At 58.7% G+C, this 56,529-nt stretch carries 54 protein-coding genes and 1 pseudogene (2 of these 55 only partly in view); 23 read left to right on the top strand and 32 right to left on the bottom strand.

Annotated features, from left to right (window positions below; genetic code table 11):
* From ASD36_RS24280 to ASD36_RS24250, 7 genes are all read right to left on the bottom strand, one after another.
* A protein-coding gene (locus ASD36_RS24280) for an ABC transporter substrate-binding protein (RefSeq protein ID WP_060502316.1) crosses the window boundary here: on the bottom strand, positions 1-1,172 show its 5' portion. 58 nt of this gene lie to the left of the window's left edge; 1,172 of the gene's 1,230 nt are visible here — the first part of the coding sequence; it begins with the start codon at positions 1,170-1,172; its stop codon lies beyond the left edge, outside the window.
* A gap of 36 nt (positions 1,173-1,208) precedes the next feature.
* Entirely contained in the window at positions 1,209-2,069 is an 861-nt protein-coding gene (locus ASD36_RS24275; RefSeq protein WP_060502315.1) for a carbohydrate ABC transporter permease, read from the bottom strand.
* Positions 2,066-2,953, bottom strand: a complete 888-nt coding sequence (locus ASD36_RS24270) for a sugar ABC transporter permease (RefSeq protein WP_060502314.1) — start codon at positions 2,951-2,953, stop codon at positions 2,066-2,068. Before ASD36_RS24270 ends, ASD36_RS24275 begins: the two co-directional genes overlap by 4 nt.
* A 12-nt stretch (positions 2,954-2,965) precedes the next feature.
* Positions 2,966-4,123, bottom strand: coding sequence for a Gfo/Idh/MocA family oxidoreductase (locus tag ASD36_RS24265; protein ID WP_060502313.1), 1,158 nt, complete (start codon positions 4,121-4,123; stop codon positions 2,966-2,968).
* A gap of 303 nt (positions 4,124-4,426) precedes the next feature.
* Positions 4,427-5,053, bottom strand: a complete 627-nt coding sequence (locus tag ASD36_RS24260) for a DUF922 domain-containing protein (protein ID WP_082511975.1) — start codon at positions 5,051-5,053, stop codon at positions 4,427-4,429.
* 107 nt (positions 5,054-5,160) lie between these two features.
* Complete coding sequence (locus ASD36_RS24255; protein WP_112834661.1) at positions 5,161-5,859, bottom strand: SMC-Scp complex subunit ScpB; 699 nt, start codon at positions 5,857-5,859, stop codon at positions 5,161-5,163.
* A 2-nt stretch (positions 5,860-5,861) separates the two neighbouring features.
* Complete coding sequence (locus tag ASD36_RS24250) at positions 5,862-6,824, bottom strand: DUF1403 family protein (protein WP_060502310.1); 963 nt, start codon at positions 6,822-6,824, stop codon at positions 5,862-5,864.
* 334 nt (positions 6,825-7,158) lie between these two features.
* On the opposite strand from ASD36_RS24250, the gene ASD36_RS24245 reads away from it, so the two are divergent.
* From ASD36_RS24245 to repC, 6 genes and pseudogenes are all read left to right on the top strand, one after another.
* Positions 7,159-7,413, top strand: a complete 255-nt coding sequence (locus ASD36_RS24245) for a type II toxin-antitoxin system Phd/YefM family antitoxin (protein WP_060502309.1) — start codon at positions 7,159-7,161, stop codon at positions 7,411-7,413.
* Positions 7,413-7,817 carry a type II toxin-antitoxin system VapC family toxin gene (locus ASD36_RS24240; RefSeq protein WP_060502308.1) on the top strand — a complete coding sequence of 135 codons (405 nt, stop codon included), beginning with the start codon at positions 7,413-7,415 and terminating at the stop codon, positions 7,815-7,817. Before ASD36_RS24245 ends, ASD36_RS24240 begins: the two co-directional genes overlap by 1 nt.
* 10 nt (positions 7,818-7,827) lie before the next feature.
* Positions 7,828-8,915, top strand: a pseudogene (locus tag ASD36_RS24235) (tyrosine-type recombinase/integrase).
* 959 nt (positions 8,916-9,874) lie between these two features.
* Positions 9,875-11,074 carry a plasmid partitioning protein RepA gene (gene repA, locus ASD36_RS24225; protein WP_060502306.1) on the top strand — a complete coding sequence of 400 codons (1,200 nt, stop codon included), beginning with the start codon at positions 9,875-9,877 and terminating at the stop codon, positions 11,072-11,074.
* A gap of 3 nt (positions 11,075-11,077) precedes the next feature.
* Positions 11,078-12,103 (top strand): plasmid partitioning protein RepB, encoded by a 1,026-nt coding sequence (gene repB / locus ASD36_RS24220; protein WP_060502305.1) that lies wholly within the window; start codon positions 11,078-11,080, stop codon positions 12,101-12,103.
* Positions 12,104-12,257: 154 nt separating this feature from the next.
* Positions 12,258-13,472, top strand: coding sequence for a plasmid replication protein RepC (repC, locus tag ASD36_RS24215; RefSeq protein ID WP_060502304.1), 1,215 nt, complete (start codon positions 12,258-12,260; stop codon positions 13,470-13,472).
* Between the two features lie 41 nt (positions 13,473-13,513).
* On the opposite strand, the gene ASD36_RS24210 is transcribed toward repC, so the two are convergent.
* A complete protein-coding gene (locus tag ASD36_RS24210) occupies positions 13,514-15,511 on the bottom strand; it encodes an EAL domain-containing protein (RefSeq protein ID WP_060502303.1) in 1,998 nt (665 codons plus the stop codon).
* Between the two features lie 306 nt (positions 15,512-15,817).
* Between ASD36_RS24210 and ASD36_RS24205 the strand changes: the two genes are divergently transcribed.
* Positions 15,818-16,861 (top strand): class I SAM-dependent methyltransferase, encoded by a 1,044-nt coding sequence (locus ASD36_RS24205; protein WP_060502302.1) that lies wholly within the window; start codon positions 15,818-15,820, stop codon positions 16,859-16,861.
* 34 nt (positions 16,862-16,895) lie between these two features.
* Here the strand turns inward: ASD36_RS24205 and ASD36_RS24200 are convergent, their stop codons facing one another.
* The 11 genes from ASD36_RS24200 to ASD36_RS24150 form a co-directional block, all read right to left on the bottom strand.
* A complete protein-coding gene (locus tag ASD36_RS24200) occupies positions 16,896-18,173 on the bottom strand; it encodes an L-fuconate dehydratase (protein ID WP_060502301.1) in 1,278 nt (425 codons plus the stop codon).
* A gap of 88 nt (positions 18,174-18,261) precedes the next feature.
* Positions 18,262-19,107 carry a fumarylacetoacetate hydrolase family protein gene (locus ASD36_RS24195; RefSeq protein WP_060502300.1) on the bottom strand — a complete coding sequence of 282 codons (846 nt, stop codon included), beginning with the start codon at positions 19,105-19,107 and terminating at the stop codon, positions 18,262-18,264.
* Between the two features lie 24 nt (positions 19,108-19,131).
* The gene (locus ASD36_RS24190) at positions 19,132-19,866 is read right to left on the bottom strand and encodes an SDR family oxidoreductase (RefSeq protein WP_060502299.1); all 735 of its coding nucleotides are present in this window, start codon (positions 19,864-19,866) and stop codon (positions 19,132-19,134) included.
* 14 nt (positions 19,867-19,880) lie between these two features.
* On the bottom strand, positions 19,881-20,330 hold the full coding sequence (locus ASD36_RS24185) for a MaoC/PaaZ C-terminal domain-containing protein (protein WP_060502298.1): 450 nt from the start codon (positions 20,328-20,330) through the stop codon (positions 19,881-19,883).
* Positions 20,331-20,333: 3 nt separating this feature from the next.
* A complete protein-coding gene (locus tag ASD36_RS24180) occupies positions 20,334-21,413 on the bottom strand; it encodes a Gfo/Idh/MocA family oxidoreductase (RefSeq protein ID WP_060502297.1) in 1,080 nt (359 codons plus the stop codon).
* Positions 21,406-21,735: an L-rhamnose mutarotase gene (locus ASD36_RS24175; protein ID WP_060502296.1), complete on the bottom strand. Its 330-nt coding sequence runs from the start codon at positions 21,733-21,735 to the stop codon at positions 21,406-21,408. Before ASD36_RS24175 ends, ASD36_RS24180 begins: the two co-directional genes overlap by 8 nt.
* Before the next feature lie 12 nt (positions 21,736-21,747).
* The gene (locus ASD36_RS24170; RefSeq protein WP_060502295.1) at positions 21,748-22,860 is read right to left on the bottom strand and encodes a mandelate racemase/muconate lactonizing enzyme family protein; all 1,113 of its coding nucleotides are present in this window, start codon (positions 22,858-22,860) and stop codon (positions 21,748-21,750) included.
* Between the two features lie 10 nt (positions 22,861-22,870).
* Positions 22,871-23,968, bottom strand: coding sequence for a sn-glycerol-3-phosphate ABC transporter ATP-binding protein UgpC (gene ugpC / locus ASD36_RS24165; protein ID WP_060502294.1), 1,098 nt, complete (start codon positions 23,966-23,968; stop codon positions 22,871-22,873).
* A gap of 4 nt (positions 23,969-23,972) precedes the next feature.
* Positions 23,973-24,839 (bottom strand): carbohydrate ABC transporter permease, encoded by an 867-nt coding sequence (locus ASD36_RS24160; RefSeq protein WP_037110175.1) that lies wholly within the window; start codon positions 24,837-24,839, stop codon positions 23,973-23,975.
* Positions 24,839-25,735, bottom strand: coding sequence for a sugar ABC transporter permease (locus tag ASD36_RS24155; protein WP_037110178.1), 897 nt, complete (start codon positions 25,733-25,735; stop codon positions 24,839-24,841). The genes ASD36_RS24160 and ASD36_RS24155 overlap by 1 nt, the downstream gene beginning before the upstream one ends.
* A 74-nt stretch (positions 25,736-25,809) precedes the next feature.
* The gene (locus ASD36_RS24150) at positions 25,810-27,126 is read right to left on the bottom strand and encodes a sugar ABC transporter substrate-binding protein (RefSeq protein WP_060502293.1); all 1,317 of its coding nucleotides are present in this window, start codon (positions 27,124-27,126) and stop codon (positions 25,810-25,812) included.
* Between the two features lie 168 nt (positions 27,127-27,294).
* Between ASD36_RS24150 and ASD36_RS24145 the strand changes: the two genes are divergently transcribed.
* Together ASD36_RS24145 and ASD36_RS24140 are read left to right on the top strand one after the other, a co-directional pair.
* A complete protein-coding gene (locus ASD36_RS24145) occupies positions 27,295-28,080 on the top strand; it encodes an IclR family transcriptional regulator (RefSeq protein WP_060502292.1) in 786 nt (261 codons plus the stop codon).
* A gap of 95 nt (positions 28,081-28,175) precedes the next feature.
* Positions 28,176-29,012: an amidohydrolase gene (locus ASD36_RS24140; RefSeq protein ID WP_060502291.1), complete on the top strand. Its 837-nt coding sequence runs from the start codon at positions 28,176-28,178 to the stop codon at positions 29,010-29,012.
* Between the two features lie 34 nt (positions 29,013-29,046).
* Here ASD36_RS24140 and ASD36_RS24135 read toward each other — a convergent pair whose 3' ends face one another.
* Genes ASD36_RS24135 through ASD36_RS24125 form a run of 3 tightly spaced genes read right to left on the bottom strand, consistent with a single transcriptional unit; the run spans position 29,047 to position 31,892 of the window.
* Positions 29,047-30,180, bottom strand: coding sequence for an extracellular solute-binding protein (locus tag ASD36_RS24135; protein ID WP_060502290.1), 1,134 nt, complete (start codon positions 30,178-30,180; stop codon positions 29,047-29,049).
* Entirely contained in the window at positions 30,177-31,337 is a 1,161-nt protein-coding gene (locus ASD36_RS24130; RefSeq protein ID WP_060502289.1) for a CaiB/BaiF CoA-transferase family protein, read from the bottom strand. The genes ASD36_RS24135 and ASD36_RS24130 overlap by 4 nt, the downstream gene beginning before the upstream one ends.
* Positions 31,338-31,892 carry a MaoC family dehydratase gene (locus ASD36_RS24125; RefSeq protein WP_060502288.1) on the bottom strand — a complete coding sequence of 185 codons (555 nt, stop codon included), beginning with the start codon at positions 31,890-31,892 and terminating at the stop codon, positions 31,338-31,340.
* A 383-nt stretch (positions 31,893-32,275) separates the two neighbouring features.
* Between ASD36_RS24125 and ASD36_RS24120 the strand changes: the two genes are divergently transcribed.
* Positions 32,276-32,605: a DUF6074 family protein gene (locus ASD36_RS24120; RefSeq protein WP_244481915.1), complete on the top strand. Its 330-nt coding sequence runs from the start codon at positions 32,276-32,278 to the stop codon at positions 32,603-32,605.
* Between the two features lie 198 nt (positions 32,606-32,803).
* Here ASD36_RS24120 and ASD36_RS24115 read toward each other — a convergent pair whose 3' ends face one another.
* Genes ASD36_RS24115 through ASD36_RS24105 form a run of 3 tightly spaced genes read right to left on the bottom strand, consistent with a single transcriptional unit; the run spans position 32,804 to position 34,817 of the window.
* Positions 32,804-33,241 carry an RpiB/LacA/LacB family sugar-phosphate isomerase gene (locus ASD36_RS24115; RefSeq protein ID WP_060502287.1) on the bottom strand — a complete coding sequence of 146 codons (438 nt, stop codon included), beginning with the start codon at positions 33,239-33,241 and terminating at the stop codon, positions 32,804-32,806.
* A gap of 26 nt (positions 33,242-33,267) precedes the next feature.
* Positions 33,268-34,035: a triose-phosphate isomerase gene (locus tag ASD36_RS24110; RefSeq protein WP_060502286.1), complete on the bottom strand. Its 768-nt coding sequence runs from the start codon at positions 34,033-34,035 to the stop codon at positions 33,268-33,270.
* Positions 34,032-34,817 carry a DeoR/GlpR family DNA-binding transcription regulator gene (locus tag ASD36_RS24105; protein ID WP_060511927.1) on the bottom strand — a complete coding sequence of 262 codons (786 nt, stop codon included), beginning with the start codon at positions 34,815-34,817 and terminating at the stop codon, positions 34,032-34,034. Before ASD36_RS24105 ends, ASD36_RS24110 begins: the two co-directional genes overlap by 4 nt.
* A 271-nt stretch (positions 34,818-35,088) precedes the next feature.
* Here ASD36_RS24105 and pncB point away from each other — a divergent pair, with 271 nt between their 5' ends.
* Positions 35,089-36,393 (top strand): nicotinate phosphoribosyltransferase, encoded by a 1,305-nt coding sequence (pncB, locus tag ASD36_RS24100; protein ID WP_060502284.1) that lies wholly within the window; start codon positions 35,089-35,091, stop codon positions 36,391-36,393.
* 107 nt (positions 36,394-36,500) lie between these two features.
* On the opposite strand, the gene ASD36_RS24095 is transcribed toward pncB, so the two are convergent.
* Positions 36,501-36,764, bottom strand: a complete 264-nt coding sequence (locus ASD36_RS24095; protein ID WP_037110229.1) for a hypothetical protein — start codon at positions 36,762-36,764, stop codon at positions 36,501-36,503.
* A 126-nt stretch (positions 36,765-36,890) separates the two neighbouring features.
* Between ASD36_RS24095 and ASD36_RS24090 the strand changes: the two genes are divergently transcribed.
* The 5 genes from ASD36_RS24090 (at position 36,891) to ASD36_RS24070 (ending at position 42,229) form a co-directional block, all read left to right on the top strand.
* Positions 36,891-37,580 carry a TetR/AcrR family transcriptional regulator gene (locus ASD36_RS24090; RefSeq protein WP_060502283.1) on the top strand — a complete coding sequence of 230 codons (690 nt, stop codon included), beginning with the start codon at positions 36,891-36,893 and terminating at the stop codon, positions 37,578-37,580.
* Positions 37,581-37,720: 140 nt separating this feature from the next.
* Positions 37,721-38,542 (top strand): N-formylglutamate amidohydrolase, encoded by an 822-nt coding sequence (locus ASD36_RS24085; RefSeq protein WP_060502439.1) that lies wholly within the window; start codon positions 37,721-37,723, stop codon positions 38,540-38,542.
* The gene (locus tag ASD36_RS24080; RefSeq protein ID WP_060502282.1) at positions 38,539-40,437 is read left to right on the top strand and encodes a flavohemoglobin expression-modulating QEGLA motif protein; all 1,899 of its coding nucleotides are present in this window, start codon (positions 38,539-38,541) and stop codon (positions 40,435-40,437) included. Before ASD36_RS24085 ends, ASD36_RS24080 begins: the two co-directional genes overlap by 4 nt.
* A gap of 8 nt (positions 40,438-40,445) precedes the next feature.
* A complete protein-coding gene (locus tag ASD36_RS24075) occupies positions 40,446-41,492 on the top strand; it encodes a glutathione synthetase (protein WP_060502281.1) in 1,047 nt (348 codons plus the stop codon).
* A gap of 56 nt (positions 41,493-41,548) precedes the next feature.
* Positions 41,549-42,229 carry a hypothetical protein gene (locus ASD36_RS24070; RefSeq protein ID WP_060502280.1) on the top strand — a complete coding sequence of 227 codons (681 nt, stop codon included), beginning with the start codon at positions 41,549-41,551 and terminating at the stop codon, positions 42,227-42,229.
* 12 nt (positions 42,230-42,241) lie between these two features.
* Here the strand turns inward: ASD36_RS24070 and ASD36_RS24065 are convergent, their stop codons facing one another.
* Positions 42,242-42,628, bottom strand: coding sequence for a hypothetical protein (locus tag ASD36_RS24065; RefSeq protein WP_060502279.1), 387 nt, complete (start codon positions 42,626-42,628; stop codon positions 42,242-42,244).
* 323 nt (positions 42,629-42,951) lie between these two features.
* On the opposite strand from ASD36_RS24065, the gene ASD36_RS24060 reads away from it, so the two are divergent.
* The 5 genes from ASD36_RS24060 (at position 42,952) to ASD36_RS24045 (ending at position 50,617) form a co-directional block, all read left to right on the top strand.
* A complete protein-coding gene (locus tag ASD36_RS24060; protein WP_060502278.1) occupies positions 42,952-43,191 on the top strand; it encodes a DUF2934 domain-containing protein in 240 nt (79 codons plus the stop codon).
* A gap of 90 nt (positions 43,192-43,281) precedes the next feature.
* The gene (locus tag ASD36_RS30805) at positions 43,282-43,419 is read left to right on the top strand and encodes a hypothetical protein (protein WP_156393914.1); all 138 of its coding nucleotides are present in this window, start codon (positions 43,282-43,284) and stop codon (positions 43,417-43,419) included.
* A gap of 32 nt (positions 43,420-43,451) precedes the next feature.
* Complete coding sequence (gene glgA / locus ASD36_RS24055) at positions 43,452-44,930, top strand: glycogen synthase GlgA (RefSeq protein WP_060502438.1); 1,479 nt, start codon at positions 43,452-43,454, stop codon at positions 44,928-44,930.
* Positions 44,931-45,072: 142 nt separating this feature from the next.
* Positions 45,073-48,300, top strand: coding sequence for a PAS domain S-box protein (locus ASD36_RS24050; RefSeq protein WP_082511973.1), 3,228 nt, complete (start codon positions 45,073-45,075; stop codon positions 48,298-48,300).
* A 166-nt stretch (positions 48,301-48,466) separates the two neighbouring features.
* Positions 48,467-50,617, top strand: coding sequence for a mechanosensitive ion channel family protein (locus ASD36_RS24045; RefSeq protein WP_060502277.1), 2,151 nt, complete (start codon positions 48,467-48,469; stop codon positions 50,615-50,617).
* 216 nt (positions 50,618-50,833) lie between these two features.
* Here the strand turns inward: ASD36_RS24045 and ASD36_RS24040 are convergent, their stop codons facing one another.
* The 3 genes from ASD36_RS24040 to ASD36_RS24030 form a co-directional block, all read right to left on the bottom strand.
* Complete coding sequence (locus tag ASD36_RS24040; protein WP_037110249.1) at positions 50,834-51,214, bottom strand: DUF6481 family protein; 381 nt, start codon at positions 51,212-51,214, stop codon at positions 50,834-50,836.
* Positions 51,215-51,428: 214 nt separating this feature from the next.
* A complete protein-coding gene (locus tag ASD36_RS24035; RefSeq protein WP_037110505.1) occupies positions 51,429-51,644 on the bottom strand; it encodes a hypothetical protein in 216 nt (71 codons plus the stop codon).
* Between the two features lie 177 nt (positions 51,645-51,821).
* Positions 51,822-52,031, bottom strand: a complete 210-nt coding sequence (locus ASD36_RS24030; protein WP_037110252.1) for a cold-shock protein — start codon at positions 52,029-52,031, stop codon at positions 51,822-51,824.
* A gap of 410 nt (positions 52,032-52,441) precedes the next feature.
* On the opposite strand from ASD36_RS24030, the gene ASD36_RS24025 reads away from it, so the two are divergent.
* Together ASD36_RS24025 and ASD36_RS24020 are read left to right on the top strand one after the other, a co-directional pair.
* Positions 52,442-53,374, top strand: a complete 933-nt coding sequence (locus tag ASD36_RS24025) for a VOC family protein (protein WP_060502276.1) — start codon at positions 52,442-52,444, stop codon at positions 53,372-53,374.
* Between the two features lie 12 nt (positions 53,375-53,386).
* On the top strand, positions 53,387-53,986 hold the full coding sequence (locus ASD36_RS24020) for an alpha/beta hydrolase (protein WP_060502275.1): 600 nt from the start codon (positions 53,387-53,389) through the stop codon (positions 53,984-53,986).
* 212 nt (positions 53,987-54,198) lie between these two features.
* Here the strand turns inward: ASD36_RS24020 and ggt are convergent, their stop codons facing one another.
* Both ggt and ASD36_RS24010 read right to left on the bottom strand, forming a co-directional pair.
* A complete protein-coding gene (gene ggt / locus ASD36_RS24015; protein ID WP_060502274.1) occupies positions 54,199-55,944 on the bottom strand; it encodes a gamma-glutamyltransferase in 1,746 nt (581 codons plus the stop codon).
* Between the two features lie 108 nt (positions 55,945-56,052).
* Positions 56,053-56,529 carry the final stretch of an FAD-binding oxidoreductase gene (locus ASD36_RS24010; protein ID WP_060502273.1) on the bottom strand. Its footprint extends 903 nt past the window's final position, so only the last 477 of its 1,380 coding nucleotides appear in the window; the start codon falls outside the window, past its right edge — the gene reads right to left on this strand; it ends in the stop codon at positions 56,053-56,055.

Here is a 56,529-nt window from a genome sequence, read left to right as displayed (position 1 = left end):
TTGCCGGTGACGACGGCCTGGACCATTTCGATCATCACGTTCTGGAAGCCCTTGTAATCCGTGAACAACGGCTCCGGACCGCCATAGGTGATACCGTCGATGAACGGCTTCCAGTAGGGATCCTTCTTGACGAATTCATCGACCATCGGCGACGGACGCAGTGGCGTCAGGCCGGCACCGCCCTGCAGCTCGTACTCACCCTGCGGGCCGGGCGATGTGATGAACTTGGCAAATTCCGTGGCCTTCTCCTCGACGCCGGAGCCCTTGAAGATCGCCAGGCTGTCGGTGATCAGCAGAGTGCCTTCACCCTTTGCAGCCGGGCCAAGCGGCAGCGGAGCGACGCCCCAATTGACCTTGGTGTCCTTCAGACGGACAGCCGCACCGGAGCCGGACTGGAGCATGCCGACCTTGCCGTCGAGGAAGATGGCGCGCATTTCGTTCTGCTCGTAAGCGGTGGCGCCTTCAACCGAATAAGGTGTGATGTCCTTGTAAGCCTGGAGAGCTGCGAGAACCTCCGGGCTGTCGATGACGATCTTGTCACCATCGATGACCTTGCCGTTGTTGGTGTAAACCCAATGCATGAATTGATGCATGGTGTTGTCAAACGTCTTGGCAGGGAGGCCGTAGCCAGCAATGCCGGTCTTTTCCTTGATCTGCTTGGCGAAGGCGATCTCTTCGGCCCAGGTCTTCGGCGGCGTTTCGGGATCGAGGCCAGCCTGCTTGAACAGGTCCTTGTTCCAGTAAAGTGCCTTGGTCGAGAAGGCGACCGGAACGCCCCATTGATTGTCATCGAACGTGACTGTATCGGCGATATGCGGGTAATAGCTCTTCTTCTCGTCTTCGGTCATCGGCACCGGGACGATCAGATCGTTCTGGGCAAATTCCTTCAGCGTGCGCGAGCCGACATAGGCCATAGCGACCGGCGTACCGGCCACGGCAAGCGTCGTCGCCTTGTCCTGGCACTGCGCCCAACCGACAACTTCCGGCGTAACCTTCCAGCCTGGGTTCTTTTCTTCCCACTGCTTGATGTACTTCTCATGGACCGGATCCATGGTGTCGCCGCAATAGATCCAGCTGATTTCCTGGTCGGCCGCATGCGCGGTCATGGCGCCAAGCGCGGTCGAGCCGAGCAAGGCAAGGGCAACAATCCCCGTCTTGAAATGAATTGACACGTTAGAAGCTCCCGTTTCTCTGGTGGTTGACTGCTTTTATTGTTTCACCGCGCCAGCGGTCAGCCCGCTGACGAGATAGCGCTGGAGGAAGAAGATCACGATGATGGCCGGGGTGATGCCGACGAAGCTCGCCGCCATCAACTCGTTCCAGATCACTTCCTGCCGGCCGAAATAGGCAAACAGCCCAACCGGCAACGGCATGTATTCGGTCTTCGAGTTGAAGGTCAGCGCGAAGATGAATTGCTGAGCGTAGGATCCGATGAAGGTCGTGATCGCTACGACGGTGATGCCGGGCATGGCGATGGGGAGGATGACCCGGCGAAGCGTGTAGAAATGGCTGGCACCATCGACGAAGGCCGCCTCGTCCAGCTCGCGCGGAATGCGCATCATATAGGTGCGCAGCAGCCAGATCGCTGAAGGGATCAGGAAGGCGACTCCCGGAACGATCATGGCGAAATAGGTGTTCAGCACGCCGAATGTCCGCATCAGCCGGAACAGCGGAATGAGCAGGACGGCACCCGAAAACATGTTAACCGCAAGAAACGCGCCGAGCAGAAGCCCGCTGCCGCGAAACGTGAACCGGGCAAACGCATAGGACGCCGGTACGACCAGGACGAGGACGATCGCAGTAACGATGATCGAGATGAAGAACGAGTTGAAAATATAGCGGGCAAACCCGGGAACGCTTATCCACATTGTCCGGTAGGCGGCAAAGGAGCCGTTTTCCGGCCAGAACTTGTAGGGCGAGGAAAACAGAAGGCCGAGCGGCTTCAGCGATACCAGAAACCCTTCGATGAACGGCGCCAGGATGAACGTCAGGAACAGGAAGATACCGGCATAGATGCTGACGAGCTCGTACCAGCGGTAGCGGTTGATCATGGCGGGTTGCGTGCTCATCGGTTGGATTCTCCCGCGGAAAGCCGGCTTGTGACCCGGAAATAGGCCAGGCAGAAAATCGACAGGAAGATGCAGATCAGCACCGCGCGGGCAGCACCTTCGCCGTATTTCTTCGAACCGATCGCCGTGCGGTAGGTGTCGATGATCATCGTCGTCGTTTCACCATTCGGCCCACCCTGCGTCAGGATCCAGATGATGTCGAACGAGTTGAACGTGGCGATCAGCGACAGCATCGACATGGTGATCAGCGATGGGATGAGCAGCGGCAGGGTGATGCGGCGGAAGCGATAGAACCGCCCCGCCCCGTCGGTCCACGCGGCCTCATAGAGATCCTGCGGCACAGCCTGCATGGCTGCGAGCATATAGAGCGTCACCAATGGCACGCCGATCCAGACGTCGGTGATGATCGTCGCCCAGAATGCGGTCGAACCGTGGGCGAGGAAGGCAATCGGACCGTCGATGATGCCCCAGTTCTGCAAGACGCCGGAAATCATCCCGAACTGGCCGTTATACATCCAGCCCCACATGAAGATGCCAATCGCCATCGGCACGATCCATGGCGGCATGGTCAGCACGCGAAACAGCGCCCGGCCGGGGACCGCCGCGTTCAGCATGCAGGCCCCGAAGACGCCGATGATCATCTTGATGGCGACCGAGAAGAAGGTCCACACGAAGGTGCGGATGATGACCTCGGCAAAGGTGGTGTTGAAGATCTTCTCGTAATTGACCCAGCCGACCCAGTTGGTCGTCTTTTTCAATGATGCGTCGGTGAATGACAGGATGAATGTATCCAGAAGCGGATAGGCGACGATCACGACAACATAGAGAACGGCTGGCAGCAAAAGCATCCAGGCGAAGATGAGGGTGCTGCGCTGAACATTCATTTTGCGCTCTCCTTACGCCGCACGGGAGTGGAGCGCCTCGTCAAAGCGATCCCAGATCGGCCGCAGATCAACGACGGTGCGTTTGCGGCGCGCCTCGTCCATCGACAGTGCAAGAATGCCCGCTTCCAGCGCGTCGAGCGTCGAGACGGGGAGCGGCCGGCCATCGCGGACATGGCCGATAATGTCGGTGGCCATCTGCTCGTCGGCGCCGTAGTGCTGCGACAGTGCTGTCGCTGCATATTTGTTCTCGACGACCTTCTTGCCGGTCAGCATCTCGTGGACATCGAAATAGCCGCGGATGAAATCGCCCTCGGCCATGCCGCGGGACCCCATGATGCAGAAACGGCGGAACTGGTCGGGAACATTCAGGTTGGTATGGAAATTCATGCCGACGCCATTGGCATATTCGACGATCGCCACCTGGTAATCGATGATATCGCCGTCGCTGTCGAACACCTTGTCGGAGCCCATCCAGCCGCTTGGCTTGCGATGGAAGAGTTCGAGATCGTTGATGCCTTCCCGGGCCGGGTCGTTCGCCGGAATAAAGCTCTTGCGACCACCGAAGCTTGCCACCCGCTCGGGCCGCGCGCCAACAATGCCATTGTAGAGGTCGAGATCGTGGCAGCATTTTTCCAGCATGAAACTGCCGGAATAGCGCTCATAACGGCGCCAGTCGCGCATGAAGAACGCGCCATGATAGGGTTCGATATGCTCGGAAGCCTCGATCGAAACGATCTGGCCAAGCGTTCCGGCAGCCTGGGCGGCGCGCAGGTCCCGGTACATCGGCGCATAACGCAGCACCAGGCCAACCATCAGCCGCTCATGGCCGAATTTCGCCATCAGCCGGGCCAGTTCGATGCTCTCTTCGACTGTCGTGACGACCGGCTTTTCGCTGAAAACCTTCAGCCCGGCCTCAAGGCCAATGCGAATGTGATCGAGATGCAAATGATTGGGCGAGCCGATCATCAGGAGATCGAGCTTCTCGTTGGCAATCAGCTCTTCAGGCGTTGCGTAGGCGGTGCCGGCGGAGACGCCGTTTTCCACAAGGCCCGGCAAACCGGCGGGGCTCGGATCGACGTAACCCGCGATCTCGAAGCGCTCGTCCATGGCTTTGAAAACATAACCCAGATAGCCCAGACGGAATCCGAGTCCGATGATGCCAACTTTCATTCTTCTGGTATTCCCCGATTTTTATCGTAATTTATTTTCTCAGATTGAGGCAGATTTTCAAACCCGTCAATCGAAATCCGCAAAATCACTGGTTTTATGAAATTCATTTTCATGATCCTTCATGTGCAATGGCTCTAAACAAGGAAAATTATTCATAACCAGGCCCGCGGTGCCCTTGAATTGTGAAGACGTGCCACGGCATGCCGAGGAGTGCGTTCGACAGGGGCAGTCATCTGGCATGGCTGAGAAGTGCCGCGCTTTCAAACGACGGAGGAATATGGCTGCGGCGCCTTTGCAGGCTACCTATTGCCCATTGACCAGAGCAAGGACGAGCTGATGGATATTGCCGCCGTTGCTGAGTTCGGCCCGGTCGAAGTCCCGGCTCTGTTGCCGCTGGGCCCGTGAGAGTTCACCAAGACGAGCGGTCAATTCCGTGCGGATCTTCTGGCACTTTGGGTCATCGGCGACTGAAAGACCCACGGAAACGGCTTCAATCTTCTTTACCATATCCTTGATGAGATCGCCGTGCACAAGTTCATGCTGGCGTACCCCCGAAATGAAGGTGTCCCATCTTTTCGCAACCGGGGCCGGCAAGCGTTCCGCCGGTTTTGGCAAGACATAGGTTATGATCAGCTTGGGCCGTGCGACAGCCAGAACACAAGCAGTGCCACGCGGCTCATATTTCCGGGTCCAGGTCAGTTTGAAATTGGTGACGGCCATGGCCCGGCCGGCAGTTCCGATTTTTGGGCCACGTTCACCAATGGAGGCGTACAATTCGGCGCCGGTCTTGCCGGCAACGGAATAGGGCTGCACGTTTTCGACGGCCTGCCAGTTTGCCTGTGCAATATTTGGTATCAGGGCCATACAACCCGCCAGCAAACTCAAAAAACGAATGGGGTTCACGGGCGCTCTTTCAAAATTGTGCTGCATTATTCGTTCGCGATCACCGGGCAGGCGCTGTTTGCGATGAGGCCGTCCGCCGACCGGTTGTCGATTGTGAACCGGTTTTGCCCCCGATGGAAAGAGCCGGCGCGAGGTTAATCATCCTCATCGTCTTCGGTGATCTTCGTTCCCATCATATCTGCATCATCAGCCACTCTTTTCCGATTGAGCAAGCCGCTGTCCTCGAGCATTTCGATATCCGGCAGATCACGCAGGGTGTCGAAACCGAATGTCGACAGGAACGCAGGTGTTGTGACGTAGGTATAGGGTGCACCCGGCGTTGGGCTACGTGGGCCGGAGGTGATGAGCTTTGCCTGGCGCAGGCCGGCAATCGTGTCCCGGCTGACTTCCTTGCCGAACATGGCCGACAACTCACCGCGCGTCACTGGCTGATAGTAACCGATCGCAATCAGAATAATCGCCTCTTGCTGGCTGAATCCTGCCATCGGCTGCGTGGCCGCACCTGCTGCCCGGATCGCCGGCGCATAGGCGGCTTTTGTCCTGTGGTGCCAACCGCCCGCGACAGAAACCAAGTCAAACGGCCGGCCGCGCAATTCCTCGCGGATGTCGTCGATGATCAGGTCGATATTGCATTCTTGACCAACAATCCGGGCAAGGGTCGCACGATCGACAGGGGTGGCCGAAGCAAAGATCACCGCTTCTATACGGTTCATCCATTCGCGCCAGCGGAGCGCCGGTGACAGGGATACCAGTTCGCGATCGAACAGTGCGATGTCTTGACCTGCTGCTTTCCGTTTGCGCCCTCCGGTTTTGGCAATATCCTGTCCAGACATGGTCATAAGCCGTAAATGCGAAAGGTGGAGCGCCCTGACAGTTCCCGTACACCGCCGAGCATTTCAAGACGCTCAAACAACCGGCGGCTAGCCCAGCGGGAAAGATTGCCGTTGGTCGCGGAGGCCGACAGCGCATCCTCATCGAGCAATTGCTGCAGGACGGTTTCTGCGCCCTTGGTCCGCACTTTGGGTGCCACGGCTAGGAATTGCTCGGCACGGCGGTTGATCTCCACCGCCTGGCGGATCGCCTCACGTGCGCCTTGAACGAGAGCGAGGCAGACGGATCGGGCAAACGCCTCCTCATCGGGCCTTATGCGTCCCCTCCCCCCGGTCATCCTGAAGGCTGGTTCGTAGCGCTGCGCCATCAGCAGCGGAACAGGCCTTTGCCAGTTGAGCTTTTTCGCCAAAACCCAGTCCGCCAGCCACCAGCCAAGAATTTCCGCGTCCGGACGAAGACGCCATACCGTCGTTACCAGTTCAGCCACGACAAAAGGTGCGGCCCGCCCGTCCTGGGCCAAGTCGCCGGTGAGCTGGGAGAACTCCGCTAGCCTATCGTCCCATTTCAGTGCGAGGAGATCGGCGATGTCCCGCAATGTTTTTTCGTCGACCAGTTCACAATTCTGGGTGCTATGCGCCGACAATCTTTTATAGGCCAGGAAAATATTGCCGGCCGGCCCTGCATCGCCACCCGGCGCGCGCAACAAAACGGCATCACGTAGCGCGGGCTCATCTTCCGTCCGCCCCGTCAACCGTACTGCCGTAACCGCACATCTCAACCCGAGGCGCTGGCGCCAGGCGCCGGACCAGGCTGGCTCCGAGCGCACCAACTGGTCCAATGAACTCAGGGCCGCTCCCGCCATGAACGCCACATCGGCATCATTCGGCTCCCCGCGAGATTTGACCCACCCAGGTATGACCGGCAGGGGAATCGTTGTAGAAAGCGTGGGGACTGATCTCGAATCCATAGGCGAAGCTTATTCGAGAGGGGCGGTTTTAACCAGAGTAAATGTCAAAACCGCACAGGAGCCTTCTAAACGAAAACGACTGATAATATTAGTTTGCCGTTTGTTTGGTTTGGACCGCCTCAAATTTCTCGGAAGCAAGAGCGATTGCTTGCGACTGATCATTATCTCTCGGCAACCGTAGCCATATCGTAAATACGCCGATCGGTCCCCGGGCCCTCCCCTCCCCCAGCATGCGGGGGTTATTGAGCGGGCGGCGGATTGTTTTGACTCAAACCGCCTTGTTTTCAGCATTTTACACCGGTATCTAGCTAGACAGGCTAGATTGGAGCGGAACATGGAATGGCAGTTACAGGATGCGAAGAACCAATTCTCAAAAGTGGTTCAGAAAGCGAAATTCGAGGGTCCGCAGATTGTGACCTTACGTGGCGAGCGGGCTGCAATCGTGCTGTCGGCCAGAGATTATGATGCACTGAAAGCTGGGCGACCGACGCTTGTCGATGATCTTCTTGCAGCACCACCATGGGACGACTCTTCTGCCGACAGTATTTCGGCCCGCGAACGGTCGCCCAGCCGGAGCCCGGTGTTCTGATGTATCTGGTCGATACGAGCGTTATCTCCGAGGCGATCCGCGGTGCGCCAGAAGCGGTTGCCTGGTTGCGCGCGCAGGATTCGGCCGCCATCTACATCAGCGTGGTTACGATTGGCGAAATCATGCGCGGCATCGCCCAGAAGCAGGCGACGGATCGGAGAACTGCAGCGCATCTCGCTGAATGGTTGCGCAAACTCCGGCATGACCATACGGCGCAGATACTCCCGGTCACCGATCAGGTGGCTGTCGAATGGGGTCGGCTTGCCGCCCTTCGGCCGTGGAGTGACATGGACGGGTTGATCGCAGCCACTGCGATCGTTCATGATCTTGTTGTCGTTACGCGCAACGGCGCTGACTTTACCGGCGTCGGCCTATTGGTCGTCAATCCGTGGGATCTCGCTTGATGGTGTTGATATGACCGCTGACGAAAACGGGACTGCCGCTCCCGAGGCTGGCTCCAACGCTCCTCTCGATGGGCGCATCGACGAGACCCCGGCTCAACGGCCTGCTTCTCGTCCTGCCCGTCTCGATGGTCCTGGCGTCCATGTCCACGGTGGCGTCGAGGCTACCGGCTCCGCCAATACGCGGCGTGCCTATGCGAGTGATTGGAAGCATTTTTCCGCCTGGTGCCGGCGCCAGTCACTCTCTTCCGTTCCCCCGGAGCCGCAGAATGTCGGGCTATACCTCTCCGCTTGTGCCTCCGGTACTGTTGGTGGGAATAGAAAGCCAAACTCGGCTTCGACGATCGAGCGCCGGCTTTCCTCCTTGACCTGGAATTACGCCCAGCGCGGTCAATCGCTCGACCGCAAGGACCAGCATATTGCGGGGGTAATGGCTGGCATCCGCAACAGCAATGCACGGCCGCCGATGCAGAAGGAAGCGGTGACGCCGGAAGACATCAGCGCCATGCTTGAGACGCTCGACCGGGGAACGCTCCGCGGGTTGCGGGACCGGGCGATGCTGCTGATCGGTTTCGCTGGCGGCCTTCGCCGCTCGGAAATTGTCGGGCTGGATGTCGGGAAGAACCAGACGGAGGACGGCCGTGGCTGGATCGAGATTCTCGACAAGGGGCTGATTGTCACTTTGCGGGGGAAAACCGGTTGGCGTGAAGTTGAGATCGGCCGCGGCTCGTCTGACGCCGCCTGCCCGGTCGCCGCGCTCGGTACGTGGCTGACCCTGTCGCGCATCGCGCACGGCCCTCTTTTCCGGCGCGTAACCGGTCAAGGCAAAGCCGTGGGTGCTGACCGGTTGAATGATCAGGAAGTTGCCCGCCTGGTCAAACGCACGGCGCTGGCTGCCGGTGTCCGCGGAGATCTTGCGGAGGGCGAGCGGGCACTCAAATTCTCCGGCCACTCGTTGCGTGCCGGACTTATTTCCTCGGCTGAGCTCGATGAGCGCCCGGTACAAAAATAACTCGGCCGGGCCTCTGTCGAAATGACCCGCAAGCATCGGCGCCGCCGTGACCGGTTGAGGACAACCTGACGACAGCTACTGGCTTTTGAACGGCTGTTGCGACGTCACGGAAGGCCCGGAGAGCAAGTCTGATTGGGGCAGATTCTCTTGCTCGAATTGCGACGCAGACATCTCCTGACGAAGCGCGAGGAGGAGGAGGACCGGCGGCTTGCCGGTTGTCGCAAGCAAGGTGCGAAGCTGGCCGACCAACTTCACCACCGATGGGCTCCAACTGTGTTACTGGCTTCGGCGTCGCAAGATTGACTGCAAGTCAACCGCGCTTCAAGGCGTCGAGCGGATCGCGTTGTGATGTGCAGGATGACAAGTGCGAATGAACCTCTGGCGCTACAAGCCCGGATTCTTCATTTAGCAGCTGGGATCAGAAAGGACGATTCCCGTAGGGTGACGGCGTTCCGTGAAGACTAGCATTCGGCGCGCTATCCTTACTTGATGGCCTGCACGCGAAATTCGGAATGGCGAACTGTCTCTGGTCAGACGTTTTATCCACTGTCATTTAAAGTCACCTTCTGCGGTAGAGTAAGCGGCGGATGAAGCCGGGAAACTCTCCTTCCGATTTTGCAGAAGTTGTACATGTACAACACACCCGGCCCGTCATCTTTGGTTATATTCCGGGCGAAAACGAGCCATCAAATTCGTATGCCGAGTGCCGCCGTCAACAGCGTCTGGTGGGCATGGCTGAGGACTATGGGACCATCGGCCGGAGGGCGCGGGCCAATCGGGGAATCGTGGTTTTTGGACAATTGAAGGAGAGGGAGGGCAGGCGACAGGCCAGTGCATATTCCGGGGGAAACTCGCGGTTCGAGCCAACCAGCTATCGCGTGGCGGCGAGTTGTACATGTACAACGAAAAATGTCCCGAGTCGTGATGCTGTTGGTTAATCTCCTGTTAACGAAAAAGACTTTGCCACGCCGGATAGAATCGGGCCTAATGAGATCAGCGCATTTTGAGCGCTTATTAAAAAATAAGCGCGGATTGAGTCGGGGACAATATGTTGAACATCGCAGGCAATAAAAATGGTGAGAGCCTGCGCTCTCTGATCTCGTCCGACGCCGAGGAATTGTCGCGCCAGCTGCAGGCACACCAGCAGCGAACATTCCCGCCTACTGCTCAAAAAAGCATTCGCCAATTCACGCCTGCCGAAGCCGCCGATTTCATCGGTATTCACCAGGGCTATCTTCGCCAGATCGTTGCGGATGGACATGGTCCCGAACCGCTGGCGAATGGCCGCCGTCAATATTCGGTTCAGGATATCGAGAACCTTCGCCATCTTCTTGATGATGGAGGGAAGGGGCCTCGCAAATATGTCCGCCATCGCCGTGACGGCGAAAAGCTCCAGGTCATCTCGGTGATGAACTTCAAGGGTGGCTCCGGCAAAACCACCACGTCGGCGCATTTGGCGCAATTTCTTGCTCTGCGTGGCTATCGGGTTCTCGCGATTGACCTTGATCCGCAGGCGTCACTATCGGCACTGTTCGGTCATCAGCCTGAATTCGACGTCGGAGAGAACGAGACGCTGTACGGCGCCATACGCTACGACGGTGCGAGGCGGGACGTAACAGATATAGTCCGGGCGACCTATACGCCCAATCTCCACATCATTCCGGGCAATCTGGAACTGATGGAGTTCGAGCATGAAACACCCAAGGCTCTTGCCGGCCGGCACAAGACAGACTCCATGTTCTTTGCCCGCATTGGGGAATGCCTTGCCGAGATCGAAAGCGCCTATGACATCGTGGTGATCGATTGCCCGCCGCAGCTCGGATTCCTGACGCTATCGGCGCTCTGCGCAGCCACGGCGGTTCTCATTACTGTGCACCCGCAGATGCTGGATGTCATGTCGATGAGCCAGTTCCTGCATATGACCGGTGACCTTTTGTCGGTTGTCGAAGAAGCCGGTGGCTCGATGGACTACGACTGGATGCGATATCTTGTGACGCGTTATGAGCCGAACGACGGACCGCAATCTCAGATGTCTGGGTTCATGCGCTCCATCTTCGGAAACCGGGTTCTGGAAAATTCGATGGTCAAGTCGACGGCCATTTCGGATGCGGGGCTGACCAAGCAAACGCTATACGAAGTGGACAGGAACCAGTTCACGCGAGGCACATATGACCGTGCGCTCGAATCCCTCACTGCCGTGAATACGGAAATAGAGGATCTCATCAAGCGGACATGGGGAAGGAAGTAATTCATGGCCCGTAAGAACGTTTTCAACCTGATCGAATCGGATGTGACCTCGGCCGTGGAGAATGAGCCGGCGTTCACAAATTCCCGTCCGCTCGCAGGCTTTGAAAAGCCGTTGAAACGCGCAAGCCCCGTCGGGGCGATATCCCAGTCGCTCGGAGGCGTTCATGAGAAGGCGCAGCGCGTCGATGCGCTGGAGAAGCAGCTTGCCCAAGGACAGGCGATCGTTGAACTGGACACTTCAGTGGTGGACAGTTCATTCGTTGTCGACCGGCTCGGAGTCAGTTCCGAGGATCAGGAGCTTCTGATTTCGCAGATTCGTGAACACGGGCAACAAGTCCCAATTCTTGTCCGTCCGCATCCAGAGAGGGAAGGGCGCTTTCAAGTTGCCTATGGCCACCGGCGGCTTGCCGCCGTCAAGACTATCGGCGGCCCCATCCGCGCCGTTATCCGCGACCTGACGGACGAACAGCTGGTCGTCAGCCAGGGGCAGGAAAACAACGCCCGCACAGACCTGACATTTATCGAGCGGTCTTTCTTTGCTTCACGCCTGGAGGAACGAAACTTCAGCCGCGATGTGATCATGTCTGCACTGGGGGTCGATAAAGCAGCCCTTTCACGCATGATCGCGCTTGTGAACCGGCTTCCGGCTGAACTGATCGAGGCGATCGGTGCCGCTCCCGGTTTTGGCCGAACACGCTGGGCCGAGCTTGCCGATCTGATCGAAGACAAAAGCCGGAGAGAAAAAGCCCTCGAATCGCTTCTCGCTCCTGGCTTTGGCGACCTGACATCCGATGCGCGTTTCCAGGCGGTCTACGACCGGCTGCGAGAGAGCAAGGATAAGGCACGAAGCGCTTTCTGGAATGCCGGCACGCAGCGGAAGGCCGTGAGAATATCCGAAACGGGCGACGCATTGAAACTCGTGTTCGACAAGACGGTAGAGCCTGATTTCGGCGCTTATGTCGAAGGTAAGCTCTCCGCGCTTTATGCAGATTTCGTACAATCGAAAGAGACAACAGGAACAGGAGACTGAACCGCAAAAGAAAAAGGCCCCCAAACGTTTCCGTCGTGGAAGCCCTTCTCTGAAGTTTCGCAGCTAGAGAATCACATTTTCACGAATCATAGTCAAGAGTCTTTGGCATCGTTTTGGTGAGCAGATTTCTTTTGCCTGTTACAAGGTGAAGAAAATGCAGGTTGGAAGTGTGACGACGCCCTTTGGGCGGCGGCCGATGACGCTTGCCATGGTGGCAAATCAAGTTTTAGGCCAGGAATTGGAGCCGGAAAAGTCGGCCGACAAATGGAAACTCTATCGTGCTTTGTGCGAGGCAAAATCGCGCCTCGGCGTAACAGACCGTGCTTTGGCCGTTATGAATGCTCTTTTGAGCTTTTACCCGAAGAATGAGCTGTCGGCGAACAACGGCCTGGTCGTGTTCCCGTCCAACACGCAGCTCTCGCTGCGTGCGCATGGAATGGCCGAGCAAACACTGCGCCGGCATCTGGCGGTTCTCATCGAGGCGGGACTTCTGTCGCGCAAGGACAGTGCCAATGGCAAGCGCTATGCACGTCGTGACCGGGCAGGGGCGATCGACGAGGCTTTTGGCTTTTCACTGGCACCGCTACTGGCGCGGGCAGACGACATCGAGCGTCTCGCTGACGAGGTTGTTGCCGAGCGGCTTCATATCCAGCGGCTACGTGAGCGATTGACCATCTGCAGCCGTGACGTATCGAAATTGATTGAGACTGCTCTGGAAGAGGGCGTCCCGGGCGATTGGATGACCACCCATGTACATTACAGAGCCCTCCTGACAGTACTCCCACGCAAACCGACGGCCGTGGAACTGACCGTGGCGCTGGAGCAACTTGGGGCATTGAGGGACGAAACGGCTAACCAGCTGGAAATGCGAATTAATAGACAGAAAATAAGCGGCAATGCCTTACAGAATGAGCGGCACATACAGAATTCAAATCCCGACTCTATTTCTGAATCTGAACCTGCTATCAGAAAAAAGCAGGGTGAAAATTCAATAAATCATCGGCAACAGCCGCGCGAGCCGATAAAGGCATTCCCGCTGAACATGGTGCTGACGGCATGCCCGGAAATCATCATGTACGGGCCGGGCGGGGGCATTTCCAGCTGGCGTGATCTCATGAACGCCGCTGTGGTCGTGAGATCCATGCTCGGCGTCAGTCCGAGCGCCTATCAGCAGGCTTGCGAAATTCTTGGCCCTGAAAACGCAGCGGCGGTCATGGCGTGCATTCTGGAGCGGGGTGGCCTGATCAATTCGGCAGGAGGCTATCTTCGGAATCTAACAGGCAAAGCTGAAAAGGGCGAGTTTTCGCTGGGTCCGATGTTGATGGCGCTGATGCGGGCAAATGCTCCCGGAGACCGGAAGGCTGGGTAGGCAAAGTCGTGTTATTTGACTGTCGGCGGTGGCGTTGCTGTCTAAGCCGGCCTGCGCAGACGGGGCGCTTGATCGTCTATAGGAGGTGGCGAATGGAAATCCTCAGGAGGGGCTGGGCGCCCGACATGAAACCCCTGGACCTGGTCGATGCGGAATTCGCGCATAAGCTCAAGCTGCTCATCCGTTTCGACGCCTTCGACCAGAATTTTATGTCCCCGATTGCGAACCAACCCGATAATATCCTGCAGCATGGCCTTACCTCTCGGAGTGCTGCTGTCGTGCAGAAACGAACGGTCGATCTTGACGGTGTCGAAATCGATCAGGCGAAGCCAGGAAAGGCCGGCAAAGCCTGTGCCGAAATCATCAAGCCAAATTCGAATGCCCAGCATCTTCAAATCACTGATGCAGCGCAGGATGTCCGAATTCATTTCCATTTCGAGACCTTCGGTGATCTCAAAGGCGAGCCGCCCGCCGGCAACGCCGGTCTCGCCAAGGATCGCAGCGACGGATGTGGCAAAACCCGGTGTCTTCAGCTGAATAGGCGACACGTTGACGCTGACGACACGAACGTGATTGTCGATCAGCAGTTCGGCGCAGACTGTCCGGATCGCCCAATATCCAAGGTTCAGGATGGCCCCCGTCCGCTCCGCTATCGGGATAAACAGGCCGGGAGAAACCGCGGTTCCGTCAAGCATCGTCAGGCGCATAAGAGCCTCGACGGCTTCAACGCGGCCGGACGAGACATTGCGGATCGGTTGATAGACCAACGATACGAGGTTCTGGCTGGTGGCAATTTTCAAGAGAGCCGCGATATTTTCGCTTTCATCACTGCTATGGGGATCATTGGGGTCGAACAGCTTGGCGCAGTTGCGGCCGCTCGCTTTGGCACCGTACAGGGCGCGGTCGGCCTCATGGATGATCTTTTCGAGCTTCGTGCCGGCCTGGCTTCGCGTAAACGCAGCCCCGACACTGACCGTGACGATCGACATGCCATCGCGGCGCTGCTGGTGCAGCAGACCCATGTTTTCGACGGTCCGGCAGATGTTTTCCGCCAGTTCTGAAACCTGCTCCAGCGTTTCCACACGCGCGAGCACAATGAACTCCTCGCCGCCATAGCGCCCGATCGAGCCGTTATGCTGCTTGATCGAATCGGCAAGGGCATCGGCAACCAGGATGAGGCAACGATCGCCTTCCTGATGGCCATAGCAGTCATTGTACTTCTTGAAGAAATCGACATCGATGAGGATTGCCGCAAAACTGGTGCCGTATTTCTGCCAGCCGCTCCAGTAGTCCCTCAGCCGTTGATCGATGGCACGGCGGTTTTCCAGTCCGGTCAGCGGGTCGGTATTCGACAGTCTAAGTAAGGCATCGCCTCGTTCGGACGCCTCCTTTTGCTGAACCTTTGCCTCAAGGGCGTTCAGGAAGACCTTGTAGCGTTCTCTGTTCAGCTTCCAGTTGACGTAGGAGGTGAAGACGAAGCAGGAGATGCAAAATGTGCCGAATGCGAGCTTATAGGAAGGATCTACCACCGGAAATGACTGCAATGCGGCCAGGAAAATAAGAAGAATGACTGCCGATGCGATCAGAGAAAGGCGGAACTGGAAGCTGAAGAACAGATTGACGCTCATCATGAAGATCGCGCCGAAGACCATGTAGTAGGAAATGCTGATGGTGTCCGCGGTCATGAGCGACGGATACAGCCAACCGGCATAGGCAACGACAAGGCCGGTTGCACAGGTCGTATCAATGATATCTGCGCTGGCATTCCAGCGGACCTCGGCTTCCAGCAGGAAGAAAGCAATCGTCCCGATGACGAAACGGGATGCGATTACGTATTTGGCAACGTCTGGAACGAGCAGGATGTCGGTAATGGAAAACAGCAGGTAGACCGCAATCGCGATCCACATTCCCTGCCGGGTATCGTGGCGCCGCGTGCTCTGGCCTTCTTCACGGTAGAGTGTGCGAAGCTCCGCCGATGCCGGTCTCGGCGGCTCAGCATTGAGATCAATCTCCACTACATCGGCCAGCGTGTGCTTCATGCACGTTCCATGGGGTTGCGTCGCATCCTTCCACCCTTGAACTGCCCTTATCGGTACTGCCACCACCCGATGCATATGCACGCGCAGGGCAGCGAGGCAGCCCAGCAAGAAAAGGCAGCACTTTTCGGCACAATATTGGACGTACATTAAGTTTTCCTGAATTTGCCGAAGGTTAGCGGGTCGGTGCGGTAAACCCAACTGATACGCGAGCGCGTTAACCATGCCATGCGGATACGTGCAATTTCGATTGGCACTGCACTCGTTTTTCCCCATAATGTTAATGATCTATTAACGCACGAGGCTCGAGTGACCCAAATCAAGATAGCTTTTGACGGCGAAAGCCTAATCACCCCTGCGGCGATAACCTCTGAACTATCCTCCTCCCAAAACGAACTTCACTATGAGCAACTGGCCACTGGCCGCGTAGAGGTTGCGCTTGCGCTGAAAATTGCGCAGCAACAGATCCAGGAGGATCAAAATCCGGCGTTGATCATCCATCGTCTGATCGGCGTACTTCACGAAACGCGCCGCCGATATCATCACAATGTCTGGCAGGAATTGATCCCGATCGTTCAGAATCATCCGGTCGCGGATTTCTTCCATCAGGATCCCTTCACGCGCTGGTCCTTCGTGAAGCCCCGTGGCTATTCCGGTGATGCGCAGCTGATCGATTTCATCTATGGGCACCCGAGCGTTGCGGACGAAATCGCCAAGGCGTCGCCGCTGGGCAAGGAACTCTATGGCTATACCAGCCAGTCCCCTTCGCCAGTTGCCGTGCGCGAACGGCGCGATCTCCTAACGCGCTATGTGGATGAAATCGCAACAGAAAAAGGTCCAGAGACCGAAATCCTGACGGTGGCAGCTGGCCATCTTCGCGAGGCCGATAACTCCGTCGCTCTGCGGGAAAAGCGGATCAAGCGTTGGGTGGCCCTGGACCAGGACCCGCTTAGTGTTGGTTCGATGGTCCGTGACTTCAACGGCACATGCGTCGAGGCGATCGACGGCTCCGTTCGCGGCCTGCTGACGAAATCGCACAAGCTTGGCAAGTTCGACTTCATCTATGCGGCAGGTCTCTATGACTATCTCGCCGACAAGGTGGCGATCAAGCTGACGCAGACCTGCCTGGATATGCTGAAGCCGAACGGCGTGTTTCTGTTCGCGAATTTCTCGCGCGACGTCGATGACGACGGCTATATGGAAACCTTCATGAACTGGGCGCTATTGCTGCGTTCGGATGTGGAAATGTGGAACATCATCAATGCCAGCGCCGACCGTAATTCGGTCGAGGCGCGCGTGGAATTCGGCGAAAACCGGCACATCGTTTACGGCATCATCCGCAAACGCAGCTAAGGTTTGAGGGGGCGGGATAACCGCCCCCAGCCTCTCAACCTTTGAACAGATACTGCTCAATCGAGGCCGGCTTCATCTCGATCGAGAATCCTGCGGCCTTGGGCGGCATATAGGCTGCATTCTCGATGATGCAGGGCTCCAGAAAATGTTCGTGCAGGTGGTCAACATATTCGATCACCCGGCCATCCTTGGTGCCGGATACGGTGATATAGTCGATCATCGAAAGGTGCTGGACATATTCGCAAAGGCCGACGCCTCCGGCATGCGGCCAGACCGGCAGGTCATATTTGGCTGCAATCAGAAGAACCGCCAGCACCTCGTTCAATCCGCCCATACGGCATGAATCGATCTGGACGATGTCGATTGCGCCCTCGGCGATGAACTGCTTGAACATGATGCGGTTCTGGCACATCTCGCCGGTCGCGACCTTGACGGCGCCAATGCCGGCGCGGATCTTGCGATGCCCGGCAACATCGTCGGGGCTGGTCGGCTCCTCGATGAAGAAGGGCTTGGCGAATGCCAGCTTGTTCACCCAGTCGATGGCCTCATTGACTTCCCAGACCTGGTTGGCGTCAATCATCAGATAACGATCAGGACCGATGACTTCACGGGCGATGCGCAGGCGGCGGATATCGTCCTCAAGATCGCGGCCAACCTTCATCTTGACGTGGTTGAAGCCTGCATCGATCGCTTCCTGGCAAAGGCGGCGCAATTTCTCGTCGTCATAGCCGAGCCAGCCGGCGGATGTCGTATAGCAGGCGTAACCTTCGGCCTCGAGTGTCGCGATGCGCTCTGCCTTGCCGGTTTCGGCGCGCTTGAGGATCGCGACGGCCTCGTCGCGGGTCAACACATCGGTCAGATAGCGATAGTCGACGATGTCAGCGATCTCTTCGGCCGGCATGTCGGCAATGAGACGCCAGACAGGTTTTCCCGCCTGCTTGGCGAGCAGGTCCCAGACCGCATTTACGACGGCGCCGGTGGCAAGATGCATGGCGCCCTTGTCGGGTCCGATCCAGCGCAACTGGCTGTCGCCGGTCAGATGCCGCCAGTATTTGCCGGGATGAGCGAGGACGTCAGCAAGTTCGGTCCCGACGACCAGGTGCTTCATCGCATTGATTGCCGCGCAGCAGATCTCGTTGCCGCGGCCGATGGTGAAGGTCAGGCCGTGACCCGAAAGCCCATCCGTGTCGGTGTCGAGAATGACGTAGGCGGCGGAGTAATCCGGATCGGGGTTCATCGCATCCGAACCGTCAAGGCTTTGCGAGGTGGGGAAGCGAAGGTCGAACACGCGGAGATCGGTGATGCGGGTCATGGGTTTGCTCCGAAAAGATATGGCGGCAGGCTGTCGTCGTGGGATTTCGAATTGGCCGGCGTGGCAAGGTGCTACGCCGGCCAAAACCTCAGATGTCTGCCCGTGTTGTTTGCTTCTGGCTTCCCAGACCCTCGATGCCGAGTTCAACGACATCACCAGGCTTCAGGTAGCGCGGCGGCTTCATGCCCATACCAACGCCGGGCGGCGTGCCGGTGGAGATGATGTCGCCGGGATGCAGCGACATGAACTGGCTGAGATAGGAAACGAGGAAGGCGGCGCCATAGACCATGGTCTTCGTCGTGCCGTTCTGCACGGTCTCACCGTTGACCTTCAGCCAGAGCCCGAGGTCCTGCGGATCGACGACCTCGTCCTTGGTCACCAGCCAGGGGCCGATCGGGCCGAACGTGTCGCAGGATTTACCCTTGGTCCACTGGCCGGAACGCTCGATCTGGAAGGCGCGTTCGGAAACGTCGTGGACGGTGCAATAGCCGGCGACATAGTCGAGGGCGTCGGCTTCGGAGACATACTTTGCCGTCTTGCCGATGACGACGCCGAGTTCGACTTCCCAATCGGTCTTTTCCGAACCGCGCGGGATCAGCAGATCATCGTTGGGGCCGACAATAGCCGACGTCGCCTTCATGAAGACGACGGGTTCCGGCGGAACTGCCATGCCGGATTCCGCCGCATGGTCGGCATAGTTGAGGCCGATGCAGATGAACTTTCCTGTACCGGTAACGCAAGGACCGATGCGCGGCGTGCCAGAGACCAGTGGCAGGCTGACCGGATCGAGCTTTGCCAGTGCCGAAAGTGCCGCCGGATCGATATCCTTGCCGCCAATATCGGAGACGTGGCCCGAGAGATCACGGATCTGGCCGTTAGCATCGAGCATTGCCGGCTTTTCGGCGCCGGGTGCGCCATAGCGAAGAAGTTTCATAAGCGTGTTTCCTGTTTCAAGGCGTCAGATCGTCCAGCCGCCATCGATGGCATAGGCTTGGCCGGTGGTGTAGGTCGCGCCGGCGAGATAGACTGCGAGGTCGGCGATTTCTTCCGGTGTGCCGAGTCGGCCCATCGGCTGGCGGGCGATGAAGGCGGCGCGGGCGGTATCATAGTCGCCCTGCGAGCGCATGCGCTCCTGCAGTGAGGGGCTTTCAACCGTGCCGGGGCAAATGGCATTGCAACGAATGCCCTGCGCAACATAATCGGCGGCAACGGCCTTGGTCAGGCCGATCACGGCAGCCTTGGTGACGCCGTAGGCGAAGCGGTTGGGCACGCCCTTGATGCTGGAGGCGACCGACGACATGTTGACGATCGAGCCGTCGCCGCGCGCCAGCATGCCCGGAAGCACGGCGCGGATGGTGCGGATCATCGCCTTGACGTTGAGGTCGAAGGCGAACTCAAGGTCGCTATCCTTCATCTCCAGAACAGAGCCGCCGTGAACGACACCGGCGCAATTGAACAGTACATCGATGTCGCCGATTTCGGCAATCAATGTCGAAACGGCATCAGCTTCCAGAACATTGAGAATGTGGGTGGAGATGCCCGGTTGCTTCGCCAGAGCGGCAAGAGCTTCGGCGTTGATGTCGGTGGCATGGACGATCGCGCCCGCCTTGGCAAAGGCGAGGGCGGACGCCTGGCCTATGCCTTGCGCTGCAGCAGTGATCAGGACTTTCTTGCCGGTCAGATTGGCGGTCATGTCATTGGCCTCTTTTAGGTTTTCTTGCGTTCGACGATCAGAATGTGGTCGGCGGCGAGCACGACTTCGTCGCGTTGGTTGATGACTTCGCAGCGTTCAATGACGCGGCCGGATGCAGGCCGCTTCGGGTCGTCATCCTTGGCCGCGATCGTCACGCGCGTGCGGATCGTATCACCAATGTGGACCGGACGGACAAACCGCAGCCGATCATAGCCGTAGGAAAATGCGACCGGATTGATCAGCGACGCGGTGAGGCCGACGCCGATCGAAAAGATCATCGTGCCATGGGCGATGCGCTGGCCACCCGGCAGGGTCTTGGCGAATTCGGCATCCATGTGATGCGGAAAGAAATCACCGGTATGGCCTGCATGCACGACGAAATCGGTCTCGGTGATCGTGCGGCCTGTGGTCAGCCGGACAGCGCCCAACTCATAGTCTTCGAAATGGATTGTCTGTTCGCTCATGGCTTACGTCCCGGGTAAGGGCGCCAGCGGCGTTGCCGGCTGCGCACTGGATTGATAGGCGGCTTCGACCAACGCCATGGTCTGCCAGGCATCCTCGACGGAGCCGATCAGCACGTCGTCTTCGCCGGTAGCAAAGCGCTGCAGGTTGGCCATGCGATTGGCGAAAGCATCGGGAAACCATGCACCTTGCAGCGGCACGGAAACCCATTCGTCGCCCCCGGCCGGGCGGATCCAGAGTTCGTCCGGCTCGCCGCGCGGATAATCGAGATTGACGCCGAGTTTGATATAGGCACCACCCTTCGTACCAGAAATGCGGAACTCGCAGGCTTGGAACTTGCGGCCGAAATCATGGTCATGATTGACGGAGAGAACGCAGCGCAGCCTGTCACCATAATCAAGGATTGCGGCTGTGCGGGTCTGGGCAACATCATGGTTCGGATGACCGATCGTCTTGGCGTGGACGCCGAGTGGGTTGCCAATCAAACCACGGATGAAATCCAGGTAGTGGATGGAGTGCATGGCAATCTCGATGCGCGGCAGACCCTTGAGGAAAGGCCATAAGCCCCACGGTGTCGCCAGCGCCAGCCAGGCGTCGAAATCGACGATTTCGCCAATAAACCCGCGTTCGACGGCATCTTTGAGAGCCAGCATCATTGGCGCGAAGCGCAGCTGGAAATTGACGGCCGCTTTCAGCTGCCGCGCACGGCAAATCGCCAGAATTTCCGTTGCTGCCTCTAAATCTGAACCCATCGGTTTTTGAATGAGCGCGGCAGCGCCAACGGGCAATTTCGACAGTATCGCGGCATGTGTTGCGGGCGGCGTTGCGAGATCGAAGATTGCGTCTTTGACTGCGAGCGCGTCATCTTCTCGGGCAAAGGTGCGGATACCCCACGCTTCTGCCAATGCGCGAGCTTTCTCTGCATTGGGATCGTAGAGACCGGCAACCGGAAAACCGGCTTTCCTGTAGGCGGGTAGATGGGCATCGCCGACAATGCTTCCGGCACCGAAAATGACGATGGGGTGAGGTGCGACAGGCTTTGGCCACCATTGCCGCAGCGTTGCCGGATCGAAGTACTCAATCATGATGGAACACCTCTTCCATCATTGCCCACCACTCACCGTCCTTGCGGGTGGCAAGCGGCTTCTGGCAGGGCATGCAGACCGACCACCATTCCTGGTTTTTCGGATGCGCCGCCATCTTCGCCATATCGGCGTCAAAATCTGTCCCGGTATATTCCCAGTAGCCGAACAACAGATTTTCCGGCTCCTTCAGGAATATCGAATAGTTGGTGATGTTGCACTCGGAGATCAGGGCAAGGATTTCCGGCCAGACGGCCGCGTGCAGCCGCTTGTATTCTTCGATCTTCGTCGGTTCCAGCCCGATCACCATGCTCATGCGCTGCATCACCGCCTCCCGTCAGGCCCGGAATTCGCGGGTGAATTCTGTAACCGAGCGCGATTTGACGGCATCCCAATCCCAGGAAATGCCAATGCCCGGCTCGGATGGCGCCAGCGCCTTGCCGTCGACAATCTCCATGCGCTTGTCCGTCAGATCATCGAGCTGGGGAATATACTCGACATATTTGCCGTTCTGTACCGCGCAAACGAGGCTGACATGCAGTTCCATCAGGAAATGCGGGCAGACGGGAATGTCGAAAGCTTCGGCCGCATGGGCAACCTTCAGCCACGGCGTGATGCCGCCAATGCGGGCAACATCGACCTGGACGATCGAGCAGGCACCCTTCTGCATGTACTCGCGGAAATGCCGGATCGAATACATGGATTCGCCGACGGCGATCGGCGTGGTGGTCGAGCGCGACAGCCGGATATGGCCGTCGAGATCATCAGCCGGAAGCGGTTCCTCGATCCAGGCGAGATCAAGTTCCTGCAAGCGTCCGGCACGCCGGATGGCTTCATCGACCGCAAAGCCCTGATTGCAATCGGTCATGATCTCAAAGGCTGGACCGACAGCCGCGCGCACGGCCGACAGCCGCTCATAATCTTCCGAGCCGTGCGGACGGCCGATCTTGATCTTAGAGCCGGAAAAGCCCTTGGCTTTCGCCTGCAGCGCATCATCGACCAAATCCTGCTTGTCGATATGCAGCCAGCCGCCTTCGGTCGTGTAGAGCGGGCAACGGTCGCGGGCGCCGCCGGCGAGCTTCCACAGTGGCAGGTTCTGCTTCTTCGCCCGAAGGTCCCACAGGGCTGTATCGACAGCGGCCATAGCCAGCGCCGTGATCGGGCCGATCGTCGTGGCGTGAGTAGCAAATTCCATTTTATGCCAGATCGCCTCGATGCAATCGGCATCCGCGCCGATGAGCAGCGGCACGAGATGGTCGGACAGCAACCGCATGACCGACGAGCCGCCTGTGCCGATCGTGTAGCTGTAGCCGGTACCGGCCGCGCCGTCGGAATCGGTGATGGTGACGAAGGGCGTTTCCTGGCTGACAAAGCTCTGGATCGCGTCGGTCCGCTTGACCTTCGGCTGAAGGTCGACCATGCGCAGTTCGATTTTTTCAATACGGGCCATTACAGATTCCTCAGGCTACCAGGCTCTTGCCGGTGGTCAGGTCAAACAGATGCGCTTGCGAGAGATCGAAGCTCATCTTGATGCTCTGGCCGGAGGGCAGGGGGCGCGGATTGAGCATGCGCGATACCCAATCGCGGCCGTTGAAGCCAACAAAGACCAGTGTCTCATTCCCCAGTGGTTCGGTGATCGAAACCGGCAATTCCAGTTCCGCGACCGCTTCGGCATCACCGGAGTTCAGACCATGGCCGGCCGGAAAGAAATCGTCGGGGCGAAGGCCGAAGGTCAGCTTCTGACCGGAGGTCAGGCTCTGGCGGAATTTCGGCGGGATCGGCAAAGTGGCGCCGCTGGCGAAGACCAGTTTTCCGTCAGCGACCGTCACGTCGTCCATGTTCATCGGCGGCGAGCCGATGAAACCGGCAACAAACTTGGTCAGCGGGCGGTTGAACACTTCTTCCGGGGTGCCGACCTGCTCGATATGGCCATCGCGCATGATGACGATACGGTCGGACAGCGTCATCGCCTCGACTTGGTCATGCGTCACGTAGATCATCGTCGCCTGCATGCGGGCATGCAGCTTCTTGATTTCGGTGCGGACCTGCGTGCGCAGTTTGGCATCGAGATTGGACAGCGGCTCGTCGAACAGGAAGACGTCAGGACGGCGGACGATCGCCCGGCCCATGGCGACACGCTGACGTTGGCCGCCAGAGAGCTGCGAGGGGCGGCGTTCGAGCAGATGCGTGAGATCGAGGATGGCGGCGGCATCCGCTACCTTTTCCTTGATTTCTTCCGGTGGACGCCCGGCGATCTTCAGCGAAAAGCCCATGTTCTCGCCGACCGTCATATGCGGATAGAGCGCATAGGACTGGAACACCATGGAGATGTTGCGCGCACGCGGCGGCAGGTCGTTGACGACATTATCACCGATCTCGATCGTGCCGCCGCTGACATCTTCGAGGCCAGCGATCATTCTCAGCGTCGTCGATTTTCCGCAGCCGGACGGGCCGACCAGCGCGATAAACTCGCGGTCCTTCACTTCCAGGTCGATGCCGTGCACCACTTCCAGCGCGCCGTAGCGCTTGACCAGTTTCTTGAGACTGACGGGAGCCATGAAATTATCCTTTGACCGCGCCGAAGGTGAGGCCGGAGACGAGGTGTTTTTGTATGATGAAGGTGAGTGTCAGCGCCGGAATGATCATCACGACGGCGAGCGCACACATGCCACGCCAGTCGATGGTGAATTCGGCGGTATAATCGAGCAGGCCGACCGGCAGCGTCTTGGAATTCACCGAGCGGGTGATCTGCGACGCCAGCGCGTATTCGTTCCAGGAGATCAGGAACGCGAAGATGCCGGCTGATGCGATGCCGGGACCAGCCAGCGGAAATTCCACCTGCCAGAAAGCCTGCCAACGGGTGCAGCCGTCGATCTGGGCAGCTTCGGCCAGATCCTTCGGGACCTGCCGGAAGAAGCCGTCGATCAGCCAGATGGTGAAGGGCACGTTCAGCGCGACATAGGTGAGAATGAGCGCAAAATGCGTGTCGATGATGCCGGTGCGGGCAAAGATCATGAACAAAGGCAGCGACAGCGCAATACCGGGCACAGCGCGGGTCAGCATGAAGCCAAGGAAGATCGCCGATTTGCCCTTGAACTTGTAGCGGGCAAACGCGTAGCCACCGGCCATGCCGATGCCGAGCGCGATGATCGTCGATGTGATCGAAATAATCAGCGAGTTGCGGAAATAGGACCAGACCGGAATGCCACCCTGGCCGGCACCTGAAAACATCGACCGGTAAGCATCGAGCGACAGGTCCTGCGGGATCCAGACCGGTGGCTTTGCCATGATCTCCACGGTCGGACGCAGCGAGGACAGGATGATCCAGAAACCGGGCAGGCAGATGATCAGCATCGCCACGAACAGGGTGACGATATGGGCGAGCGAATAGAGGCGCTTGCGCAGACGATGGGACGAATTGATATCCATTACCACTCAGCTCCGATCTGCTGGCGCGCGGCTGCGAGCTTGCGGAAGAAATAGACGGTGAAGAGGATCGACAGCACGATGGCGAAATAGGCCATGGCGTTGGCCATCCCCATCCGGGCATCGCCATAGGCCGTACGGCCAACCAGCGTCCACAGGAGCTCGGTGCGCTTGGCAGGACCGCCGTCGGTCATGATCTTGACGATGTCATAGGCCCTTGCGACGTCGAGCGAGCGGATGGTCATGGCGATGAAGGCGAACGGCATCAGATAGGGCCAGGTCACATAGCGGAAGGTCTGCAATGGCGTGCAGCCATCGACGTGGGCAGCCTCGATCGGATCGCGCGGCATGGCGAGAAGGCCTGCCAGGATCAGGATGGCAAAGACCGAGGTGGACGACCAGACTTCGGCAACCGTGATCGAAAACAGAGCCAGATTGCCATTGATCAGCCACGGGATCGCCTGGTCCGTCAGCCCCAACGATTGCAGCGCATTGTTGATCAGGCCGATATTGTCATTGAACAGGAATTTGAACTGGAAGCCGACGAGTACCGGCGAAAACATCATCGGAAACATCATCAGGGTGCGCAACAGCCGTTGACCGCGCACGGCCTTGGAGACCAGCAAAGCAAGACCGAGGCCCAAAAGCATTTCGGCATTGAGCGCAATCGTCAGGAACAGAACCGTGCGGCCGAAGGCGACCCAGAAATCCCAGCTCGAAATGACGGTGATGTAGTTGCGCAGGCCGATGAAGACATAGAGCGATTCCGGCTTGGTCAGGCGAAACGGCGTAAAGCTCGAATAGAAGGAGAGCGCCAGCGGCACGACGACAACAGCCGCAAGAACCAGGAACGCTGGAAACAGCAGCAGCACTGGTGCCGATAATCTGGATAGTTTCATGTCGCGCCCTTTGATTTGCGCCGGAAATTGAAATGCGGCGCCACGGCAGAAGCCGTGGCGCCGCGTCAGTTCAATCAAAGCTTGCCGGCATCCTGTAGGATGGTCGTGGCCTTCTCGGCAGCGCTATCGAGAGCCTGCTTCGATGTCTTGTCGCCAAGGATCGCAGCCTGCAGCTCAGGATAGACCGAGTTGGAGATTTCGATCCATTCGGCTGTCTGCGGAACCGGGAAGGCATGCTTTGCCGCTTCCTGGAAAGCCTGCAGAACTTCGGTCTTGTAGGCATCGCCTTCGGCGGCCTTGATGTTGTAATCCCAGACGGCGCTGCGTGTCGGCAGCGGGCCGGTCGCCGATTCCAGCTTCTGGCTGTCTTCGTTGGTCAGCCACCAGACGAGCGAAGCGGCTGCTTCCTTGTTGGCGCAGGATTCCGTGACCGAGAAGCCGTGGTGACCCGACCAGCCGGTGCGCTTGCCGGACGAACCGGCCGGCTGAACCTTCACGCCGACATTACCGGCAACCTTGGAGGATTTCGGATCGTTGAAGAAGCTCGCCCAGCCAGGCCAGTCGAGATTGAGAGCGATCGAGCCGGACGCAAAGCCCTGGCCGAGGTCGTCCCAGAGATAATTGGTCGTTCCAGCCGGAACGGCCTTGTCCTTGTAAAGCTTGACGAACCAATCGAGTGCGCGGACGCCAGCGTCGGAATTGAAGGCCGGGCGGCCATCCTTGTCGAGATATTCACCGCCTTCGGCCACCAGCATTTCATAGAAGCGGCCATTGATCGCCTCTTCTTTGCCGGCGAACTGCGTGCCGTAGAATGTCGGAGGCGACGAGAAGAATTCGGCCTGGTCGGAAACCTGCGCCCAGGTGTCCGGCGGGGTCAGGTCGTAGCCGTACTTGGCCTTGAAGGCCGTTTTCTTGGCTTCGTCCTGATAGAGGCTCTTCTGGTAATAGAGTGCCGACACGTCGAACTGGGCACGTGGCAGCATGACCAGCTTGCCATCGAGGGTCGAGGCGGCAATCAGCGCCGGTACGAATTTTGCAAGTTCCTCAGCCGGGATCAGCGGCGTCAGGTCGGTATAGATATCGGGATATTGCGGCGCGAACGACGAATGGTTTGAACCGACGCACCAGCTGAGGCCACCGGTGGCGATGTCTGACTTGATTTCCTTGTCGAGTTCGAAATGGTTCTTCTTCGAGAGGATATTGACCTTGGCGCCTGTCGCCTTTTCCCACTCGCCGATGCGCTCATAAAGCTTTTCGTATTGCTGGCCACCGATGAGCTTGGCATCGATCGTCACGCCGTCGAATTTGCCGGGCAGGTCTGCGGCTTGCGCCGCGACCGAGCAAGCAAACAAAATTACTCCGGCAGAGACGCCGGAAAGCAGCTTGTTCATGATTTCTCCTCCTCACGTCCACACCATCCCAATGGCGGGAATTCCTCATTTGTGAGGAATTGATTTATATACAAACAGCAAATGCACCCTTGCGTCAAGCCACAACTTTGCTTTGTCGTGCGCCTCGTATGCGTATATGAAGTATCTCATTCACAGGGGGAGATGTTGATGGACACTGACGAATCCGACCGCTACCGCGCACCGGCGCTGGACAAAGGTCTCGATATTCTTGAGTTACTGGCCGGTGTCGATGGCGGCCTGACGCAGGCTGAGATTTCCAAGAAGCTTGAGCGCAGCCCGAACGAGTTCTACCGTATGCTCGACCGGTTGGTCCGGCGCGGTTATGTGACGCGGATTGATGGCGACCGCTACTCGCTGACGCTCAAGCTGTTCGGCTTGGCGCAGCTGCATGCGCCGGTGCGGCGATTGGCATCCTATGCGACCCCGCTGATGCGCGACCTTGCCCAGCGCAGCCGTCAGGCCAATCATCTTGCCGTTTTTGATCGTGGCTTTGCTGTCGTCATCGCCCAGCAGGAAGCTCCGGATTACTGGGGCATTTCGATCCGCGTCGGCTCGCACATCAGCCTGTTCGACACAGGTTCCGGTCACGTTCTGCTCGCATTCCGGTCTGAGGAAGAGCGGCAGATGATGATTTCCGAACATGTGAAAAGCCAAACCGAGCCACCCTTGTCCGATGATTTCTTCGAGCGGCTCGACCGGATCCGCGAGCGCGGATACGAGATGATGGCCAGCGCCCAGACCGCTGGCGTCTATAACCTGTCGGCGCCGATCCTCGGGCCGGACGGGCGCGGCATCGCCGCATTGACCTGCCCCTATATTGCACTGGTCAACGCTCCGTCCGCCCCTGATATATCCGAAAGCATCGCGCTTTTACAAAAGACGGCTGCCCAGCTTTCGCTGCTCGCCGGATCAGACGTCAGCCATACGGAATAGGCAGGAATTCAGAGCACTTGGGTGATGAACTTCTTATTTGAATGATATCTTCTTGTGTGAAATAGTCGAGAATAACGCCGGGGAGGACACGGACGATGATCATCGATACCCATCTGCATTTGATTGACAGGGCGGCACTTGCCTATCCGTGGCTGTCGAGCGTACCTGCGCTGGATCGGGATTTTCTCTATGAAACTTATGCGACCGAAGCCAGACGCTGCGGCATCGGGGCTGCCCTGCACATGGAGGTTGATGTCGATCCCTCGGAGATCGAGGCCGAGATCGGCTATGTCCAGACGCTGTCGCAACGCCCCGAAAACCTGATTGCCGGCGCAATCGCCGCCTGCCGTCCGGAAGAGGCGGGTTTCGCCGCCCATCTCGAGCGCCAGCAGGCGAACCCGTTCGTCAAGGGTTTCCGCCGTGTGCTGCATGTCGTTCCCGATGACGTCTCGGAAGGTGCATTGTTTCGCGAGAACATCAAACGGCTTGGTGGGACTGGCTTGTCCTTCGACCTTTGTGTTCTGCCGCATCAGATACCGAAAGCCATCGCGCTGGCCGATCTGGCGCCGGACGTCCAGTTTATCCTCGACCATTGCGGCGTTCCCGCCATCGCTTCCGGCGCCGTACAGCCGTGGCGGGACAATATGATTGAGATCGCCAAACGCCCAAACGTCACCGCGAAGATTTCCGGCGTCGTCGCCTATGCCGAAGCGGAAAACTGGTCGGTCGAAACCTTGCGGCCTTATGTCGAGCACACGATCGCGCAATTCGGCTGGGATCGTGTCGTCTGGGGCAGCGATTGGCCGGTCTGCACGCTTGGCGGAGGTCTGTCGACCTGGATGGCGGCGACGCATGCGCTGCTGGCCGGATGTTCGCAAGGTGAGCGCGACAAGCTGCTGTCAGGCAATGCAAAGCGGCTTTGGCGTCTCTAAACAGGTGGCCGGCGTTATCCGCCGGCCGGTCCTTCTATCGGAAGCTTTCAGCGAACAGCTGATTGATATCGGCCACCACTAATTTGGCCGATTGACGCTGCAACAGGCCTTCGTTCAAACGATCCGATGCTGCCTGCTGGAAGCCCATGTAGCCATCGTGGCGGGGCCTGACCCAGGCGGCGTCAAGCGTCGCGTGGGTGGCGCGATAGAAGTCGGCAGTGGCGAGATTGACCGCCGCATCCTCCCACGCGTGCGCATGGCCCGGCTGTCCGCCCGCTGCGGCGTAATCGGTCTTCTGGATATCGCCGCTGGCGATCCAGTAGGCAAAGTCGATGGCGGCATCTGGGTTTTTGGAAAATGCCGAGACGGCAATACCGGTTCCGCCCAGCGCCGAGCCGATCGGGCCGCCGTCGTCCACCGGTGGAATATCGCCGAAACGAATGAGGCCCGGCCGGAAGCCAGCCACGGAATAGCTGACATAACCATAGATCAGTGGTGATACGGCGGCTTTTGCCTCTGGCGCTGCCATCCGTTCCAGAATCGCGATCGGGTCCATTTCAAAGCAGGCTGGATCGACCAGACCGGCGATCTCGCGCAACATCTCGAAAACCTGGATACCGGTTTCCATGCCGATCAGATCGCCCGGCCCCTCGACCGCACAAGGCCGTCCGAGGTTGCCGCAGAGTGTGTAAAAACACATCAATGAATGGGGCGGGCGCAGTGGGATGAGGACTTTTCCAGCTCGTGCCAACTCAAGCATCTCTGGCCAATTGGCAGGTGGCGTGGCCTGCAAATCAGGCCGCCAGGCCTGCACCTGTGTTGCCGCATCGATAGGAAATGCCCATTGGCGGCCCTGCCATGAATAGCTCGGATAGGATCTGCCGACACTGGCGGCGGCCAACGCCGCACGTTCGCCCTCGCGTCCGGCAATATCCAATGGCAGCAGGCATTTCTCATGAGTGATCTGCCCGACATGCGGATGGTCGATGACGATGAGATCGAACTGTCTTGCCAGTTCTCCGACTGGAAATGTCTCGAAATCCTGCAACGAGCGCTTTTCCCACTCGACGGTGACGCCGGTTTCATTGAACCAGCGGCGCGAGCAGGCGACCATCGGATCATAGCCGCGCGGGTGGTTCCAGGTCATGCCCTTGAGTGTGATCGTCATAGGCCGAACTCCTCGCGGATGGCTTGGCTGTGCTCGCCAATGCGCGGTGCTGCACGATCGACCTTGGCGCGCACACCGTTGACGCGGAGTGGCGAGCGCGTTGTCGTGATGGAAATATTGTCCTCGCGGGTGACGGTCTGCAGCATGTCGAGAACCTGAAAGCCTTCGCTCTCCATCAGCTCGTTCCAGTTCAGCACCCGGGCGCACCAGATATCCGCCGGTTCAAGGATCGCCAGCCATTCGTCTGTTGTCTTGGTCGCGATGCGTTTGGCGATCAGCGCCTTGATCTCGTCGCGCGCGGTAAACCAGGTGGCGGAGTTGTCGCGGTAGGGCGCAAGCTCGTCCATGCCGAGCAGATCGGCCAGCTTCGGGATCGGCGTCATGGCGATGGCGAGATAACCGTCGGCGGCCGCATAGACGCCATAAGGTGCCGAGAGATAGGCATGGGCGCTGCGGAAATTTGCGCGTTTCGGCAAGCGCCGCCCATCGTTGAGGTGGGTTGTCAGTACCTCGAACTGAAAATCGACCAATGCTTCGAGCAGGCTGGTCTCGACATGGCTGCCGGTACCCTTGATGCTACGGCGGACGAGCGCTGCGAGAATGCCCTGAGCAAGGGCTGCGCCGGCCAGCATGTCGCCGATTGCCAGGCCGAACGGAACTGGCCCCTGATCCTCATCGCCGTTGAGCCACATCACGCCGGAACGCGATTGCGCCAGAAGGTCCTGGCCCGGCCGCTTGACCCAGGGGCCTTCCTCGCCATAGCCGCTGATCGATGCGTAGACGAGCCGCGGATTGATCTTCCCGACCGTTTCATAATCCAGCCCGAGCCGTTCGATGACGCCGGGCCGGAAGTTCTGGATCAGCACGTCGGCCTTGGTCAGCAACGTTCGCAGCGAGGCCAGATCCTTTTCGTCCTTCAGGTCGATCGACAGGCTTTCCTTCGCCCGGTTGATCGCGTGGAAGATGGTGGAATCGCCGCCGATCTCGGTGTCGCTGAGATAGAGGCGCCGCGACAGGTCGCCGCCATCGGGCCGCTCGATCTTGATGACCCGCGCGCCAAGATCCATCAACCGCAGAGAACAGTAGGGACCGGACAGGAATTGACTGAGATCGACGACGACGAGGCCGGCGAGGGGAAGATCGGTATCCGCTGACATTTATGATTTTTCCGTCTTGCCGGCAAAGTCGGCCGGGTTCTTGTATTTCACGGTTTGCAGATGCTCGCAGTAGAGCACCAGTTCGCCTTCGCCCTTGAACACCTCGTAGCTGGCGCGGATCAGGCCCATGTCCTTGTAGCGCGGGCGCTTATCGAGGTTGGTGCGGATCGTGTAGATGGTGTCGCCGATGAAGACCGGCTTGATGAAGCGCAGCTTGTCGTAACCATAGGAAAAGGCGTTGACGCAATTGGTGGCGACCAGCCCGAGGCCGGCTGAAAACACGAAGGCGCCAGCAATCAGCCGCTTGCCGAAAACGCCCTCCCGCTCGGCAAACATCTGGTCCTGCACGTAAGGGTGAATATCGGTAACCAGCATGTTGAACATGTGGCTGTCACCCTCGGCCATCGTGCGCCGCAATGATCGAATGCGTTGTCCAACCGGCCAATCCTCATAGAGCCAGTTTTCTGCGTTCCAGACCGGAAGCGAAGCATGGTCCGTCGGCATGTCCGAAGGATGCGTGGAGGAAACGCCCACGGTCGGTGCAGCGGCGCTCATGGCATGTACTCCACGCAAAGTGCTGCCGGGTTGTTGATGTCCATGTGCGCCCTCCAGTTTTCTTATGTAAAGAAGATTTTCACATATGGATGATTATTGCAAGCGACATCGTGCGCACTTTCGCGCCGCCCTACCGGATGATGGAGCGGTCCATCCGGCGATCAGGCGGGCATTGGTCAGGGAGATGTGTGAGCAGGCTGTGTCTTGGGGGGGTGCAGAGATAGCTGAGGGTGGGGTTGATCTGCTGCTTGGGTTCTTCAGTTTGGCTTGGGCGTGGCAGCGCATTCTCGCGCTGGAGGCGAGCTTTCGGACGCTGAAACCGGGAAAGCCAGGCTTCGGATACGAAGCGTTAACCATATGCTTTGTAAATCAGAATCACCAACATGGAGAACCGCCTGATGAGTGCTGCGTTGAAGGATGTGCGTTTTTCTGAAACGGAAGAACGGGTCGTGCCATTTCCCTTATCGGGACAGGCAAGCACCATCAGACGCTGCGCCAGCGAGCTGGAAAACGTCCATGGCGAAGAGGCTCTCCAGTACTGGAAAACCGAGTGCCGCGCTTTGGCAAAACGCCTGAGCAGTCTCGGGTGCTCCGAGGATGCCATCCGCAGCCAGGTGATGGCCTTCCAGACAGAAGTTCAGGTGGAAATGATGCGGCGCTATTCGGATCGCTTGGCCGCTGAAGCTCAGGATGGATACACCCTCAATTCCTGAAACGCCGGTACCCTCCGGTTACAGACGCCGAGATTTCGGTGTCCCGCTTAAGGTATATTAGATGTGGTCCCCCTCCGGGTGGGTCCACCGGCGCGGCAAGACCGCTTCAAACGAAAACGCCCGGCATTTTCGCCGGGCGTCGCTCTGCAGGATATGAGGGAGGATCACATATTCTGCTGAAGGGTTTTGATCAGGACGTCACTTGCCTGCATCGAGGCGGTCAATCGCCTCGACATTGCCGGCCGACGAGCCGTTCGGGTCGAATTCGGAGTCCAGCCACTTGTCGACGATGGCCTTGGCCAGTTCCGGCCCGATGACGCGCGCGCCCATGGTAATGATCTGCGCATTGTTGGATTTGGCGGCACGTTCGGCCGAATAGGTGTCGTGGGTGAGCGCCGCGCGGATGCCTGGCACCTTGTTGGCGGCGATCGAGACGCCGATGCCGGTGCCGCAGATCAGGATGCCGCGATCGTTCTGACCATTGACGATGGTTTCGGCCAGCCCCTTGGACAGATCGGCATAAAAGCCGGACTGGCTGAGATTGCTGACTTCGAGGCCGCTTTTGGTGGCGAGATGGGCTTCGATGATGTCGAGAAGCGGCTTGCCTGCGCTGTCGGCGCCGATTGCGATTTTCATGGCTGTATCCTTCCGTTGACTGGGTTTCAAAGCGCCGAGGAGACGCGTGTGAGGATGTCGAGATAGCCCGCCACATCCCAGGCCGAGCGGCCAATGAACAGGCCGTCGATATGCGGCTTGGCGATCAGCTCTTCGCAATTGCCGGGATTGACGCTGCCGCCGTAGAGAACTGGTACGGAAACGCCAAGGCGTGCCCCTGCCCATTCGGCAATCAGGGCGTGGCGTTCGTCGGCATAGTCGGAGGAGGCGGGAATTCCATTGACGCCGATTGCCCAGACCGGCTCGTAGGCAAGCAGGATGGGCTTGCTCTTGTCTGCGCCCTCGATCAGCGCGAGCGCGCCTTCGACCTGACGTCGCAGGACGATATCGGCCTGTCCGGCTTCGCGCTCGGCCAGCGTTTCGCCGATGCAGATCAGCGGGGTCAGGCCATGCCGAACGGCGGCGGCCGTCTTCAGGCCGACCGTGCGATCCGTTTCGCCGAAATGTTCGCGCCGTTCGCTATGGCCGAGTTCGACAATATCAAGATTGCAATCCCTGAGCATGATCGGCGAAATTTCGCCGGTCCAGGCGCCAGCGTCGTCCCAATGCATATTCTGTGCGCCGACCTTGACGCTGGTGGCGGCAAGCCGCTCCTTCACCTGGCGTGTGGCTGTGAATGGCGGAATGACGAAGCGCTGGACGCGGTTGTCGCGCGTCGCGTCGGCTTCTGCCAGACCGTCAGCAAAAGCCATGGCCTCAGTCAGCGTCTTGTTCATTTTCCAGCTGGTTCCAACCCAGACGGATGTCTTTGTCATGCTGTTTCCTCCGCGGTTTTGCCGCTAATTTTCTGAAGTTTGATACCGGCGTCCTTGAGGTCTTGTTCGTAGGCCAGCTCGATTTCCGCACCTGTCAGAACCGTGTCGAAGAGATCCAACCCGGTCAGGAAATGCAGGGCGGATTTGCCGAACTTGCCGTGATCGACGAGCAGGACGGTCTGCGCCGCTGACCTGATCATCTGGCGTTTGGTCTGGACGACTTCCTGATCCTGATGAAAGGCGGAGGCGCCGTGGATGGCCGAACTTGACAGGAAGGCCATGTCGGCACGCAGCGAACGGAGGGCTTCCTCGGTGGTGATGCCGAAAAAGCCGTTGAATTTCTTCGAATACTGGCCGCCAAGCGAGATCACATCGATGCCGGGGACCGCCGCCAGTTTGTTGATCACGCCGAGATTGTTGGTGATCACTGTCAGCGGCCGGATATCCTTGAGATAATCGGCCACGCCACCTGCTGTGGAGCCATCGTCGATGATGATGATCTGGCCGGGCTCGATCAGCGTCGCTGCGTGTTGGGCCAGCCGCCGCTTTTCCTCCGCTGCAATCTTCTCGCGGTAACGGAAATCGCTTTCGAACTGCGGGCTGGACTGGATCGAGGCGCCGCCATGAACCTTGCGCAAAAGGCCCGCCTGCTCGAGGTCGTCGAGATCGCGGTGCACGGTCATCTTGCTGACGGCGAACCGGCCGGCGAGATCCTCGACCGAAGCCGAGCCCGTTTCCATCAGGATATCCATGATCGCCTGGCGGCGGTCTTCGGGCTTCATAGGAGTGCTTTCGCGCGGTCTGTATCTGTCCCTGATATAACTGTCGGCGTGAGAATTTCAACCAAAATAGTGATATTTTGTGATATTTGTATGTGATCATGTGATGTTTTCTGCCTATCTTGCTCTTGCAACCCTGTGCGGCGCGAGTTTTGCGGCTTTCGGGCAATTGCTTTGTTGCATCAGCCTGTTGCGGCGAGGCTAAATGCCGTGCCATGACTGGGGGATAACGGATACGTCGCGCCATGCAGTGCTGGAGCGGGAGAGAGCTTTCATGACCAAGACGGACATCGCGCAGCGCGTCTATAACAACGCCTGGAAGCTCGACCCGGTCGTGCGCAGCCTGTTGGATACGGATTTCTACAAGCTTTTGATGCTGCAGATGATCTGGCGGCTCTATCCCGACGTCGACGCAACGTTCTCGGTCATCAACCGTACCAAGACGGTTCTATTGACCGACGAAATCGACGAGCAGGAACTGCGCGAACAGCTGGATTATGTTCGCGGTCTCCGGTTCACCAAGAAAGAAATGATCTGGCTCGCCGGCAACACGTTTTATGGCCGCAAGCAGATCTTCGCACCGGATTTCCTCGCCTGGCTCGCCGATTTCCAGCTTCCGGATTACGAACTGTCCCGCAAGCACGGCCAATACGAATTGACCTTTCCCGGCAAATGGACCCACACGACCATGTGGGAAATTCCGGCACTGGCGATCATCAACGAATTGCGCTCGCGCACGGCCATGAAGGATATGGGGCCATTTGCGCTGGATGTGCTTTATGCGCGTGCAAAGGCCAAGATGTGGTCGAAGGTCGAGCAGCTGAAGACCTATCCGGACCTGCGGATCTCCGATTTCGGCACGCGCCGCCGCCACAGCTTCCTATGGCAGCGCTGGTGCGTCGAGGCACTGAAGGAGGGCATCGGCAAGTCCTTTTCCGGCACCAGCAACGTGCTTCTGGCCATGGATACGGATCTCGAAGCGCTGGGCACCAACGCGCACGAACTGCCGATGGTCGCCGCAGCGCTTGCGCGCACCGAACAGGAACTGGGCCTGGCGCCCTACAAGGTTCTGCAGGACTGGAACCAGCTCTATGGTGGCAATCTGTTGATCGTTTTGCCAGATGCCTTCGGTACGGCCGCTTTCCTGCGCAATGCCCCCGATTGGGTTGCCGACTGGACGGGCTTCCGGCCGGATAGTGCCCCGCCCATCGAAGGCGGCGAGAAGATCATCGCCTGGTGGAAGAAGATGGGCCGTGATCCCAAGGAAAAGCTCCTGATCTTCTCGGATGGCCTCGACGTTGAAACAATTCTCGAAACCTACCGGCATTTCCAGGGACGGGTGCGCATGAGCTTCGGCTGGGGGACCAACCTGACGAACGACTTTGCCGGGTGTGCGCCGACCCAGGTCAGTGGACTGAACCCGATTTCGGTCGTCTGCAAAGTCAGCGATGCCAACGGCCATGCTGCCGTCAAGCTGTCGGACAATCCACGCAAGGCGACGGGCGAGCCTTCGGAAGTCGAGCGCTATCTCAAGTTCTTCGGAACGGAGGATTTTGCCGAGCTGGCCGTCAAGGTCTGAGCCAGTTGCGGCAATCATTTTTGCAAACAAAAACCCAGCCGGTGGAGGCATCCGGCTGGGTTTGTTTGCGCATTCTTGGGAGGGATGCGCCGGGAGATTTAAGTTCGTTACGCGCTCATGCGTAGGCAGTCCGAGCGCGAAGCGAGCGGATGGACCATCGACAGCAGGCGGCGCTTGGGAGCCGCCAGCAGGTTGGCCGTATGATTTTTGGCGCTTACGGTTCCCGGCTGCATCTGGCGAAGTGCGCTGGCAGCGGAGTAGAGAAGCGTTTTCATTTCATTGGTCGTGACGCCGTCCGCACGCATTACGGCACGGATCATCGGGTCTGTCAGGACCTCATGGATGGTCAGATCGCTGTTTGCCTGGTGCATTGGGGTATTCCTTCGTTCATCGTCTTTTCCGGCGGGCGGATCCCGTCCGGTGTCTTAACCTTGACATCGTTGCATTGCAGTGTTACCAGTAAGTAACATTCGAATAGTTACCGACCGGTCACACCTATGTCAAGAAGCCTTGTCAATAAAAATTCGAAATCCGTATCGTCTCCGAAACCGGCAGATATAAGGCTGGAAAAAGGTGACTGCGTGCAAGCGCGCCAGGCGCCGCGAGATCGTATTGTTTCAACGGCTTGCGAGCTGTTCCGGCAGCACGGGATTCGCGGTATCGGCGTCGATGCGATTGCCGAAGCGGCAGAAACCAACAAGATGACGCTCTACCGTCATTTCGGCTCGAAAGATGACCTGATCTGCGAAGCATTGCGGTTCACATCCGAAAAAGCCGCCGCTTTCTGGGATCAGCTCGAAGCATCCCATCCAAACGATCCGATGGCCCAGCTCCACAGCTGGGTAAAAGCCCGTGCACAGTGTCTGGCCGACAATCAATATGGGTGCGATCTGGCCAATGCGGCCGTTGAGCTCAAGGAGCAGGGCCATCCCGCCCATGCCGTCATTGAAAACTTCAAGATCACCCAGCAGCGCCGTCTCGAAAAACTCTGTCGCGATGCCGGCGTGAGCGAACCGGAGTTGCTATCCGACACTCTTTCGATGTTGATGGAGGGTGCCCAGGTGAGCAAGCTCGCAACCGGCAGTGAAGGCCCCTCCATGCGCTTCATGCGTGCCTGCGAGGCGGCCATTGCCTCGTTTTGCCAACCGGCAAAAAATGTCGCTGAAATGGCCGGCTCCGAAGTCTGAAGTTCTGCCTGCACGATATTGCCTGCATAGGCTGATGACGGGTTCCATCGAAGCTTTCGATGGAACAAACGCGTTTCGCGTTCATTTACTCGTTGATTGTAAAGCGCAGCCCCGTGCTGCCCGCCAACGAGAAGGACAGCATGTCCCCCTTCCAGGAATTTATTGTCAATCCGGACCTTTCCGACTGGTGGTCGGCGCATCGCGGTGCCTCGCCGATTGTCGGAACGGCCATTCATAACGGCCATCATATCCGTAGCGACCTGCAGGGCTTCCTCGGTCTTAGCGCCGATGAACGGTTACGCGAGGAGGATCCGTTCACCGAGTTTTTCATCCGCGATCTACCCAACCGCATCGTCTTCCATCGGTCCCGCTTCGAGATCGATATCAACCGTGCCCGTGACGGCGCGATTTACCTGACGCCGGAGCAGGCCTGGGGGCTGAAGGTCTGGGCGCGGCAATTGCCGGACGGAGCCATCAAAGCCTCGCTCGGCGTGCACGATGCCTACTATGCCATGCTGGAGTCCTATCTGCGCGGCATCGAGCAACAATACGGTGCCTTCGTCCTTCTCGACATCCACAGTTACAATCATCGCCGGGAAGGTGCGTACGGTCCCGAAATGCCGTTTGAAAAAGCGCCGCAGATCAATATCGGTACGTCCTCCATGGATCGGAAGCATTGGGCGCCGTTGCTTGATGTGTTCGTTGAACAGCTACGCAGCTTTGAATTTCGTGGCCAGCGCATGGATGTCCGGGAAAATGTCGCCTTTCAGGGAAAAGGTGAGCAGACCCGTTTCGTCCACGAACGGTTCCCGCAGACTGGGTGCGCCATCGCTATCGAGTTCAAGAAAATCTTTATGGACGAGTGGACCGGTCAGCCGGACCCCGAGACGCTAAAGGCGATGCGGGAAATGATCCGCCTATCGCTGCCCGCGCTGCATGAGATGTTGCGGGCGCGGTCATGACCAGCCCGCGGCGCAAACATCAAAATGCCGATGCGACCTATCCGGGATGGCTGGAAGAAATTCTTGACTGTCTCCGCACGGACAAATCCGTCCGCAAGGACTTTGACAACGGCGGCCGCCTTCACATTGACCGGCCGTTGCCATTCCTGTCGGTTCATATCGGCAAGGGCAGGGAGGATCTTGCGGCCCGAGACATCGTTGCTGCCAATGCGTCCTATCTGGTGGTCGATGACATCAAGGAAGCGCTGCCGATCCTGGAGGCGGTCGGGGCGGTTTTGGGTGAGCGTTTCGGCGCGTTCCTGCTTTTGGACATCGACGAGCTGGATCACGATACGCTGATAACAGATGATGCGCCCTATCTTCCGCCTTTCGAGATCAGGATTGCCTCGACGGATGATGTGGCGGCTCGAAAAGCTGCAACCGCGCTCGCCGAAGGCACCGATATCCGGCAGGTGAAGTTCCGCACGCCACGCATCAACCGTTTCGCAATCAAGGCGGATTCCCAGGCCGCCTTGATTGCCGGGCAAACCGGGTTTCCCCTGGTTGCCGTCCGCTTCGCGCCGATCTACCGGCAGCCGGAATCACGCAGTACCTATCCAGATCTGCGCGAACGCCTTGTCGCCAATATTTTTGACGCCGGCCTGAAGGCTTTTGCGGCGTTTATCGATGCAACCCAAAGCCTGAAGCTGACGACGCACCGGGCGCTGGGCCGCAAGGCCTTCGTCGATGCCGTCAGCCGCGCCGATCGCAGCATCGATGATGTCGCTTCGAGCTTTGATTTCCTGCTGGCCGTTACGCCGATCAATACCGATGCCGCCTGGCAGGCATTCAAGGCAGACAAATTCAAACAAGAACCGCGATTCCTCTATCGGCCATTGTCGGTGCAGGTCGAAGCCGAAAAACGGAAACTGTTTTCCGTGGCCTTCGATCGCTTCGAGGATCCGGCCCTCTACCATCTCTACCGTGAGAAGCAGCAGGAACTGGATCTGCAGCTGTCGCTGATTTCGGCGAGAGAAACCGGCCGTTTCGTCGAATATGGGCGTGCCCTTTATGGCCCGGTGGAGCCGTCGCTCTACCGGGTGGCTATTGATATCCTTAAGAAAACAGCGGCACTCGCCGGCGATGGCGATGATGTTGAAAGCGATCCGCAGACGGCAAATTGTTCTGAGGTCGAAGCTGCGGCCCACGTTATGATTGCTGATTATCAACGGCAATATCAGGGCTTTGCAGCCGAGATCGAGCTGCGCGACGACTTGCCATCCGGGATGCTGGTCTCCGGTGAGCGCCTGCTGATCTCCCGCCAGACGCTGATGCCGAGGGGCCGGGTGCATGCTCTTTTGAGCCACGAGATCGGCGTGCATCTTCTCACCTATTTTAACGGGTCGGCGCAGGGGCTTCGCCTCTTTCGATCCGGCCTTGCCGGCTACGAAGGCATGCAGGAAGGCCTTGCCGTGTTTTCCGAATACATGGCCGGTGGCATGACCGTCGGGAGGCTACGGTTGATCGCAGCCCGCGTCGTCGCCTGCTCGGCGATGCTGGAAGGGCGGCCGTTTGCCGAAACCTACGGCATGCTTGTTGGCGAGCACAGGTTCGGCCCCGTCGCTGCCTTCCATCTGGCCATGCGGCTCTATCGTGGCGGCGGGCTTGCCAAGGACGCCATCTATCTGCGTGGCCTGCTGGAACTGCTCAGCCATCTGAAATCGGGCGGCGCGCTCGATCCGTTCTGGATGGGCAAGATTTCCGCCTCACATTTTGAGGTGATGCAGGAGTTGAGCCTGCGCGGCCTACTCAAGGCGCCTGTCATCCGGCCTGCCTTTCTCACCCATTCGCAAGCACAGGCCCGCCTCGACAAGGCGCGGGCGGGACTGAACCCGTTGGATATGATCATCAGTTAGGAGCCACCATGCGCGTCGCATTCTTCGTCAATTCGATCGAGAGCGAGGAACCTCATTTTACCACCACCGCACTGGCCATGGCGGCACTCGCCCGTGGCCATGACGTCTGCTACATCGCGCCAGGTGATTTCGTCCTGCGGCCTGACGATAGTCTGATGGTACGGGCAACCACTGTTGCCCCTGGGAAATACAAGAACGCCCAGACATTCCACGATGGTTTCCAGGGCAAGGATACCAAGGTTCAGACGATTGACGTCCGTGAAGTTGATGTCATCTTCCTGCGCAACGATCCATCGCTTGATTCCGACGACCGGCCATGGGCTGCCCATATCGGCGCCATGTTCGGCCGGCTTGCCAGCGAGCGGGGATCGATCGTTGTTAACGATCCCGCCGGTTTGGCGCTCGCCCAGAACAAGCTCTATTTTCAGGGTTTTCCGGAGGCGGTCCGCCCCGAAACACTGATCTCAAAGAGCATCGAGGAAATCCGCGCCTTTATCGCCGATCACCGCAAAGGCGTCATCCTGAAGCCGTTACAGGGGTCAGGCGGCAAGAACGTCTTCAAGATTGCGACGCCCGACGATGCCAATCTCAACCAGATCTTCGAAGCCGTCAGCGGCGAGGGCTACCTGATTGCTCAAGGTTATCTGCCGGAGGCCAAGGCCGGCGACATCCGTTTCTTCCTGATGAATGGCAAACCGCTTGAACGTAACGGCGCCTACGCGGCCTTCCGCCGGGTTCCGGCCAAGGGAGAGGTCCGCTCCAACATGCACGCGGCCGGAACCGCCGAGGCCGTCAAGATTACGGATGACATTCTCGCCGTCGCCGAGATGGTGCGTCCCAAGCTGATCGAGGATGGCATGTTTCTCGTCGGCCTCGATATTGTCGGCGACAAGATTCTTGAGATCAACGTGTTTACGCCGGGGGGGCTTCCGGATATCGCCGCCATGCACAAGGTCGATTTTTCCGAAGACATTATCGTGTCGCTGGAAAAGAAGGCTGCGATCCGCAAAGCCTATGGGGGCGCCATGTCCAACCGGGCATTGGCGACGCTTTAGGCTGTTTTCGCGGTCCATCTGTGCTATCGCGGGCGCCTCAACGATTGGAAGTGCCCGTGATACCCTGGACCCTGATTGATACAGCGACAATGCCTGACGGTGGCGGCGAGCTGCGCCTGAAACAGCGCGGCACTGAGTTCTCCATCATGCTCGGCACGATCGAACTGATGAACAGCCGGTTAAGCGGTTCGGAGGAGGCCCTTGCGCGTCTGTCCTATGAGCGCGTCCGCCGTCACCCGCGTCCGCATATGCTGATCGGTGGGCTCGGAATGGGCTTTACGCTACGTGCAGCCCTGGCCGAACTTCCCTCGGATGCACGCATAACGGTCGGCGAACTTGTTCCCGCGGTCGTCGCCTGGGCGCGCGGACCAATGGCGGATGTGTTCGCAGGCTGTCTGGACGATCGCAGGGTCACCATTCGAGAAGGCGATGTTGGCCGTCTCATCCAGTCTGCTGTGAGCGAATACGACGCGATCCTGCTTGACGTCGACAATGGGCCGGAAGGACTGACCCGCCGGGCAAACGATGACCTTTACAGCGTTTCCGGACTTCGCGCCGCGCGCAAGGCATTGAAGGCAAACGGCGTTCTCTCGGTGTGGTCCTCAGCACCGGATACGGGCTTCACCCGTCGGCTGAAAGAGGCCGGTTTTGTGGTCGAGGAACTGTCAGTTCGCGCCAGTACCAAAGGCCGCGGCGCCCGTCACGTCATCTGGATGGCTACCAAAACAGGACGCTAGGCTGAGTCTTCGTTAAAGACCTTCGCGTTCCAGTAAGATGCGCACCTCGTCGAACCGGCGCTTGTTTTCGTCGTTCTTTTCATCCGCGGAGTAGCAGGTGCTGGCGAGGCAAAATCGTTTCAGCCCGTAGGGGGCTGTGGCGTTGTCGAACTGGCATTCGAACGTATCGACCATGTCCTTCTTCTCGACGCCGTCGCGCGTTGAATAGGTCATGCGCGCACCCGGGGGCGTGAGTTCCGGAAATGACTGGACGACGCCGGTATGGAATGTTTCCGTCATCAGCAGATGCTTTGCCACTTTCACGCAGAGGTCTTCGATCTTCATCGGCTGGGCAGTGGCGGGCGACCCGGCCACGACAGGCGAAGCGGCCAGCAAGAGAGCGAGCAAGGTTTTTCTCATGGCAAACTCCTGAAGCGCCGGTCCCCAACGCCGGTGCGCTGTGCATAACGGCGCTCACCGTCTTTAGTTCCAAACAAGACGGTGCAAAACGCCTTCCCTGGTTGTGAAAACCATCGACGGCACATGATTTGAGCGTAGGATCATGGGGCGAATTGTTTTGCCGCGTCCATTTCGTAATCTTGGGAACGTGTAGTTCCAGTATGAATTCCTGTTTTGCAGCCCGGATATTCTACGGGAAAAATCTCGCGTGGCCGGTTAAAGGCGGAACCAGGCGCTCTCGTCGCAGTTTCTATTTGGCCACTTTGACAAGGGGAGAGAAGCAGATGACGGATATCAGCGAAGACGACATCAGGCTACGGGCTTACGCTCTTTGGGAAGCTGACGGCCGCCCGGATGGCAGTCATGACGTGCATTGGCTGCAGGCATTGCGGGAGTTGACGGAGGAGGCCAATGCGGCGGCAGGAGAAATGCCGCAGGTGCCGGTAAAGACCTCTAAACTTTCCGTCGTAAAGAACGAAAGCTCAATCGAACCTATTCCGCGTAAACGCAGCAAGACCGCCTGATTTTTGACATTCCATGGGGTGCCGGGATCGGCGCTCCACGTCTCGACGCCATGATGTCATCGCTACCACAGTTCCGGCGTGCATGAGTCGATGGAAATTCTGCTGTTCCCGGCGCGTGATTTTGCGGTGCAAAATTTTTTTGCGCTCGCGATGCGCTTTTATGCGGACATCGACTGCGCTTTGCAACATCATGGGTTATCCGTCGCGGCGCGTGCAACTGCGTCGTGATGATAACCGGTGGTACAAGGAACGTGACCTGCGTGAAGATACTTTCGGTGACGTCGGAAATTTTTCCCTTGATCAAGACCGGCGGGCTTGCGGATGTGACAGGCTCGTTGCCGAAGGCCCTTGAGGGCTACAGTTGCTACACGCGTACGCTGGTGCCCGGTTATCCGCCGTTGTTTGCAAAGCTTCCCGGTGCCCGGCAGATCCATTTCTTCCCAGACCTGTTCGGCGCCCCGGCTTCGCTGCTCGAAGCTCGCTATGAGCAGCTTGATCTGCTGATCCTTGATGCGCCAGCCCTCTATAATCGCCCGGGAGGTCCCTATCTCGACGAGACAGGTCATGATCATCCGGACAATTGGAAACGGTTTGCCGTCTTGTCCTATGTGGCGTCAGCCGTTGCGGGTGGATTGCTGAAGGATTGGTTGCCGGATGTCGTTCATACGCATGATTGGCAGACCGCACTGACCTCCGTCTACATGCGGTATTCGAGCAATGCCAAAGCGGTTCCGAGCGTCCTGACGATCCATAATCTGGCATTCCAAGGGCAGTTCCCAACCTCCGTTGTCAGCCAGATCGGCTTGCCGCCGGAGGCCATCTCACTCGATTGCCTGGAGTACTACGGGGACATCAGCTATTTGAAAGGCGGTATCCGCACGGCCAGCGCCATCACGACGGTGAGTCCAACCTATGCGCGTGAAGTCATCGGGCCGGAACTTGGCATGGGCATGGCCGGTGCACTGAGTTCGCGTCCGAACACGCTGACCGGTATCGTCAACGGCATCGACATGGATATCTGGAACCCGGCCACGGATTCCTACCTGCCGGTCAACTACGATCACAAGCGGATCAGGCTACGGGGGCAGAATCGCGCTAAACTGCTGGAGACCTTCCGGCTGAACGATCGCCCCGGCCCGGTCTTTGCTGCCGTGACCCGGCTGACCTGGCAAAAAGGCGGCGACATGCTGGCCGATGTCGCTGAGGAGGTCGCGTCCCTCGGTGGCCGGCTGATTGTGCTCGGCAAGGGTGAGGAACATATCGAGACGGCGCTTCTGGCCATTGCCGGACGGCACCCCGATCGTATCGGCGTCCGCATTGGTTATGACGAAGCGACAGCCCATCTCATCCATGGCGGATCGGATGTCATCATACAGCCATCCCGTTTCGAGCCCTGCGGCCTCACGCAGCTCTATGCCCTGCGTTATGGAGCGGTGCCGGTGGTGTCGCGGACCGGCGGCCTGTCGGAAACAATCATCGATGCCAATGATGCGGCGATTTCCGCCCGGGTAGCAACCGGCTTCCAGTTTCATCCGCCTACGGCCGAAAATCTGCGGCTCTCTATCCACCGCGCCTTCGCGGCCTATCGGGAGCCAAAGAAATGGGCTCGTCTCCAGAACCAGGGCATGAAGGCCAATTTTTCCTGGGAGCGGAGCGCCGAACAATATGCGGCGCTTTACGCCCAGCTTGTTCCTGGCCGCAGGGCTCGGCCGGTCCAACGCGCAAAGGCTGCGGAGTAACGGCGCCGTCTGAGTTCCGCCGCGTTCGGAAAATGGCGAAAATTTGTCGGTACCCGATTGATGTCGCGATGAAGCGCGCTAATTAGGGCCTTCTGCCGATTGGTTTTGTTGCTCGGCGCTCCTCTGTTCATTTCAGGTTTTCATGCAAGCGCCTGCGTCCGACACGCGATACCCGTTCCTCGCAGAAGGTGGCGAGATCGCATCACTGATCCATCATTTCGATTGGGCAAAAACCTCAATCGGCCCACTTCCGAGCTGGCCTGAGAACCTCAAGTCCATCGTCTCTATTGTCCTTCGCGCCAAGGTCCCGATGATCTTGCTGTGGGGCGAGGATGGCGTGATGATTTACAATGAAGGCTACGCCGCCTTTGCCGGCCAGCGGCACCCAATCTCGCTCGGTTCGAATGTCAGGGACCATTGGCCTGAAGTGGCGGAGTTCAATGCCAACGTGCTCAAGGTCGTGCTGGGTGGCGGGACGCTTGGCTATCGGGACCAGCACTTGGTCATCGAACGCAATGGTTCACCGGAGGATGTCTGGCTCAATCTCGACTATAGCCCGGTGCCAGACGAAACTGGCGTACCGGCCGGTGTCATGGCAATCATCAAAGATACGACGCAACGGGTTCGCACCGAGCAGCGGTTGCGTATCGCCCAGGAAGCAGGCGGTATCGGCACATTCGAATGGTATCCGCAGACCGGCATGCTGGAGGTCTCGGATGAATATCGCCGGATCTGGGGCCTTGCCCCAGATGTTTTGGTAACGGACAAGCTTCTGGTTGGTCTTCTGCATCCGGATGACCGCGCCAACACAGGCCCAGCAAAGCTTAGCCAGAGCAATCCGCTCGATTATGTCGAATATCGCCGTATCGATCCCAAAACGGGAGAGGTCCGTTGGATCGCGCGGCGGGGTGAGGTCGTTTCCAGCCCGGAAAGCGGTCAAAGACGGTTTATCGGCATTGCCTTCGATATTACGGATCGCAAATGCGCCGAGGCTGCGGTTCGCGAAGGCGAGGCGCGCTGGCGCGGGCTGTTCGAGCAGATGCAGGAAGGCTTCTTTGTCGGCGAAGTCATTCGCGACGATCAGGGTTTGATCCACGATTTTCAGTTTGTTGAAGTTAACCCGGCTTTCGAAAGGCATTCCGGGGTGCCGGCCGACAGTGCGCTGGGGCGCAGTGTCCGCGAGGTTATTCCTGCAATTTCCGATGACGTTTTCGAAGCTTACGCCGAGGTCGTCAACACAGGGATCTCTAAGGTCTTCGAGGTTCAGGTGGCGGCCCTGGACGGCCGCTGGTTTGAGGTCCGTGCGCGCAGGACTGAGCCGGACAGATTTGCGGCGCTGTTTGTCGATATCTCCAGTCGCAAGCTTGCTGAAAAGGCGGTTGCAGAGAGCGAGGCAAGGTTCCGCATTCTTGCGCAGTCCATGCCCAATCATGTTTGGACCGCCTTGCCTAATGGCCAACTCGATTGGTTCAACGATCGCGTTTACCGGTATAGCGGAGTACCTGCAGGCACGCTTCATGGCGACGGCTGGGGAGCGATCGTGCACCCTGACGATTTCAACGCAGCGGCCGAAGCCTGGGCTGCAGCGCGTCATATTGGCGAGCAGTACGAAACCGAGTTCCGGCTTCGCCGCCATGACGGCTCCTATCGCTGGCATATTGTTCGCGCTGTTTCGCTCCGGGACCGCTCCGGTAAAATCGAAAAATGGATCGGCACGAATACCGATATCCAGGACCAGAAGATCGCCGAAGCCGCCTTGGCGGAGTTGGCTGCTACGCTCGAACAACGGGTCGAAGCGCGCACGTCTGAATTGCTTCAGACTCAGGACGCCCTGCGTCAGAGCCAGAAGATGGAATCGATTGGCAACCTGACCGGCGGCGTCGCTCATGATTTCAACAATCTTCTGCAGGTGATCAGTGGCAATCTTCAGCTGCTGGCCAATGAAATTCCGGCCAACGAGCGGGCTGAACAGCGCATCCAAAACGCCATGGCCGGTGTTGCGCGCGGATCGAAACTCGCCTCGCAATTGCTGGCATTTGGCCGCCGCCAGCCACTTGCGCCGAAAGTCGTCAACATCGGCCGGCTGGTTCGCAATCTCGATGATATTCTGCGCCGGTCGCTTGGCGAGGCGATCGAAATCGAGACGATCGTCGCTGGCGGCCTTTGGAATACCCATATCGATCCGGGCAATGTCGAGAACGCCATCCTCAACCTCGCCATCAATGCGCGCGACGCGATGAACGGTAGCGGCAAGCTGACGATCGAGGCGGGCAATGCCTATCTTGATGCCAAATATACCGAAGCGTATGCGGATGTTCCGCCCGGGCAATATGTCCTGCTTGCGGTCACCGATATGGGAACGGGCATGTCGCCGGAAACATTGGAGAAGGTTTTTGAACCATTCTTCACCACCAAGCCCGAAGGCCGCGGGACAGGGCTTGGCCTGTCCATGGTCTACGGGTTTGTCAAGCAGTCCGGCGGTCATATCAAGATCTATAGCGAACTGGGCCATGGCACGACGATCAAGCTCTATCTGCCACGCTCGACGCAGTCCGAAGACGTGCTCATCGAGCGAGATTCAGGCCCAATCACCGGCGGCAGTGAAACCATCCTGGTGGCGGAGGACGACGAGGCCGTGCGCGAAACAGTCGTCGCCATTCTTACCGACCTCGGCTATCGGGTTTTGAAGGCCAAGGATGCGCAAAGCGCATTGACGGTCATCGAAAGTGGTGTCTCCATCGACTTGCTTTTCACTGACGTCGTTATGCCGGGGACCTTGAAAAGCCCGGAGCTGGCACGCAAGGCACGGGAGCGGTTGCCGCAATTGGGCGTGCTGTTTACCTCCGGTTACACTGAAAACTCGATCGTTCATTCCGGGCGGCTCGACGAAGGGGTCGAGCTGTTAAGTAAGCCTTATACCCGTGAGGCGCTTGCCCGCCGGATTCGCCATGTCCTGGCAAAAGTACCGGCTACAGAACAGCCGGTGAAACCGGCCAGAGATGACCGATCGTCGGATAATAAGCAGACGATCCTGATTTGCGAGGATGACTGGCTGATCCGCGCAAGCACGGTCGACATGCTGGAAGATCAGGGACACACGGTTTTCGAAGCAGCCGACGCCAAGACGGCACTGGCCGTGCTTTCCGAACGGTCGATTGACGTGCTTGTCACGGATGTCGGCCTTCCGGACATGTCCGGAGTGATGCTGGCGGAGCGTGCCAAGACGCTGGTGGCCGGGTTGCCGGTGATTTTCGCCACCGGCCATAGCGATGTCGAGGGCGTGACGCCGGGGCCGAACGTGCAACTGGTGGTCAAACCCTTTTCCGGCGAGGCTCTGGCCGCCGCGATCGCTTTTGTGACGAAGGGTTGAACGCCGGGGGATGTCGAAAACCCCATAACCCACCGGAATGGCACAAAATACCATGCCTTTTGCTTCATCGCGCGGTTGCAGGTGACAAAGCTCCCGGTGAATGCTCTAACTCTCTGAAATGCACGAAAGTGCAATCGGGGTGAGATGAGCTGAAGGGGGTCGGCGCATGAGAAAGACTGGTAATATCAGACTGTTGGCGTTGCGGTTTTGGTTTTTTATGGTTCTGGCTTTTGCTGCCGGAACTGCCACCGTCCAGCCAGCCTTTGCGCAGGCTGCAAGTCCGCCGGTTTCTTCGGACAAGGTCGATCAGCTGATCAAACTGCTGGACGATCCCGAGATTCGCGCGCTGCTCAACAAACAGACGGCCGCACCGGCTGCCGAGCCTGACGCGAGCATGTCCGCGACCGAATTCAACGCCTGGGGAGACAGGATTCGGGATCATCTTCGTCATATCGTGCAGGCTATTCCCTTGGTTCCCTCGGAATTCATGCGGGCAGGCGGGACGATCGCGGCCGATATCAATGGTCATGGACCTTTCGGCGTGTTCGTCCTGTTCCTGACGCTGGTGCTGATCGGCCTTGGTGCGGAATGGCTGTTCCACCGCATCGCACGCCGCAGCCGCTTGCATGCAGCCTTGGCCCATGCGGACGGCGCGCACGAAAACCCCTTGTATGCCGCTGGCCGCCATCTGTTTGCCCTGCTGGCACCGCTTGTGGCTTTCAGCCTGGCAAGTCTCGGCTTGTTCATGGCCATGACATGGCCGCCGTTGCTTGACGCGCTGATGCTGCCCCTGCTTCTGGGCGTCATCGCCTGCCGTTTCGTGATCCGTATCGCCCGGCTGTTGCTGGTTGGGGTCGATACGGCCAAAGGGGTTGACGGCGCAACCGGGCTGGCCTCGGCCGATCAGGTATCCGGGGCCTTCTGGTATAGGCGCATCTTCTGGTTTGCTTGTATCCTGTTTGCCGGCTGGGCTTTTGTCGGCGTGATGGCGGCTTTGAACATCACACCTGCCGTAAGGGGCGTGGTCGTTTATGCGCTTGGCCTGGGACTGCTGCTGGTTGGCATTGAAACCGTCTGGAACCGGCCTGCAGCGATCGCCCGGCCACATGGCCGTGGGGCTACGGAATGGGCGTTGACATTCTACCTCTGCCTGCTCTGGGCGCTCTGGGTCGCAGGCCTCGTCATCGTTCTGTGGCTGGGCATCTATGCGCTGATTCTGCCTGGCCTCCTGAAAGCGACGACAGCGATGGCGAGAAGCGCTTTTGCGGGCCAGCCGGACATGCCCGGCAGTGGCAACCCGGTCATTGAAGTTCTGGTGGAGCGGGGTGCGCGGGCGCTTATCATCGCGCTCGCGGTGCTCTGGCTCGCATTCATTGTCAGCAAACGCTCGTCGATGTTTACCGGCGACGCGATGGCCGACCGGCTCGTCCAGGGTGTTTTGGCCGGCGCGGTTATTCTGCTTGTCGCTGATATCCTGTGGCAGATCGTCAAGGCTTTGATCAACCGGACGCTGGAGCACGCACGGTCTTCGGTCACAGGAGACTCCGCCCACGCGGCGCGAAACGGGCGGCTGCTGACACTGCTACCGTTGCTGCGGACCGTACTGGCCGTCCTCATTGCGGTCATCGCGGTATTGATGGTTCTCTCCGGCCTTGGGGTCCAGATTGGTCCGTTGATCGCCGGTGCCGGTATCTTTGGTGTGGCGATCGGCTTTGGTTCGCAAACCCTCGTCAAGGATGTGATCAGTGGCGTCTTCTACATGATGGACGACGCTTTCCGGGTCGGGGAATACATCCAGAGCGGCAGCTACAAGGGAACCGTGGAATCCTTCAGCATCCGTTCGGTGCGGCTGCGTCATCATCGCGGCCCGGTCTTCACCGTGCCCTTCGGTACGCTCGGCGCCGTCCAGAACATGAGCCGCGACTGGGTGATCGACAAGTTCACGATCTCGGTAGGCTATGGCACCGATATCAACAAGGTGCGCAAGATGGTCAAGGCTGTCGGCGCGTCCCTGCTTCAGGACGAGGAGTACGGGGCGATGATCCTGGAGACGCTGAAGATGAAAGGCGTCGAACAATTTGGGGATTACGGCATCAATCTGAGTTTTGCGATGATGACGAAGCCAGGCTATCAGACGACGATCCGCCGGAAGGCTTACATGATGATCCGCGAGGCATTCATCCAGAATGGCGTCGTCTTTGCTTCGCCAACCGTTCAGGTTGCCAGCAACGATCCGTCATCGGCCGCCGCTGCCGCTGCGACGGTCAAGGCGGCAATGGACCAGAAGAAACTGGCGGAAGGCGGGGAGGGCGCCTGACGGCGCTTTCCCGCAAAAAACCTGACATACGCCATCGTCTGCCGGGCGCGAAATGGCTGCGATAGATTGAGCGAATTTTCCGGTTTCAGAACACGGCTTTCCGTCCGCTGAATTCGTGTCATTCAGGCGGGTTGTAGCGGATTTAAACAGGCTGCAGAATTTTTGCCTGCGGATTGAGGAGGAGGCCGGATGGGTGATCCGGCCCTCATTCTCAAATCAGCGCTGGCGGGCTTTGCGCGCTGCGTAGCGGCGGTCGCGCTCGGCCTTGCGTTCAGCTTCGTCGGCGACAACGCGGGAGATGCGGTCACGTTCGGCCTGTTCGCGTGCTGTTGCTTCAGCCCGTGCTTCGGCATCGGCTGCTGCGGTCCGGGCGGCGGCTTCCGCGAGCTGACGCTCGTTTTCTTCCTGCTTCAGGCGATCGCGTTCGGCGCGGCGGGCTTCGCGCGCAGCCGTGTTGGCCTGACGTTCGGCAAGCTTGGCTGCCAGTTCCGGATCGTCAGCCTTCGGCGCCGATGCGAACTTCTTCAGAAGCTGCTGCTTGGCTTCGGCTGCGGCTTTGCGCCGATCGGCAAAGCCATTATCGGATGCGTGTCTCAATCTTCTTTGTCCTTGTCTGTTGTATTATCTGGGTCGGGAATGGCCGGGACAAATGGTCGCCTTGCCGTCGACATATGTGTCGTTTCGCATTTTGTGCCTTCCCAAGATAGAGTGGAAGCGCCAAAAAAATAGATAGGCTGCCGTCTTTTCCGTCCTATTTCACCAAGACTGAATAATAACAGCCATATGGTGGCTGGGAAATCACGCTAAACAGTCAGCGTTTTGCAGGTTTCCGTTCTGCGGCGGCCTTGGCGGTTGCCGCAGCTTCCTTTTCCAGCCGCAATTCGCGCAGCCGCTGTGTCTTTGCATCACGCTCGGCCGCAACGGCATCGATCTCTGAAATTGTCCGGTTGCGGGCCATGAACTGGGTCTGTGTACGGCTGAATGCCGTTTCCGCCTGGTCGCGGGCCTTGGTCGAATTCTCGGTCAAAATGATATCCTGGTGCTGTCGCACCGGCGTCTCGTCCAGATCGTTCTGTCGAATGCGGTGCGCAAATTGGCCGTTTGGCCAAGAAAAAAGGCCAGGCGCATTGCCTGACCTTCCATTGGATTTTGCCTCGTCAACGGTGCCAGTACATCCGTGGTCACCGGAGAGGGGCAATCCGATTTAAGCAGCCTGAAGCTGGCAAGCGGACATTTTGCCCGACTTGTTATCGCGTTCCATCTCGTAGCCGATCTTCTGGCCTTCGACGATTTCGCGCATGCCAGCCCGCTCGACAGCGGAGATGTGGACGAAAACGTCCGGACCGCCGTTGTCAGGCTGAATGAAGCCGAAGCCTTTGGTGGAATTGAACCATTTAACTGTGCCAGTGGTCATAACGAACCCTTTCAATAGCAACATGTATCCATCACCGTACGACGCACGGCGATCAGTAGTCTCGATTTTTGAAGGGGGAAGTTCGTCAGAGACGCGGCAAACGCGGGCAGAAACAAATATCAGTCAAACAACTATCGATGAACGTTGATATAGGTCGTCCTTTCCTGATTGTCAACTTTTAGTTTTTCTTGTTACTTTCGATAATCCATTAGGTTGTATTTCTTTCTTCTTCCCGCACTTTCGATAATTGCACGCGCCATCTGGCGACTCGCTTTCCTTGAACAGTGATTTTCCACTGTTCAACAGTTGGAGACAATGCGTCCAGACCTGCGCGTCTATCGCTGCTGGCGAAATAGGCACATCTATGTCTGCGAGACGAAGCCCCAACGCGGGCAGAAAGGGATCAGATCATGCTTACCCAGATCAAGGGACTGCACCACGTCACCTCGATGGCGGCAGACGCCCGGACCAACAACCAGTTTTTCACCGATACGCTCGGCCTGCGCCGCGTCAAGAAGACCGTCAACTTCGATTCGCCGGATGTCTATCATCTCTATTACGGCGACGAGACCGGCGCACCCGGATCGGTGATGACCTATTTCCCGTTCCCGGACATGGGGCCGGGCCGTCCCGGAACCGGCGAAGTGGGTACCACTGTGTTTTCCGTCCCTGAAGGCTCGCTTGGCTTTTGGAGCGACCGGCTGTCTCAGCGCGGCGTTTCAGGGCTCAAGACAGAAGAGATCTTTGGTGAAAAGCGCCTGAACTTTGCCGGTCCGGATGGCGACGGTTTTGCGCTCGTGGAGGTCCGCGACGACAACCGCCCGGTCTGGACTGCCAACGGTGTTTCCGAAGATCATGCGATCCGCGGTTTTCACTCGGTTGCCATGCGCCTTCGTGACGAAGGAGCGACAGCAGAACTGCTGAAGTTCATGGGTTACGAGACGCTGGATGCCAAAGATGGCGTCACCCGACTGATTGTGCCTGGCGGCAATGGAGCTGGTTTCATCGATCTCGAAACCATGCCGAACATTCAACGCGGCCTGCAGGGCGCAGGCTCGGTGCACCATGTCGCCTTTTCGGTCGAGAATCGGGAAAAGCAGTTGGAAGTGCGCAAGGCGCTGATGGATACGGGCTATCATGTCACGCCGGTGATCGACCGCGACTATTTCTGGGCGATCTATTTCCGCACGCCGGGTGGTGTTCTGTTCGAGATCGCCACCAATGAACCCGGTTTCAACCGCGACGAGGATACTGCGCATCTGGGCGAAGCATTGAAGTTGCCGCAGCAACACAAGCACTTGCGGCCGATCCTCGAGCAGCATTTGCAGAAGCTGGAAGGCTAACGGAGAGATATCATGACCGATTATGGCTATGTACACCGGCTAAAGAGCGGTGCACCCGGGAAACCGATCTTCTTCGTCTTCCACGGAACCGGTGGCGACGAGCGGCAGTTTTTCGACTTCGGCGGCGACCTGCTGCCGGATGCGACGATCGTCTCGCCACGTGGCGACGTATCCGAACACGGGGCGGCTCGCTTCTTTCGCCGCACCGGCGAAGGTGTCTACGACATGGACGATCTTTCCAGGGCGACCGGGAAGATGGCGGGGTTTGTCAGCGCGTTGGCGCAGGAGCACCAGGCCTCCGAGATCATCGGCCTTGGCTTTTCCAACGGCGCCAACATCCTCGCCAACCTGCTGATCGAGACGAACCTGTTTGACAAGGCGATCCTGCTGCATCCGCTCATTCCCTTCAAGCCGAAGGACAATGCGGCGCTGGCCGGCAAGAAGATCCTGATCACTGCCGGCCAGCGTGATCCGATCTGCCCGGCCCCATTGACCCAGGCCCTTGCCGACTATTTCGCGGCTCAGAAAGCGATCGTGGAAACCGAATGGCACACCGGCGGCCACGACATCCGCTCGAACGAGGTCGAGGCAATCAAGCGGTTTTTGGAGTGAAAGCGATTGGTCCTCTTCTCCTCGCTGGGGAGAAGCAACGCCGGATGAGGGGGACGCAGGAATGTTCATGGAGCTCCGGCTTCGCCGAAGCCCCCTCATCGCCTCGTTTCACTCGGCACTTCTCCCGGCTGGGGAGAAGAGGAAGTGCATACTGGATCACCCCAACCCGGCACTGTGTGCCGACCCTCCCCGCAAGGGGAGGGTGAAACTCCTCAATATCCCCGCGCCGCCCCCGAGGCCGCACGGCTGTCCATGGCGCCATTGTAGCGGGCGCCGCCGCCTTCCTCGATCTCGGCCAGATTCTTACCCCCGACGAGGATGCCGGCTGCCTGGCCCCAGATGGTCCAACTTGGATCGATAGCGACATCATGGCCCATCTCGGTCAGGAGCTTCAGCGTATCGGACGACAGCGCGAAGGGCTCCATGTAGACTTTGTCGGGCAGCCATTGGTGATGGATGCGCGGTGCGTCGATGGCTTCCTGAATGCTCATGCCATGGTCGATGACGTTGATGATCGCTTCCAGCGTGATGGTGATGATGCGCGCCCCGCCGGGGCTGCCGATGATCATGAACGGCTTGCCATCCTTGGAAATGACCGTCGGGCTCATCGACGAGAGCGGCGTTTTCTTCGGCGCGATCGCATTGGCTTCACCCTGGACCAGGCCGTAGAGATTGGGCGATCCCGGCTTGGAGGTGAAGTCGTCCATCTCGTTGTTCAGCAGGATGCCGGTTCCGGGCGCCACGACGCCGGCGCCAAACGAGCCGTTCAACGTATAGGTGACCGCAACCGCGTTGCCGTCATGGTCGATGATCGAATAATGCGTCGTCTCGGTGCTTTCGCCCATGCCCTTCGGCATCAGGTTCTTTGAAATTCCGGCCTTGAACGGATTGATCTTGGCGCGGATTTCCTTGGCATAGGCCTTGTCGGTGAGTTTTTCGACGGGGTTTTCGACAAAGTCCGGATCGCCGAGTGCCGAGTTGCGATCGACATAGGCGTGACGCATCGCCTCGACCATGGCATGCACGGTCTCGGCGGAACCATAGCCGAGATAGGATAGCGGGTAGCCTTCCAGCACATTGAGGATTTCGCAGATGATGACGCCGCCGGAACTTGGCGGTGGCGAGGAGGCGATCTCGTAACCGCGATAATTGCAGGTCACCGGTTTGAGTTCGCGCACCGTATATTGCTCGAAATCAGTTTTTGCGAGAATGCCGCCGGACGCAGCGCTCGCCTTGACGATATTGTCGGCAATCGCGCCCTTGTAGAAGGCATCCGTGCCCTTTTCCGAAATGCTGGTCAGGCTTGCGGCCAGTTCCGGCTGGACCAGGGTTTCGCCGATCGAAAAGGTCTTTCCATCCGGCTTGAGGAAGATCGCGGCCGCCGCCTTGTCCTTGGAGAGTTTCTTGGCGCCATTTTGCAGCGAGGCGACATCGCCCTGATCGAGCACAAAGCCATCCTTGGCAAAGCGGATGGCAGGCGCCAGCAGGTCCTGCCGTGCCAGCGTGCCGTATTTTTCACGGGCCGTCTCAAAGCCCATGACCGAGCCGGGAACGCCGACTGCCAGATAGCCTGCGGTGCTGGCGCCTTTGACGATCTCGCCCTTGTCATCGAGATACATGGTCTTGGTGGACGCCAGCGGCGCGCGTTCGCGGAAGTCGAGGAACGTGGTCTTGCCGTCCTTCAGCCGGATGGTCATGAAGCCGCCGCCGCCGATATTACCGGCGGTGGGATAGACGACGGCCAGCGCATAACCGACGGCAACCGCCGCATCGACGGCGTTACCGCCTTTCTTCAACACCTCGACGCCGACTTCGGAGGCGAGATGCTGGGCGGTGACAACCATGCCATGCTCGGCCTTGACAGGCTCGGGCGCGGCGGCGAGCACCGGCGACAGCGGCAAGAGGGCGATGGAAACGATAAGCGCGGCAATCGCGCCGGTACGGGGGTGAGGCAGCATGGTGTTCTCCCGGTCCGGTTTTCGGATCGGCCATCTTCGCCGAGATCAGCCGGTAATGCCAGCTTTTGCTATGCTGCAAGGCCACATATCGCCGGATCTGTCTCCCTGCTATCGTGGTGGCGGGATGACCTTGCCGGGATTCATGATGCCGTTGGGATCGAGCGCGGCCTTGATCCGGCGCATGACGCCGATCTCTTCTTCGCTGCGCGAATGGTCGAGGAAATCGCGCTTCAGCGTGCCGATACCGTGTTCGGCGGAGATCGAGCCTTTGTATGTGCGGACGAGATCATAGGCGATGGCGTCGATTTCGTGCAGGTCGTGTTCGCTTGGGGTCTCGACGCCGATGGCTACGTGCAGATTGCTGTCACCGACATGGCCGAAGAACGACACATGGGCGGCCGGAAAGCGGGCAAGCAGGGCTTTTTCGCAATCGCCGGCGAAAGCATCGAGCTGGCCGACCGGCAGGCTGACGTCGAGATTGATCAGGCCGGGCAGGAGTTGATCCATCATGTGCCCCTCGCGCACCGACCAGAAAGCGCGGGCTTCCTTTTCCGACTGGGCGACCAGCGCATCGGTGACGAGGCC

Origin of the sequence: Rhizobium sp. Root1334 (assembly GCF_001426665.1) — a bacterium.
GTDB lineage: Bacteria > Pseudomonadota > Alphaproteobacteria > Rhizobiales > Rhizobiaceae > Pararhizobium.
This window is presented reverse-complemented; position numbering and strand designations above follow the sequence as displayed.

What these genes read in the sequence shown, in the direction of transcription:
- ASD36_RS24275 (WP_060502315.1), bottom strand. Translation starts at nt 2,069, where the DNA reads ATGAGCACGCAACCCGCCATGATCAACCGCTACCGCTGGTACGAGCTC.
- ASD36_RS24270 (WP_060502314.1), bottom strand. Translation starts at nt 2,953, where the DNA reads ATGAATGTTCAGCGCAGCACCCTCATCTTCGCCTGGATGCTTTTGCTG.
- ASD36_RS24265 (WP_060502313.1), bottom strand. Translation starts at nt 4,123, where the DNA reads ATGAAAGTTGGCATCATCGGACTCGGATTCCGTCTGGGCTATCTGGGT.
- ASD36_RS24260 (WP_082511975.1), bottom strand. Translation starts at nt 5,053, where the DNA reads ATGCAGCACAATTTTGAAAGAGCGCCCGTGAACCCCATTCGTTTTTTG.
- ASD36_RS24255 (WP_112834661.1), bottom strand. Translation starts at nt 5,859, where the DNA reads ATGTCTGGACAGGATATTGCCAAAACCGGAGGGCGCAAACGGAAAGCA.
- ASD36_RS24250 (WP_060502310.1), bottom strand. Translation starts at nt 6,824, where the DNA reads ATGGATTCGAGATCAGTCCCCACGCTTTCTACAACGATTCCCCTGCCG.
- ASD36_RS24245 (WP_060502309.1), top strand. Translation starts at nt 7,159, where the DNA reads ATGGAATGGCAGTTACAGGATGCGAAGAACCAATTCTCAAAAGTGGTT.
- ASD36_RS24240 (WP_060502308.1), top strand. Translation starts at nt 7,413, where the DNA reads ATGTATCTGGTCGATACGAGCGTTATCTCCGAGGCGATCCGCGGTGCG.
- repA (WP_060502306.1), top strand. Translation starts at nt 9,875, where the DNA reads ATGTTGAACATCGCAGGCAATAAAAATGGTGAGAGCCTGCGCTCTCTG.
- repB (WP_060502305.1), top strand. Translation starts at nt 11,078, where the DNA reads ATGGCCCGTAAGAACGTTTTCAACCTGATCGAATCGGATGTGACCTCG.
- repC (WP_060502304.1), top strand. Translation starts at nt 12,258, where the DNA reads ATGCAGGTTGGAAGTGTGACGACGCCCTTTGGGCGGCGGCCGATGACG.
- ASD36_RS24210 (WP_060502303.1), bottom strand. Translation starts at nt 15,511, where the DNA reads ATGAAGCACACGCTGGCCGATGTAGTGGAGATTGATCTCAATGCTGAG.
- ASD36_RS24200 (WP_060502301.1), bottom strand. Translation starts at nt 18,173, where the DNA reads ATGACCCGCATCACCGATCTCCGCGTGTTCGACCTTCGCTTCCCCACC.
- ASD36_RS24195 (WP_060502300.1), bottom strand. Translation starts at nt 19,107, where the DNA reads ATGAAACTTCTTCGCTATGGCGCACCCGGCGCCGAAAAGCCGGCAATG.
- ASD36_RS24190 (WP_060502299.1), bottom strand. Translation starts at nt 19,866, where the DNA reads ATGACCGCCAATCTGACCGGCAAGAAAGTCCTGATCACTGCTGCAGCG.
- ASD36_RS24185 (WP_060502298.1), bottom strand. Translation starts at nt 20,330, where the DNA reads ATGAGCGAACAGACAATCCATTTCGAAGACTATGAGTTGGGCGCTGTC.
- ASD36_RS24180 (WP_060502297.1), bottom strand. Translation starts at nt 21,413, where the DNA reads ATGATTGAGTACTTCGATCCGGCAACGCTGCGGCAATGGTGGCCAAAG.
- ASD36_RS24175 (WP_060502296.1), bottom strand. Translation starts at nt 21,735, where the DNA reads ATGCAGCGCATGAGCATGGTGATCGGGCTGGAACCGACGAAGATCGAA.
- ASD36_RS24170 (WP_060502295.1), bottom strand. Translation starts at nt 22,860, where the DNA reads ATGGCCCGTATTGAAAAAATCGAACTGCGCATGGTCGACCTTCAGCCG.
- ugpC (WP_060502294.1), bottom strand. Translation starts at nt 23,968, where the DNA reads ATGGCTCCCGTCAGTCTCAAGAAACTGGTCAAGCGCTACGGCGCGCTG.
- ASD36_RS24160 (WP_037110175.1), bottom strand. Translation starts at nt 24,839, where the DNA reads ATGGATATCAATTCGTCCCATCGTCTGCGCAAGCGCCTCTATTCGCTC.
- ASD36_RS24155 (WP_037110178.1), bottom strand. Translation starts at nt 25,735, where the DNA reads ATGAAACTATCCAGATTATCGGCACCAGTGCTGCTGCTGTTTCCAGCG.
- ASD36_RS24150 (WP_060502293.1), bottom strand. Translation starts at nt 27,126, where the DNA reads ATGAACAAGCTGCTTTCCGGCGTCTCTGCCGGAGTAATTTTGTTTGCT.
- ASD36_RS24145 (WP_060502292.1), top strand. Translation starts at nt 27,295, where the DNA reads ATGGACACTGACGAATCCGACCGCTACCGCGCACCGGCGCTGGACAAA.
- ASD36_RS24140 (WP_060502291.1), top strand. Translation starts at nt 28,176, where the DNA reads ATGATCATCGATACCCATCTGCATTTGATTGACAGGGCGGCACTTGCC.
- ASD36_RS24135 (WP_060502290.1), bottom strand. Translation starts at nt 30,180, where the DNA reads ATGACGATCACACTCAAGGGCATGACCTGGAACCACCCGCGCGGCTAT.
- ASD36_RS24130 (WP_060502289.1), bottom strand. Translation starts at nt 31,337, where the DNA reads ATGTCAGCGGATACCGATCTTCCCCTCGCCGGCCTCGTCGTCGTCGAT.
- ASD36_RS24125 (WP_060502288.1), bottom strand. Translation starts at nt 31,892, where the DNA reads ATGAGCGCCGCTGCACCGACCGTGGGCGTTTCCTCCACGCATCCTTCG.
- ASD36_RS24120 (WP_244481915.1), top strand. Translation starts at nt 32,276, where the DNA reads ATGGAGAACCGCCTGATGAGTGCTGCGTTGAAGGATGTGCGTTTTTCT.
- ASD36_RS24115 (WP_060502287.1), bottom strand. Translation starts at nt 33,241, where the DNA reads ATGAAAATCGCAATCGGCGCCGACAGCGCAGGCAAGCCGCTTCTCGAC.
- ASD36_RS24110 (WP_060502286.1), bottom strand. Translation starts at nt 34,035, where the DNA reads ATGACAAAGACATCCGTCTGGGTTGGAACCAGCTGGAAAATGAACAAG.
- ASD36_RS24105 (WP_060511927.1), bottom strand. Translation starts at nt 34,817, where the DNA reads ATGAAGCCCGAAGACCGCCGCCAGGCGATCATGGATATCCTGATGGAA.
- pncB (WP_060502284.1), top strand. Translation starts at nt 35,089, where the DNA reads ATGACCAAGACGGACATCGCGCAGCGCGTCTATAACAACGCCTGGAAG.
- ASD36_RS24095 (WP_037110229.1), bottom strand. Translation starts at nt 36,764, where the DNA reads ATGCACCAGGCAAACAGCGATCTGACCATCCATGAGGTCCTGACAGAC.
- ASD36_RS24090 (WP_060502283.1), top strand. Translation starts at nt 36,891, where the DNA reads ATGTCAAGAAGCCTTGTCAATAAAAATTCGAAATCCGTATCGTCTCCG.
- ASD36_RS24085 (WP_060502439.1), top strand. Translation starts at nt 37,721, where the DNA reads ATGTCCCCCTTCCAGGAATTTATTGTCAATCCGGACCTTTCCGACTGG.
- ASD36_RS24080 (WP_060502282.1), top strand. Translation starts at nt 38,539, where the DNA reads ATGACCAGCCCGCGGCGCAAACATCAAAATGCCGATGCGACCTATCCG.
- ASD36_RS24075 (WP_060502281.1), top strand. Translation starts at nt 40,446, where the DNA reads ATGCGCGTCGCATTCTTCGTCAATTCGATCGAGAGCGAGGAACCTCAT.
- ASD36_RS24065 (WP_060502279.1), bottom strand. Translation starts at nt 42,628, where the DNA reads ATGAGAAAAACCTTGCTCGCTCTCTTGCTGGCCGCTTCGCCTGTCGTG.
- ASD36_RS24060 (WP_060502278.1), top strand. Translation starts at nt 42,952, where the DNA reads ATGACGGATATCAGCGAAGACGACATCAGGCTACGGGCTTACGCTCTT.
- ASD36_RS30805 (WP_156393914.1), top strand. Translation starts at nt 43,282, where the DNA reads ATGGAAATTCTGCTGTTCCCGGCGCGTGATTTTGCGGTGCAAAATTTT.
- ASD36_RS24050 (WP_082511973.1), top strand. Translation starts at nt 45,073, where the DNA reads ATGCAAGCGCCTGCGTCCGACACGCGATACCCGTTCCTCGCAGAAGGT.
- ASD36_RS24045 (WP_060502277.1), top strand. Translation starts at nt 48,467, where the DNA reads ATGAGAAAGACTGGTAATATCAGACTGTTGGCGTTGCGGTTTTGGTTT.
- ASD36_RS24030 (WP_037110252.1), bottom strand. Translation starts at nt 52,031, where the DNA reads ATGACCACTGGCACAGTTAAATGGTTCAATTCCACCAAAGGCTTCGGC.
- ASD36_RS24025 (WP_060502276.1), top strand. Translation starts at nt 52,442, where the DNA reads ATGCTTACCCAGATCAAGGGACTGCACCACGTCACCTCGATGGCGGCA.
- ASD36_RS24020 (WP_060502275.1), top strand. Translation starts at nt 53,387, where the DNA reads ATGACCGATTATGGCTATGTACACCGGCTAAAGAGCGGTGCACCCGGG.
- ggt (WP_060502274.1), bottom strand. Translation starts at nt 55,944, where the DNA reads ATGCTGCCTCACCCCCGTACCGGCGCGATTGCCGCGCTTATCGTTTCC.